Here is a 57,671-nt window from a genome sequence, read left to right on the forward strand (position 1 = left end):
AATTAGTGTCGTTTTTTACAATTTTAACCGAAGGAAAAAAAGCTTGCACGTAGGAAACAGAATCATCTGTAGAAGCATTATCTGCAACATAGACCGTGGCTTCCGGAGAATATTTCAACACCGAAGGTAAAAATTTTTCTAACAATGAAATTCCATTCCAATTCAGGATGACAACCGCTATTTTCATTTAGATTACTTGATTATATATTTTTATACATTGGCAATTCGGGGAGGAATTGATATTTTTCATTTTCAAAATCCATTTGGCAAAAGTAATGATTCAAACCATTGGTTACCATCAAAAATTGTGCATTCATAGTCATGTTATAACGAGCAATTTGGTCAAAAGTCGCTTGTGCAATTTTTACTTCGGGAGCTTTACATTCGATTAAAATGAAAATGGAACCATCTGAATTGAAAACGACCACATCGTATCTTTTGCGCAAGCCATTGACTTTTAAAACTTTCTCTACATTTATCAACGATCTTGGGTATTTTTTTTCGTCCAATAAAAACTGGACTACATGCTGACGAACCCATTCTTCGGGTGTAAGAATGATAAATTTTTTCCTGATTTCATCAAAAATAGAGACTTTATTTTCGCTATTTTTGAACCGAAAGTTATAAAGTTGAAAATTTAGTTTTTGCATAAAGCAAAAGTATTAAATAAGTTTAAAATTTAAAGTTTAAAGTTTCATTCGAAACAACAAACCTTAAACTTCAAACTTTAAACAAAAAGGAATGGACGAGGTTATAAAAATTGTAAATGATTTAAAAAGCGGTAACATCAAACCAATCTATTTTTTGATGGGTGAAGAACCGTATTATATTGATAAACTATCCGATTATATTGAAGAAAAGGTCTTGTCCGAAGAGGAAAAAGGCTTCAATCAAACCGTTTTATACGGAAGAGATGTTTCTATTGAAGACATCATTTCCACAGCAAAACGCTATCCAATGATGGCAGAGCGTCAAGTGGTCATCGTAAAAGAAGCCCAAGATTTAATCAGAACCATAGATAAACTGGAAAGTTATGCCGAAAACCCAATGGCTACAACGGTTTTAGTTTTTTGTTACAAATATAAAACGTTGGATAAACGTAAAAAACTGACAAAGTTATTAGCGAAACATGGTGTGGTTTACGAAAGTAAGAAATTATATGAAAACCAAGTAGGCGAGTGGATAAAACGTGTTTTGTCCGGTAAAAAATATGCAATTGAGCCCAAAGCAAATGCCATGTTGGTAGAATTTCTTGGAACAGATTTGAGTAAAATAAACAATGAACTGGAGAAATTACAAATTATTTTGCCGGTTGGAAGTACCATAACTCCCAAGCATATCGAGGAAAATATAGGTTTTAGCAAAGATTTTAATGTATTTGAATTGCGAAAAGCAATTGGCGAACGCAACCAGTTAAAAGCGTATACGATTGCTGAAAATTTTGCTCAGAATCCAAAAGACAATCCCATGGTCGTAACGACAAGTTTGGTTTTTGGATTTTTTATTCAATTGTTAAAATACCACGGTTTGAAGGACAGAAATCCCAAAAATGTGTCGGCTGTATTAGGCGTAAACCCATTCTTTTTGAAAGAATATGATGTGGCTTTGAAAAACTATCCCATGAAAAAAGTGAGTCAAATTGTTGGTGCTTTAAGAGATATTGATGTAAAAAGTAAAGGTGTTGGCGCTAATGCAATGTCACAATCCGATTTGTTACGAGAAATGCTTTATAAAATATTTAATTAAAGGACAAAAAAATCCGATATTTGCACTCCCGTTCCGAGGCTTCGGAATTGGGTTGTTAAAAAAAAAATACCACAATTATGGGGATGAATAAAAATACTATTTTAGGTTGGGCTACTTTGATAATGATTGTAATGGGTTTATTGCTGATTGCATTAGGTGCTTTTAGATATGATGACGTTGCAGGTTGGGGATTTGCAGCTGTAGGCGTTGGCTTTTTGGCTAATGCATGGGTGTTTAGTTCACTTAAGGGCAGACTATAAATATATTTTAAATGTTGAATTTTAAATTTTAAATTAAAAAAAATGGCAGACGATAAAAAAGTGATATTCTCAATGTCGAAATTGAGCAAAACGTATCAAGGAGCAGATAAACCAGTACTTAAAAACATCTATTTGAGTTTCTTTTATGGAGCTAAGATTGGTATTTTGGGTTTAAATGGTTCTGGAAAATCTTCTTTATTAAAAATTATTGCAGGTGTTGACAAAAACTACCAAGGTGATGTAGTTTTTGCTCCAGGATACACCGTAGGTTATTTAGAGCAAGAACCAATTTTAGATGATAGCAAAACAGTTATCGAAATTGTGCGAGAAGGAGTTGCTGAAACCATGGCCGTTTTAGATGAATTCAATAAAATCAATGATAGTTTTGGTTTGCCGGAAGTCTATGAAAATGCGGATAAAATGGAGCAATTGATGGATCGTCAAGCGCTTTTACAAGATAAAATTGATGCATTGGGTGCTTGGGAAATCGATACCAAACTGGAAATTGCCATGGATGCTTTGCGCACTCCAGAAGGCGATACACCAATTAAGAATTTATCAGGTGGAGAGCGTCGTCGTGTAGCTTTATGTCGTTTGTTGTTGCAACAACCGGACGTATTACTTCTGGATGAGCCTACGAATCACTTGGATGCCGAAAGTGTACTTTGGTTAGAACAACATTTAGCACAATACGCCGGAACTGTAATTGCAGTAACGCACGATAGATATTTCTTGGATAATGTTGCTGGTTGGATTCTAGAATTAGACAGAGGTGAAGGAATTCCTTGGAAAGGGAATTATTCTTCTTGGTTGGACCAAAAATCAAGCCGTATGGCACTCGAAGAAAAAGTAGCTTCAAAACGCAGAAAGAATTTAGAACGGGAGTTAGACTGGGTTCGTCAAGGTGCTAAAGGGCGTCAAACCAAACAAAAAGCACGTTTGCAGAACTACGATAAATTACTGAATGAAGACCAAAAACAATTGGATGAAAATCTGGAAATTTATATTCCAAATGGTCCGCGTTTAGGAACTAATGTAATTGAAGCTAAAAATGTTGCTAAAGCATTTGGAGATAAATTATTGTATGATAATTTAAATTTCACCTTGCCTCAAGCAGGAATTGTTGGGATTATTGGGCCAAATGGTGCTGGTAAATCAACCATTTTCAAAATGATAATGGGCGAAGAAAAGCCTGATTCAGGAGAGTTCTTAATTGGAGACACCGTAAAAATCGCTTATGTAGATCAAGCGCATTCTAATATAAATCCAGAAAAATCGATTTGGGAAAACTTCGCTGACGGTCAGGAATTGATTATGATGGGCGGAAAGCAAGTGAATTCAAGAGCTTATTTATCCCGATTTAATTTTGGTGGAGGAGAACAAAACAAAAAAGTGTCCATGCTTTCCGGAGGAGAACGTAACCGTTTGCACCTTGCGATGACTTTGAAAGAAGAAGGAAACGTACTTTTACTGGATGAGCCAACGAATGATTTGGACATTAACACACTACGTGCATTAGAAGAAGGTTTGGAGAATTTTGCAGGTTGTGCGGTAGTTATTTCTCACGACAGATGGTTTTTGGACAGAATTTGTACACACATTCTAGCTTTTGAAGGAAACTCTGAAGTGTATTATTTTGAAGGTGGATTTTCTGAGTATGAAGAAAACAAGAAAAAGCGTTTGGGTGGTGATTTAACTCCAAAACGATTGAAATACAGAAAATTAATTAGAAGTTAAATTCTAATTATTTCAATAATAGCAAGAGGTTGTCCATTTGGCAACCTCTTTTTTTGTGCTATTTTTTATTTTTTTGTCGGAATTCATCATAATCAAAACTGTGTCAACCAGACCTATAATTATTAAACTAAATGCGCCAATCCTTATTAAGGAACCGGTACCCCAAGAGAAAAGTGTAGTGTCTTTCGTGATCAATTAAATTTAAGATTGTCCAAATATATTATTCTTGTAAAATAAAAGACATGATAAATATCATTTATTCTAAAAACTTAGCTTGGAGCTCTTTTGTGGGAATCAGGCAAGTTTCCTTTTTTCCATACCATTTGTATCGGTTCTTAGCAATATAATCGTAGATGTAATTGTTGAAAGCTGTAGGAAATATTGAAAATAAAGTGCCAAAGTAAAATAGTCCACTTAAATTTTTTGCAATTTCCAAAACGGCTTCTGATTTATAATAATAAGCAAAACCAGGCTGATACAGAATGATACTATCCGTTATTTTGGTGTCAATTCCCAAGTGTTTAATGATTTTTTGACCTAAATCAGATTGCAAGGCAACGAACCTGAAAAGATCTTTTGTATCATGCTTAATTATTCTTTGCACTGCTGAATCACACAGATTGCAAACGCCATCAAAGAGGATAATTTTTTTGTCTTTAGGAATATTGAGCATTTTCTTGTTTTGTTATGTCATTGCGAGGAACGAAGCAATCATATTTAGTGCTCAACGTTTGTACTTGTTAGTGTGATTGCTTCGTTCCTCGCAATGCCTAGTATTTGTTTTGCGAGAGTTATTCCGTCATTATATCTTTAATTTCTTCAAATAAATCGTTCCAAGTTGGATTAAAAGTCCGAATTAATTCATTTTTTGCTTCTCTAGAACCTGCTTTTATTTGCTTTTCTCTAGCTATAGCATCAACAATCCATTAAAATTGTTCATAATATACTAATACATTCACATTATAACGAGCAGAAAACGAAGTAGGATATCTTTTTTCTATATGTTCCAAAATTCTTTGCGGAAGATTAGAAGTAACACCTGTATAAACTACGGTTTGGTATTTATTTGTGATGATATAGATAAATCCAGGTTTCATAGTTTTTGTTTGTTTTTATCATTCCAAGGAACGAAGCAATCGCATTTCGTATGTTTTTTCAAAGTCCTTGTTAGTGGGTTTGATTTGTTCCTTGCAAAGACGCATTACAATCGCAAATGGATTACTTTTTCCCAGATTCTACAAACTCCAACGCTTCCAGACTCACTTTTGAAGTAAATACACCATAATTTACTGTTGCTTTATTTTTTTCAATAGCATCAATCGTTCCCACCGCTTTTCCGTCAAACATTCTTACGCGATCGCCTAATTTTAGAACTGGTTTTGGTTTTTCAATTACTACTTTTAATTTCTTCTCTTTCTTTTCTTTCCTGATTTCTTCAACCTGAACTGTTATTTCTTCAATTACTTCTTTTTTCTTTTCTGTCAGTGCTTTAGTTTCTTTAACGGTTGCTTTTTTGCGTTTTGAATTTTCTATTTCGATGATTTTTAAAAATTCACCTAGCAACTCTTTCTTGTTTTTATTATTAAAATATTTCTCCGAAATGTCTTCAATTTTTTGACCAATGTAGATTGTTTTCTGGTTGCTGTCATATAATTCCTGATAGCTTTCCAATTTTTGTTTAATTTTCACATTGATAGTCTCCATTTTCTTTCCTTCTTCACGCGCTTTGGTTTCTTCTTCTTTTAGCGTTTGCGAGGTTTTTTCCATCTTTGAACGCTCTTTTTGAAGTGTGGCAATCGTTTTATCAAAACGTACTTTTCCGACTTCAATTTTCTTTTTAGCTCGATTGATTAAGCTGAAAGGAATTCCGTTTTTCAAAGCCACTTCAAACGTAAAAGAACTTCCTGCCTGTCCCAAAGCTAATTTATACATAGGCTCTAATGATTTTTCATCAAAAAGCATGTTGGCATTGGTGGCAAAAGGCAATTCGTTGGCCAGAATTTTTAGGTTTGAATAATGGGTAGTAATAATCCCGAAAGCTTCCCGATGGTAGAATTCTTCCAAGAAAATTTCAGCTAAGGCACCTCCCAATTCAGGGTCAGATCCCGTACCAAATTCATCAATAAGGAACATTGTTTTTCTATTGCACTTCTTTAGGAAGTAATTCATGTTCTTTAATCGGTAGCTGTATGTACTTAGGTGATTTTCAATAGATTGATTGTCTCCAATATCTGTTAAAATTCTATCAAATAAAAACGTTTCACTGCGTTCGTGTACCGGAATTAACATTCCGGATTGTAGCATCAATTGCAGTAATCCAACAGTTTTTAAAGAAATGGTTTTTCCTCCGGCATTAGGACCAGAAATCACAATAATTCTGTTTTCCTGACCCAATTCAATGGTTTGAGGATGTGTAATTTCGTTTTTCTGTTTGTTATTCAAATACAAAATAGGATGATAGGCATCTCTGAAATAAAGTCGGCGTCCCTCAATAATTGTTGGTAAAATTCCATTGATTTTATTTGCATATTTTGCTTTGGCAGCGATTACATCAATGTCACTAAGGAAATCCTGGTATTTGATTAACAGCGGTAAAAAAGGGCGAATATAATTGGATAACTGTTTTAATATTCGGGTGATTTCTTCTTTCTCTTCGTATTCAAGGTTACTCAGTTCCCGAGAATATTGTAAAGTAGCTTCTGGCTCAATATAAGCGATACTTCCTGTCTTGGAACTGCCAAGAATTGACCCTTTTACTTTACGACGGTACATGGCTAAAACTGCTAAAACACGTCTGTTTTGCACAAAACTTTCTTTGATATCGTCCAAGTATCCCAACGCATTGTATTGTGTCAATGCTGATCCAAAACTTTGGTTTACTTTCCCGCGAACTGCATTCATATTTCTGCGGATGTTCAATAAATCCGGGGAGGCATTGTCTTTTATTTCACCATATTTATCGACTACTTCATCGACCATCGTGATGATTTCTTTGGTCAGTTCCACTTGGTTTGCCCTTGCGTTTAAATTTGGATAATAATCTTCGAATTTTCTCAAAAAACTCAATAGGAAATTTACCGTTGAAGAAATGGTGGCGATTTTTCTAAAACTGCCCACTTCCAAGAAACTGTCTTCAATGGCCAGAAATTTTATCTCATGTGTGATGGCGTCAAAACCATGATTGGGAATGGCATTGTTATTTTGAAAAGACGAAACATATTCAGATGTTTGCATTAAGGCCTGCATCAACGTTTCCTTGTCTTTAAAAGGGGTTATTTCTAATGCTTTTTGTTTTCCAATGTCAGTATTACAAATGGTCGAAATGGTTTCGAGAACAGTTGGAAATTGTAAATCTTGTAATGTTTTTTCGGTGATGGATATCATTTATCGTATAATTCTTTTCAAGACAAAAATAGCTAATAGTTAAGACTATTTAACAGACTTTCACAAAGAATTAATGAATGTTTATTATCCTTTTTTAGGATTCAAAAAAAGATTCTCTGCGTATCTTTGCTATCTTATACTTAACTATGCAAATCAATCTCAATCCTTCTTGGCAATCCATTTTATCTGATGAAATCAAGAAACCTTATTTTCAGGATTTAATAGAAACTGTTGCCGAGGAATACAAAAAGGATACCTGTTATCCTCCGAAAGAATTGATTTTTGCTGCGTTTAATTATTGTAGTTTCAAAGATGTTAAAGTGGTGATTATAGGTCAAGACCCGTATCACGGGAAAGGCGAAGCGAATGGTTTGTGTTTTTCTGTGAATGATGGCGTTCGAATTCCGCCCTCGTTACGCAATATTTATCGCGAAATGATTGATGATTTGGGGACTATTTTAATGCCCACTTCAGGTAATTTAGAAGCTTGGGCAAAGCAGGGCGTTTTATTGTTGAATGCGTCTCTGACCGTGAGAGAAGATAATGCGAACAGTCATAAACACTTGAAATGGAATGTTTTCACGGATGCTGTAATCCAAAAAATTTCAGAAGAAAAAGAGCAGGTGGTATTTTTGCTTTGGGGAAATTTTGCGCATAAAAAAGGACTCAAAATCGACCGAAACAAGCATTTTGTATTAGAGTCCGGGCATCCATCGCCAATGAGTGCGAATCAAGGGAAGTGGTTTGGAAATAAGCATTTCAGCATGGCGAATGACTATTTAAAACAAAACGGATTAGAATTAATCAATTGGATTTCAAAATATTAATTATTTTACTCCGCTTTACGAACTAATCTTTTTTGGGTTACACAGATGTAAATACTTGTTTTACAATGTTTTGCGTGAGTGATGGAAGTGGAGCTTTTTTTTTGAGAGGCGTTTCAGCCTTTAAAAAAAAGCGGGAACGTACAGCACGACCCGAAGTTTTTACGCAGGGTCACGCCCAAATTGAAATATAACTTTTTAGAAGAATTAAGCCATAAATAATACTGATTAAAGTGCCTATTTTTTTATAATATCTTCTAAAACAGCTTTGTCGGAGTAATTAATCACTTTCAAAGTTACCTCTTGGTTTTTGATTGTTTTTCCTTCGATGATATACAGCTTTCCTTTTTTGAGTTCGATATTACTCTTATCAAAATCTACATCGCCATATTGTAATGTATTCTTTATATCAGAAGTATCAATCCATTTTTCAGCCAAAATTTGGGATGCTTTATCCGAATAATAAAACGGTTTGTTTCTTAAATCATTTAAGACTCTTGCATTTGGAAAATAATTACAGCGGGTGTCTTTGCCACTGAAAACTAACGCTACAAAAAACAGTCCTATTACTAAACCTACCAAATAATAGGCAAAACGATGTATAAACTTCATGAATTAAATTTTTGGCAAAGGTAGAAGAAAGTTTTCTTAAAAAACAATTAAATTAATGTCGTTGTTTGGTAAATCAAACCAATCGCCAATGGCACTATTTGTTAGGATTCCGTGGTACATATAAACGCCATTTTTTAGTCCTTTATCACAACGGATTGCACTTTCGATACCGCCATCTTCTGCAATTTTCATCAAGTATGGGGAAATTATATTGCTGATTGATAAAGATGCCGTTTTAGAATATCTAGAAGGAATATTGGGTACACAATAATGAACCACATTGTTTTTGATAAAGGTTGGTTTCTCGTGCGAAGTCACTTCCGAAGTTTCGAAACAACCGCCGGTATCAATGCTTACATCGACAATTACAGCGCCATATTTCATGTGTTCGACCATTGTTTCCGTAACAATTACAGGACAACGTTCTTTACCACGCATGGCACCAATAGCGACATCACATCGTCTGAGTGCTTTCAGTAAAGATTTTGGTTGGATGGTAGACGTAAAAATACGCTGATTTAAATTATTTTGCAAACGGCGTAATTTAGTAATAGAATTATCAAAAACTTTGACGTTGGCACCTAAACCAATAGCGGTTTTAGCGGCAAATTCTCCAACAGTTCCCGCACCTAGAATTACAACATCGGTAGGCGGTACGCCAGTAATATTACCGAATAACAGTCCTTTTCCAAATTCATTGGTGATCATCAACTCAGCAGCAATCAGAATTGAGGCAGTACCAGCAATTTCGCTTAATGATTTAACTGCAGGATAGGTTCCGTCTTCGTCTTTTATGTATTCAAAAGCGAATGCGGTAATTTTCTTTTTGGTCAAAGCCTCAAAATAAGTTTTTTTCCGTGTTTTTAATTGAATAGCTGACAGCAGTATCGTTTCAGGATTCATCATTTGAATTTCGGTGAGTGTTGCCGGCTCTACTTTCAATATCATTGGACAACTAAAAACTTTCTTGGTATCATTGGTGACTTCTGCGCCGGCATCACAATATTCTTTATCTGTATAACTGGAATTTAATCCTGCGCCAGCCTCAATCATCACTCGATGCCCATGGTAGGTCAGCGAGTTAACAGCGTCCGGAGTAAGACAAATACGGCGTTCCTGATAACTGGTTTCCTTTGGGATACCTATAAAAAGCTCGCTTTTTTTTCTGGCAACCTCAAGTTTTTCTTCTTGAGGTAATAGTTGCTGTTTTGTGAATGGAGTTATAGTAATTGACATTGATGTTGTTAAATTAAGGGTACAATTTACGTAAAAACTTTTAAAAAAAGGACACTATTCATGGGGATAAATACAAGTGAATGTGCTTTTAAAATTAGTTCATGATTCTTTCCATTTTTATATCGGCTCTTTCATACACACCACCTTCCAAAGGTACTTCTACAAAATCAAATTTTTCATACAAATGAATTGCCGGCAGTAATTTTCGGTTCGAATATAAAATCAGCTTTTCAATTCCTTTTGCTTCGGCAACAGCAAGGCAATGTAGCATCAATTTTTTACCAATGCCCAAGCCCTGAACTCCATCTGTTACTGCCATTTTGCTTAATTCATAGGTCGTGTTATCAATTTTTATTAAGGAGACGGTACCTATGATGGCATCATTGTATTTAGCATAAAAAATCATTCCGCCTTTGTCTATAATTTGACCTTGTGGATCCGAAAGTACGATTTCATCTTTGGGCTCCACCTTGAAATATTTTTTCAGCCATTCCAGGTTCAAAGTTTTTATGGGTTCTTTTAAGGCGGTTGAAAAAGGGATGATTTCTACAATATTGTCTAAACTCATAATTATTTTTTAATTTAAGGTGAGTGAGCGTTTTCCGTCAGGAAGTAATGAAATGGTTATAACCGAATGTGTTTCAGGAATCAAATTTGGAATCTTCTCCGCCCATTCTATAAAACACCAATTACCGGAATACAAGTAATCATCAACACCCATATCCAAAGCCTCTTCTTCTTTATTTAATCTATAAAAATCAAAATGATAAACAAGCTGATTGTCATCGGATTCGTATTCATTAACTAAAGAAAAGGTTGGGCTACTTGTAGCGCCGCTTACGCCCAGCGTTTTGCACAATTGCTTGATCAAAGTGGTTTTCCCAACGCCCATTTCTCCATGAAAAAGAATTACTTTTTTGGGGTTATTTGCAATAATTTTTTGCGCCACTTCTTCGAGTTGGTCGATAGAAAAAATGATATTCATTCTTTTAAAATTGTTTAAAGTTTAAAGTTTAAGAATCTATCACAAACTGAAAACTGTGACTGACTACTTTTTTATTTTGGATTAAAAACTAAAAACGGAATAATCATTTCTTCCAATGAAATTCCACCATGCTGATACGTGTTTTTGTAATAACTCACATAATGATTGTAATTGTTGACATACGCCAAGAACAAATCATTTTTTGCAAAAATATAAGAACTACTCATATTTATGGTAGGCAATCCAACATTTTTTGGTTCTTTCACTGCATATACATCCTTTTGTTCGTAGGTCAAACTACGTCCTGTTTTATATCGTAAGTTCAAACTCGTGTTTTTATCACCTACCACTTTCGATGGATTTTTTACGTTTATTGTACCATGATCGGTTGTTAAAATCAATTTGAAACCCATTTTTTGAGCCTGTTGAATGATTTCTAACAGTGGGGAATTCTTAAACCAACTCAACGTCAGCGAACGATATGCTTTATCATCTGAGGCAAGTTCTTTTACGACATCCATTTCTGTTTTGGCATGGGAAAGCATATCTACAAAATTATAAACTACGGTCACCAGGTCATTGTCTTTTAAGGATTTAAAACCCTCTGATAATTTTTTTCCGCCGGCAAGACTGGTTATTTTAAAATAATCTTCCTTAATGGTTAAACCCAATCGTTTCAATTGCGCCGTCAAAAATTCGGCTTCAAAAAGGTTTTTTCCACCTTCTTCCGGGTCATTTTTCCAATATTGCGGAAATTGTTTTTCCATTTCCAGCGGTGTCAAACCAGAGAAAATAGCGTTTCTCGCATATTGCGTCGCCGTAGGAAGGATAGAGTAGTAAGGCACTTCTTTTTCCAGTTTATAATAATTTCCCACCACGCTTTCAAAGGCTTTCCATTGATCGTAACGCAGGTTATCAATCACTACAAACAAAATAGGTTTGTCTTTTTTCTTAAGTTCAGGAAGTACTAATTCTTTAAATAAAGTGTGCGACTGAACCGGTTTATCCGCTTTTGGTGTAAACCAATCCTCATAATTGCGCTCAATGAATTTTCCAAATTGCGAATTGGCTTCCGTTTTTTGGGATTCCAAAATTTCAACCATACTCTGATCGTCAATATTCTCCAATTCCAGTTCCCAAAAAATCAATTTCTTATACAACTCGATCCAATCTTCATAGGAATTCACCATCGCCATTTCCATGGTAATTTTTCTAAATTCTTTTTGATAATCTAAGGTTGTTTTTTGCGAAATCAATCTGGAATGATCCAGATTTTTCTTTAAACTCAACAAAATCTGATTTGGATTCACGGGTTTGATCAAATAATCGGCAATTTTAGAACCTATGGCTTCCTCCATAATGTATTCTTCCTCGCTTTTAGTAATCATAATCATGGGAACCGAAGATTTTTTCTCCTTCATTTCTGACAGGGTTTCCAAGCCGCTCATTCCGGGCATATTTTCATCCAGGAAAACAATATCAAAATTATTTTCCTCAAAAATTGTAATGGCGTCAAGTCCATTGTTACAGGTAGTTACCTCGTAATTTTTCTTTTCCAGAAATAAGATATGTGGTTTCAAAAGGTCGATTTCATCATCCACCCAAAGTATTTTTATTTTATCCATAATTGTATAAAAAAGTGTTCTAAAGTACTAAATTAAAGTGCCAAATTACATTTTTTTGCAACTGCTACCTGCTAATATTATGATAATTTTTTAACATACTTACGTTACATTTTACAAAATTACAATTCGCTTAAGTTTTGTTTTAGAATTGCTTTTGGGCGTGACCCATCCTCCGTAAACTCCGTCTGGGTCGGGCTGTACGCTGTATCTTTCCTTTTTAAAGAAAAAAGGAAAGGATGCCGCTTCCATCCCTCACGCACTTGCAAGAATGGTTTGGGTTTAATACTACAATTTGATGAGAAAAGTTATCAGAAAACAAAACTGGATTGTATAATTTGTAATGAATTTATTATATATTTGATAATAACAAAAATATGATATTTATCACACATATAAATAAATTCTGCCCAATTATATATTAACACGACAACTATAAATGACACGACAACTGACTCTGCTACTACTTATTCTGCTTTGTTCTTGTGAACAAAAGTACACTTCCTCAGATAATAAAAGAAAAGTTGACACATTACAGTCATTCATGAAATTTGACAATAATTTAGACGGTTCAATAGAAGCAATAGTTGAGTATGACGGGAAATTATTTTTTGCCGGAAATTTTACTGAAACTAACGGTATTCAGACAACAAACATTATTACATGGGACGGGAAAGAATGGAAATCTGTTGGTGAAGGGCTTAACGGAAAAGTAATGACATTAGTCGTGTATCATAATGAACTTTATGCAGGTGGCACATTCGACATAGCAGGAGGAGTAAAAGTAGACAATATCGCTAAATGGGATGGAGAAAAATGGACTGATGTGGGCGGAGGAGCAAAAGGATATTTTGTTACTCGAGAATCGACGACTTGGGTAAATGGTAAAGAAACTACATCTGTAAGTTCTATAAATGGATTGGTTAACTTACTTTCAGTCATAAATGACGAATTATATATGAGTGGACGCTTTGATACTGTTGGTAAAATAGTGGCACATAATTTTGCTAAATGGAATGGTAAAAAATGGTTTCCAATAGGTCAGGGAATTGATGCTGTTATAATGGGAATGCAATTATATAAAAATGAATTATATATTGCAGGAGACTTTGACACAATAGACAACAAGCCTTGTAAGTACATAGCCAAATGGGACGGAAAAGAATGGCAGTCCGTTGGCAAAGGAACGGACAGAACTATTTACAGCTTGAATGTATTTAATGACGAATTATATGCTGGAGGTTGTTTTACAGTAGCTGGTAACATTCCTGCATTGGGCATTGCCAAATGGAATGGCAAGAAATGGACTTCTGTGGGCAAGGGAATGAATGTTGACAAAATGGGAAGTGTTGGCTCTTTGATGGTTTACAACAAAGAATTATATGCAGGCGGATTCTTTGACAGTGTGGACAATATTGAGGCAAGCAGCATTGCCAAATGGAATGGAAAAAAATGGAAAGCGTTAGGAAAAGGAGTGAATAGTTCTGTTGATGTGCTATCCGTTCATGCTAATGAATTATTTATCGCAGGTACATTTGACACGGTTGATAATAAGGCTGCAAAAAATATAGTAAGGTGGACAACTAAAATTAGTCCAAAATAACTGGGCATAACACACGCTACAAGCAACTTGGGGATTTGGTTTAATTTAAAGTTGGTCTTATGTCAGAAAGATTTGGCAAATCCGAATAATGAGCTTAATTTAATCCCAAACTGCTTGTAGCGCAAGAACGTCAGTCTGTGAAAAAACCTTCGTTTTATCCCCTGCTAGGGTTAGCGTACTGCTCGTGCCCGCAAAAATAATTTAATAGAATTAAGGATAAAAAATATTAGCAATGGGCACGAGCGCTAGCTTGGGACTTTTGAAAACGATAAATTATTAAAAATAAAAAATGAACACTATAATTCTCAAAACGGAACGATTGATTCTAAGGCCAATTGCACTATTGGATTTGGATTATATTCACGAATTGCATTCTTTGAAAGAAACCGATGAGTTCAATACATTAGGAATTCCAGCAGTTATTGAAGAAACAAAATTCCTTTTAGAAAAGTGGATTTTTGAAAACAATAAAGAACTTACGACCCATTTTACTTTTGCGGTCGAATTAAATTCCGGAAACCAAATTATAGGTTTAATTGGAATTAATTTGGGAAAAGTAAAATATAAAAATGCGGAAGTTTGGTTTAAATTTCACAAAGACCATTGGAACAAAGGGTATGCTACAGAATCTTTAAAAGAAATTATCCGTTTTGGATTTGAAGATCTGAATCTGCATCGTATTGAAGCAGGTTGTGCTGTTGGAAACATTGGTTCTATTAGTGTTTTGGAAAAAACAGGTATGACCAGAGAAGCCCACACTCGTAAATTATTGCCCTTGTCATCCGGCTGGTCTGATAATTACGGTTATGCTATTTTAGCGACTGATTAATCATTTGTTAAAGCTAAAAAAATTATATGATTCCAAGAATTGAAATACTACCTGAAAAAAAGCTAATTGGTAAACGAATTACACTTTCGTTATCCAATAATAAAACTGCAAAACTTTGGAAAAGTTTCATGCCAAGACGAAAAGAAATTAAAAATAATATTGGTACCGATTTGTATTCCATGCAAAAATACGATGCGTCGTATTTTAATACTTTTAACCCCAATACTGAGTTCGAAAAATGGGCAGCCGTTGCTGTAACTGATTTTAATGAAATTCCAGAAGAAATGGAGCCGATTATTTTGGCTGGAGGATTGTATGCGGTTTTTGTTCACAAAGGAGATGAATCGACCGCTTCAAAAACATTTCAGTATATTTTTGGAAGCTGGTTGCCCAACTCTGAATATGTTTTGGATGACAGATTGCATTTTGAATTATTAGGAGAAAAATACAAGAACAACGACCCCAGTTCCGAAGAGGAAATTTGGATTCCAATCCAACTGAAATAAATTCCGGATTATTTATCAAAAACATAATAATAATAATAATAATAAATGACAAAACCACTGCCGGTACTATAAGCAGTGGTTTTGAAGAAACAGGAATCAATAATAAATTAGTCAAGCAATCTCATTATTGCCAGCCACCACCAAGGGCTCTGTACAATTGAATTATCGCTTTATATTGTTGGAATTTATTGTCTATCAAGTTTAGTTCAGCATTCAAAGCATTGTCTTTTACAGTCAAAACTTCTAAATAATTGGCTAAACCGTACGTCAACAATTCATCGGAATAATCGGTAGCTTTATTCAATGCATCGACTTGTTTTTCTCTAACGGTGAGTTTATATGATTCATTATTGTATTGTGCCAATGCATCTGAAACTTCTTTTCCCGCAATTAATAACGATTGCTCAAACTGAAGATACGCTTTTTCCTGATTGGCTTTCGCAATTTCAAATCTCGTTTTAATTTGCCTTTGATTGAAAATAGGCTGAGTCAAACCCGTAATCACATTTGCAAAAAGCGAATTGGCACTAAACCATTCTTTTAAATCAATACTCTGAAGTCCTCCGGTTGCTGTAAGTTTTAATGTTGGATAAAAATTACTTTTAGCGATATTAGTCTGCTCAAAATTTGAAATAAAATTATATTCTGCTGCAATGACATCAGGTCGATTTCTAAGTAATGTTGCCGGCACGCCAAGCGTGATTGAGGGTTGGATGGATTGTGTCTCAAAAGTGTTTCGCTTGATTTTTTTCGAGGCTTCACCCATAAGTATACTCATTGTGTTTTCAAGAACAATAACAGTATTCTTAAGATCAGCTATGATAATTTCGGTTGCATATTTTTGAGCTTCAGTTTGCTTTACGCCAACCTCTGTTACATTTCCCGCCTCTTTTAAAGCAATAATAGTTTTGATACTTTGGTTTCTGTTTATCAACGTTTTTTCGGCTAATTTTATTTGAGCATCTACAGAGAGTAATTGATAATAGGTGGCCGCAAGGGAAGCAATTAATTGGGTTTTTACTACTTGATTCGCTGCTGTAGTTTGAAGATAGGCTGCATTAGTAGCGCGCTTGTTGCTGCGTATTTTACCCCAAATATCTGCTTCCCAGGACAAATTCCCAGTAAATTGATATTGGTCCACATTAGTGGCACCACCACCACCACTGATTAAGGCACCCAACTGACTGTTTCTGGAAAGTTCTTGGTGCGTCCAATCAGCACCTACAGAAAGAGTAGGGAAGTACCCCGATTTTCCTTGTTTCATAGTGGCTTGTGCAGCCACAATATTTTGCATAGCAATTTTGATATCAAGATTATTGTTTAATCCTTTTTTAATATATTCCTGCAAAATCGGATCTGTAAAAACCTTGTCCCACGCAACATTTGCAAGTGAAAGGGTATCGGTCGAAACAATTTCGTTTCGGTATAAATTTTCCGTTTGTAATTCCGGTCGTTTGTAATCTTTGGCAACAAAGCACGACTGCATTACCATTGCTGTTACGACAAGTACTGCGATTTTATTTAACTTATTTTTCATTTTTTTGATCTAAAAGTGCAACATCTGATTCCTGATTTTCTATAGGAAGTGGTTTTGTAGAAATTTTTTCTTGTAGGGTTTGGAAAACGATAAACAATACCGGTATAACAAATACCCCAAAAATGGTTCCGATCAACATGCCGCCAATTGCTCCAGTTCCAATAGCATTGTTTCCAACAGCTCCAGCTCCTTTCGCTAACATTAAGGGCAGTAATCCGAAGATAAATGCAAATGATGTCATCAAAATAGGACGTAAACGGGCAACAGCACCATGAACAGCAGCTTGTGTAATACTCATCCCTTTTTTTCTGGAATCGACAGAAAATTCAACTATCAAAATGGCATTTTTAGCGAGCAATCCAATAAGCATAATTAGTGTTATTTGTAAATAAATATTATTACTTACATTGAATAAATAAGCAAATAGGTATGCTCCTGCTAAACCAATTGGGAGTGAAATTAATACGGCAAAAGGTAACATATAGCTTTCATATTGTGCTGCTAATAAGAAATATACAAAGACCAAACACAATAAGAAAATATACAATGTTTGACCGCCTGCACTAATTTCCTCACGAGTCATTCCTGAAAACTCATAACCATATCCAATAGGTAAGGTTTGACTTGCCACTTCTTCAACGGCTTTAATGGCATCACCAGAACTGAAACCTTCATTTGGAGCACCTGTGATTTTTACTGAAGTAAACAAATTGAAACGTTCTATTGCCTGAGGGCCAAATACTTTAACCAAACTCACAAATTCTGAAATAGGAGCCATCTGACCGGTATTATTTCTAACCAATACTTTGTTTAATGATTCAGGATTACTTCTAAACTCTGGATCAGATTGGTAAACTACTCGATATTGTTTTCCAAATTTGTTAAAATTTGATGCATAAACTCCACCATAATATCCTTGCATAGTTCCTAAAATATCAGTAACCGTTAAACCTGATTTTTTTATGGCAGCAACATTCAAATCAATTCGGTATTGCGGGTAGTTTGGAGAAAAAGAAGTAGCCGCATATTTGATTTCGGGACGGCTGTTTAAAGCGGCCAAAAATTTATTGTTTACTTCACTTAACTCCTGAACAGTACTTCCTTTTTGATCTTGTAGTTGAAATTCAAAACCATTGGTAAAACCAAAACCAACAAGTGTAGGACGAGCAAAATAGAGGACTTTTGCATCTTTAACTGTAGCTGTACGTTTAAATAATTCTGCTACAACAGCTGTTATTTCCTGATTGGCATCTTTACGTTCTGCCCAGGTTTTCAATTTTACAATGACCATTCCGTAGTTACTACCAGTACCACTAATTAAACTACGACCCGAGATACGAAGCACCTCTTTTATTTCGGGAATGTCTTTTACTTTGTTTTCAATTTGTAATAAAACCTCCTCTGTTCTTTCCAATGAAGTACCTGGCGGAAGAGAAACATCTGAAAGAATTGCTCCTGTATCTTCACCAGGAACAAAAGCTTTTGGTGTAATATTTAATAATAAGATGAAAATCCCTGCAAAAATTGCAATTCCCAAAAAGGCCAACCACTTGCGTTTTATAAAAAATTCAACTGACCTTTTATACTTAGCAGTTGTTATGTCAAATCCAACATTAAATGCCGTATAAAAACGTTCTGCAAAACCTTTTTTCTTAGCATTTTTATCGTGTTCTTTTAAGAAAATGGCACATAAAGCAGGGGAAAGAGTTAAGGCGTTAATAGCTGATAATACAATTGAAACAGCTAAAGTTATTCCAAACTGTTTGTAGAATACTCCTGCCGATCCACTAATAAACGAAACGGGAATAAATACAGCTGACATAACAAGCGTAATGGAAATAATTGCACTACTAATATCTTGCATGGCGCTATGAGCTGCTTTTTTGGGATCGTGTTCACCAGCTTCCATTTTGGCATGGACCGCTTCGACCACTACAATAGCATCATCGACCACAATTCCCACAGCCAGTACTAAGGCAAAAAGCGTTAATAAGTTAATGGTAAACCCAAATAGACTTAGGAAAAAGAATGTTCCCAAAATGGCTACAGGTACCGAAATTGCTGGAATAAGTGTGGATCTCCAATCTTGTAAGAAAATAAAAACAACAATAAATACTAATAAAAAAGCTTCAATTAAGGTATGAATCACTTTGGTGATTGATTCCTCTAAAAAGTCATTTGCATTAATTAATGTGGCGTATTTTACTCCTTTAGGAAAATTTATTTTTGCCTGCTCTAACACTTTTAGAGAGCCTTCAATTACTTCTTGTGCATTAGATCCTGCCGTTTGTGCAATGGCTATTGCAATAGATTTGTTTCCGTTTGTGTATGTATTACTAGCATAATTGACGGCACCCAATTCAATTTTTGCTACATCACCTAACTTCAGTACTTCTCCATCTTTGGTGGAACGAACAATAATTTCTTCAAACTCTTTTGCATTTTGTAAACGCCCTTTGTATTTTAATGCATATTGAAAAGATTGGTCACCACTTTCCCCTAATTGTCCGGGAGCGGCTTCAATGTTTTGCTCCGCCAATAAAGCAGTAATATCAGAAGGAACTAATCCATAAGCCCCCATTACATCTGGCTTAAGCCAAATACGCATCGAGTAGTCTTTTTGTCCAAAAATCATTGCTTCTCCAACTCCGGTTACCCGTTTTATTTTTGGTAAAATATTGATGTTAGCATAATTTTGAAGAAAAGTATCATCATAATCAGGGTTTTCACTATACAGTGATAAAATCAAAATATTATCACTTTGTCGCTTTGAAGTTGTAACACCCGCTCGTGTTACTTCCTGAGGCAACAGGGGTGTAGCTCGTGAAACCCGATTTTGAACATTCACTGCTGCTAAATCTGGATTTGTACCTAATTTAAAATAAATATTAATGGCAGCCGAACCATCATTATTGGATGTAGAAGTCATATACGTCATGTCTTCCACACCGTTAATCTGTTCTTCTAATGGAATTACTACCGAGTTCATTACAACGTCGGCACTGGCGCCTTGATAATTTGCTGCTACTGTTACCGTAGGGGGTGCTATTTCTGGATATTGTGAAACTGGAAGCGAGATTAACCCTAAAACCCCCAAAATTACGATGATAATAGAGATCACCGTTGACAATACCGGTCTGTCAATGAATTTTGAAAACATATTTTATTATTTATTCAATAGTTAGTTTGTCAATTATTTTTTTGTTGGATTGATTATAGTTTTAAAATCAACAACTTCGGGTTTGATAAGGGTTCCTTCCGTTACTATCCCAACACCTTCAATAAGTATTTTATCTTTTAGATTCAATCCGCTATCCACTACAAAAAATTTACCGCCAGGAATTGCGCGAACTTCAATGGGAACCGCTTGTACTTTATTGTTTTTATCCACAGCAAGTACAATACGCTTGTCTTGTAATTCTAATGTCGCATTTTGCGGGATAATAATAACATCTTTTAAATCTGTTGGAATTTCGATGCTTCCGGTACCTCCGGAACGCAACAATTTGTTCCCGTTTGCAAAACGCGCTCTTACATTAAAAGAACCTGTTTGTGCATTAGCTTGTCCGCTAAAAGTTTCAATTTTACCTTTTTGTTCATAGTGCATACCATTGCTCAAAACCAAATTTACAGCTTCCATTGTATTGATTTTTTCTTGGAATGACTTTCCTTCCGCATGCATCATGATGTCCAATTGTTCTTTTTCATTTATTGAAAAATTAGCATAAATAATACTTACATCTGAAATTCGGGTTAAAGGTTCTACGGTTTGGCTGCTCACATAACTGCCCAGTCTTAGGGGCAAAGTCCCAACAATTCCATTAACCGGACTTTTTATAGTCGCATAATTAATTCTGGCAACAATACTTTGATAGGTACTTTTAGCACTTGCTAAATTTGCTTTAGCAGTTTCTAATTGCACATCACTGATTATGTTTCGTTCTACTAAAGGAATTAAACGATTAACCTCCACTTGAGCCGCTCTAACTTTTGCTTTTGCAGCTCCAGCTTCTTGAGTTGCGGTTTGGGTCTCTAATTTAAAAAGCAATTGCCCTTTTTTTACTTCTTGACCCTCTTTAATGTATATTTTCTCAATATATCCATCCACTTTTGCACGAATATCAATATCTGTAATGCCTTCTAAACTAGCAGGATAAGTTGCTAACAAAGTGGTGTTTGATGTCCCTATTTCGATTACTTTATACTGCATAACAGCAGGAGCTGTTGCAGTGGTTTCTTTTTTACAGGAGAGCAAGCTTATTGCTAACAAAATTGCACTTATAAAAGATCTCTTTTTCATACCGGAATTTACTAAAATTGATTTAATTATTATTTATTTCTATTTTTTTGAATTTTTCAATCGTTTTGATCAGAAGCTCCTCGACTTCACAAACATGGACTTTATACGCTTTGACATTTTCCATATTACATTGTTCTTCTGCGCAAGAGACAGTTTTCTCTCGATAAAGAATTAATTTGTCTATTATTTTTTTTTCAAAATCAAGGATTTTGATGTAGTTTGTCAATCTTTCACTGAATGGTGAAGGTTTAAAATATTTTTTTCGGTCACCGGATAAAGTGTAATAATTAATTTTATCCATTTTTAAAAGCAAATTTAAGTTTGTAGAAATGGAGCTTTTACTGGCACTCATTTTTTCAACAATTTCTTCAAAAGTCAATCCTGTTTTACAACCGTCAATTATTAGCAATCCAAGAATTCTTGAACCAAGTGGCGGTAAATTATACATTAACTCAAAATGAATTCCGAACATCTCGATAAGCTCTTCCCTCTCTTTTTGTGTAGTGGCCATAATTTTTTTTGCAAAATTACGTTTAGTTCGTAATTTACCGAACTAAACGAACTTAAATTTATGTTAATTTTTTTAACAAACTGTTTCTCTTGGATTTGATGTATAAATTTGCGGTTTTGATTTAAAAATCTAAAGTTTAGCCCTCAATTAGTTATATTTATATTAAAAGTAAGTTCCTGCAAAAAAAAAGCTTAATATTGAAAAGAGAACAATTACCCTAAATTTATATTTTATTAAACCAAATGAATCCAACTATGAAATCTAAAAACTTCAAGAACTCTTTTTTAATGATTGCCTTGTTTTCTGCTACGATAACAATGGCACAACACAAATATGTTAATACGCCTCCGGAGGTTTCTCCAATGCTGATGAAACCCGAAATGACGGAAATTTGGGAACCTGAAGTGAAAGTTATTGCACCAGCTAAAACGCTGGGAAATGCACCTTCTGATGCTATTATTTTATTTGACGGTAAAAACTTAGAGCAATGGGTAAGTCAAAAAGATGTAAGCAAGCCTGCAGGCTGGAAAATTGTTGACAAAGACTATATGGAAGTTGTTCCGGGTTCCGGAGCCATTCAAACCAAAATGGCTTTTGGTGATTGTCAGTTGCACCTGGAATGGAGTGCGCCAGATGTCGTTTTAGATGGAGGACAGGCTAGAGGAAATAGTGGCGTGTTTTTTCAAAACCGATACGAATTACAAATATTAGATTCTTACAATAACAGAACGTACAACAATGGTCAGGCAGGAAGTATTTATAAAGATCATCCACCATTAGTAAATGTTGTAAAGACACCATTAGAATGGAATGCTTACGATGTAATCTATACGGCACCTCGATTCAAAGCCGATGGAAGAATTGATGCTCCGGCAAGAATCACTGTGTTTTTGAATGGTGTTTTGGTACAAAATAATACTACCATAAACGGATTGACACTTTATATTGGTTTACATAATTATCCTTCGTCGCATGGTGATGATGTTATTTCACTCCAAGATCATGATTCTAAAAATCAATTTAGAAATATTTGGATTAGAAAACTTTAAAAAAATATACTAACGGAGCGCTTCAAACGCTCCGTTTTTTTTGGCTACAAATCACAATAAGGAACGTTTCTGTTTTGAAGTCTAATTTACTTATATTTGTTGACCTTAAAAACAAACTTAATAGTGAGTCAAATCAATAAGCTAAAAATATTCAATGATCCCATTTATGGGTTTATCACGATTCCTAATGCCTTAATCTACGATTTAGTTCAGCATCCATATTTTCAACGTTTGCGTCGAATTTCCCAAATGGGATTGTCGTATTTAGTATATCCGGGAGCAAATCATACCCGTTTTCATCATGCTTTAGGTTGTATGCATTTGATGCAAAAAGCAGTCGATGTGTTGCGTTTCAAAGGAGTCTTACTATCTTCTGAGGAAGAAAATGCATTGTACATTGCTATTTTATTGCATGATATCGGTCATGGGCCTTTTTCACATGCTATGGAAAAAAGTATTGTTGAAGATGTGCATCACGAAGAAATATCGTTATTATTCATGAACCAATTGAATGTGGAATTTAACGGTCAGTTAAGTTTAGCCATTCAGGTTTTTAAAGGAGAATACAACAGAAAATTCATGTTGCAGTTGATTTCCAGTCAATTGGATATGGATCGAATGGATTATTTGAAACGCGATAGCTTTTATTCAGGAGTGGCAGAAGGGAATGTCAACTCGGAACGATTGATTCAAATGATGAATGTGGTGGACGATTATTTGGTAATTGAAGAAAAAGGAATTTATTCCGTAGAAAAGTTCCTCATGTCTAGACGCTTGATGTATTGGCAGGCGTATCTGCACAAAACAAGTTTAGTAGCAGAGTTAATTTTGATGAAAATCTTAAAACGTGCCAAAGAATTGACATTAAAAGGAGTACAATTGCCTTGTAGTGAACCGCTATTGTTTTTTATGCAAAACAAAGTAACGATAGGTACTTTTGATGCTGATACCTTAGATTTATTTGCTCAATTAGATGATTTTGATATTATTGGAGCTTTAAAAGCTTGGCAAAAACAGGATGATTTTATACTATCGTCTTTGAGTAAAATGATTGTGAATCGGGATTTATTAAAAATAAAATTAACCAGTGAAAAAGTAGCGATTGAAGAATTACAGCCGCTAAAAGAACGTTTTGCATTGGAAAATAATATTTCTTTAGTAGAAGCCAATTATTTTATTTTTAAAGGCAAAATAAAAAATCAAGCGTATAGCAAAGAAGCCGAACCGATACGAATTTTGAAAAAAGACAGTACAATTGAGGACGTAATTGAATCTTCTGATCAGCTGAATTTAAAATCATTATCTAAATTGGTAACTAAGTATTACATCTGTTTCCCAAAACAACTACTATAAAAACACCATTTAAAATCTATTTTTTATATTTTTGTCGCAATGAAATTTACAGCAGAACAAATAGCAGGGATTTTAGAAGGTGAAGTTGTAGGGAATCCCATGGCGGAAGTTTTTAGATTGTCAAAAATCGAAGACGGTACCGATGGATCGCTTACTTTTTTATCAAATCCTAAATATCTTAATTATATATATTCTACAAAAGCTTCAGTAACAATTGTTAATGACACTTTTGTGCCAGAATCACCTTTAACCACTACATTAATAAAAGTGGAAGATGCGTATGCCGCATTTTCTAAATTATTAGAGTTTTACAATCAAGTGAAATTGAATAAAAGTGGAATAGAACAGCCTTCTTTCCTATCACAAAGTGTAAAATACGGAGATAATTTATATCTTGGTAGTTTCAGTTATGTGGGACAGAATGTAGTTTTGGGCGAAAATGTAAAAATATATCCTAATTGTTTCATTGGAGATAATGTGGTAATTGGGGATAATGTAATTTTATTCGCTGGTGCAAAAATATATTCCGAGACTATAATTGGGAATAATTGTACCATTCATTCGGGTGCTATAATAGGCGCTGATGGTTTTGGTTTTGCACCCAATCCAGATGGAACGTATACTAAGATTCCGCAAATAGGAAATGTAATTATTGAAGATAATGTAGATGTAGGTTCTTGTACAACCATTGACAGGGCTACTATGGGTTCTACAATTATTAGAAAAGGAGTAAAGCTAGACAATCAAATTCAGATTGCTCACAATGTTGAAATTGGCGAAAATACCGTAATTGCTGCTCAAACAGGAGTTGCAGGTTCTACTAAAATAGGAAAAAACGGCATGATTGGCGGACAAGTTGGAATCTCTGGCCATTTAACTATTGGAAATAATGTTCGGATCCAAGCGCAATCAGGTGTGGGACGAAATATAAAAGATAATGAAATTTTACAAGGAAGCCCTACATTTGGATACAACGATTTCAGTAAATCGTATGTTCATTTCAAGAATTTACCTAAAATTGTTGCAGAAATAGAAGAATTAAAAAAACAAATATTAAACCAAAAAAATGGAAACAATGGTTAAACAGAAGACCATCAAAACAGAAATTTCGCTAACTGGAGTTGGATTACACACAGGAAAAGAAGTAAAAATGACTTTTAAACCTGCTCCAGTCAATAATGGTTTTACTTTTGTTCGAGTAGATCTGGAAGGATATCCTATTATTGAAGCAGATGCAAATTATGTTGTAAACACGCAAAGAGGAACCAATTTAGAAAAACTGGGCGTAAAAATTCAGACGCCTGAACATGTTTTAGCAGCGTTAATTGGTTGTGATTTAGATAATGTAATCATTGAATTGAATGCTTCTGAACTACCCATTATGGATGGTTCTTCAAAATATTTTGTTGAAGCACTTGAAAAAGCAGAAATTGAAGAACAGAACGCTAAAAGAAATATTTATGTTGTAAAAGAAGTAATTTCTTTTACAGATGAAGCTTCTGGCAGTGAAATATTGGTAATGCCAAATGATCATTATTCAGTTACCGCCATGGTGGATTTTGGGACTAAAATATTAGGAACCCAAAATGCTACAATGAAAAGCATTTCAGATTTTAAAACGGAGATATCAGAGTCTAGAACCTTCAGTTTTTTACACGAACTAGAATCGTTATTGGAAAATGGCTTGATAAAAGGGGGTGATTTAAATAATGCTATTGTTTATGTGGATAAAGAAATATCGGCTGCAACGATGGAGAATTTAAAAGTTGCTTTTGGTAAAGACGAAATTACGGTTAAACCAAATGGAATTTTAGATAACCTTACTTTACATTATCCTAATGAAGCGGCAAGACACAAATTACTTGATGTAGTGGGGGATTTAGCATTAATTGGAACAAGAATTCAAGGTAAAGTAATTGCTAATAAGCCAGGACATTTTGTAAATACACAGTTTGCCAAAAAAATGGCAAAAATTATAAAAATTGAACAAAGAAATTATGTTCCTGTTTATGATTTACATCAGGAACCTTTGATGGACATTCATAAAATTATGGCCGTTCTTCCACATAGACCACCATTTTTATTGATTGACCGTATCATTGAAATGTCTGAGACTCATGTTGTGGGGATGAAAAATGTTACCATGAATGAGAATTTCTTTGTGGGACATTTTCCAGAAGCTCCAGTTATGCCGGGCGTTTTAATTGTTGAAGCAATGGCGCAAACGGGTGGAATTTTGGTATTAAGTACTGTTCCGGATCCTGAGAATTATTTGACTTATTTTATGAAAATAGATAATGTTAAATTCAAACATAAAGTATTGCCTGGTGATACGTTAATCTTTAAGTGTGATTTAATTACACCTATCAGAAGAGGAATTTGTCACATGCAAGCAAATGCTTACGCAAATGGAAAACTAGTTGCTGAAGCTGAATTAATGGCACAAATTGCTAAGAAACAATAGATTTAGATAAAATTAGAATACTGTATTTGAGAAAATGCCGTTCATTCTTTAATTAGTCTGATAAATATAAAATAAAAAATAGCTGATGAATCAACCACTAGCCTATGTTCATCCAGGCGCCAAAATCGCCAAAAATGTTGTTATTGAACCATTTACAACCATACACAATAATGTAGTTATTGGAGACGGAACTTGGATTGGTTCGAATGTTACCATAATGGAAGGCGCAAGAATTGGAAAAAATTGTAATATATTCCCAGGCGCAGTTATTTCGGCAGTTCCACAGGATTTAAAATTTGGTGGAGAAGATTCTTTAGCAATAATTGGAGACAATTGTACGATTAGAGAATGTGTAACGATCAATAGAGGTACAATTGCATCTGGTCAAACTACTTTAGGAAATAATTGTTTGGTAATGGCAACTGCGCATATTGCTCACGATTGTCACATTGGTGATAATGCTATTATTGTAAACGGAGTAGCTTTAGCTGGTCATGTTACCGTTGGGAAATATGCCGTTATTGGCGGTTTGGCAGCAATTCATCAATTTATTCAAATTGGAGATCATGCCATGATATCTGGTGGATCTTTGGTAAGAAAAGATGTTCCTCCTTATACGAAAGCTGCAAAAGAACCTTTGTCGTATGTAGGGATAAATTCTGTTGGATTGAGAAGACGTGGTTTTACAACTGAAAAAATAAGAGAAATTCAGGATATTTATAGAATTTTGTACCAAAAAAATTACAATACAACTCAAGCTTTAGGTATTATTGAAGCAGAAATGGAAGCGACGCCAGAAAGAGATGAAATTATTGATTTTATTCGAAATTCATCAAGAGGAGTAATGAAAGGATATTCTGGAAACTACTAAAACTATTTCAGTTATCACAAAATAAAATATTAATAAAAATAAAAAATATAATGGCATCTACATCAGATATTAAAAACGGATTGTGTATTAAATACAACAACGATATTTACAAAATCATTGAATTTCTTCACGTAAAACCAGGAAAAGGTCCTGCTTTTGTTAGAACTAAATTGAGAAGTTTAACGAATGGAAAAGTATTGGATAACACTTTTTCGGCTGGTCATAAAATCGAAGAAGTTAGAGTAGAAAACCATAAATTTCAATTTTTATATCCTGAAGGTGATGATTTTCATTTTATGAATACAGAGACTTTCGAACAAATTACTTTAAATAAAAACATTTTAGATTCGCCAGATTTATTAAAAGAAGGAGAAAATGTAATGGTAAGTATTAATACAGAAACTGATTTACCTCTTTCTGTAGATATGCCAGCATCTGTAATACTTGAAGTGACTTATGCAGAACCAGGAATTAAAGGAAATACTGCTACAAATGCTACAAAATCAGCCACTGTTGAAACGGGTGCAACTGTAAACGTCCCTTTGTTTATTAATGAAGGAGATAAAATTAAAATTGATACTGCATCAGGTTCTTACATGGAACGGGTTAAAGAATAGTTTACAGTAATTAGTGTCCAGTAATCAGATATACTGGACACTGATTACTGAACACTGAATACTAAATAAATGAAATTCCAAAAAGTTTACTCTTTAGAAGAAATTGCGAGTATCATCGACTGTGAATATGTTGGTGATAAGAATTTTCCAGTGACTGGAATGAATGAAATTCATGTTGTTGAATCTGGCGATATTGTTTTTGTAGATCATCCTAAATATTATGACAAGGCATTAAATTCTGCTGCGACTGTTGTTTTGATTAATAAAAATGTAGCGTGTCCAGATGGAAAAGCATTGTTGATTTCTGAAGACCCTTTTAGAGATTTTAATAAATTAACGAACTATTTCAAGCCATTTCAATATTCGAATGTTTCAATAGCTACTTCAGCTTTTATAGGTGAAGGGACTGTAATACAGCCCAATACGTTTGTTGGAAATCATGTTGTTATTGGAAATAATTGTTTGATTCATTCTAATGTTTCGATTTATGATCATACTATAATTGGAAATAATGTAATTATTCATGCAGGAACTATTCTGGGTGCTGATGCATTTTATTATAAAAAACGTCCTGAAGGATATGATCAATTACTTTCCGGAGGAAGAGTGGTCATTAAAGATAATGTTGGAATTGGAGCACTTTGTACGATTGATAAAGGAGTTACTGGTGATACCACTATTGGAGAAGGTACGAAAATTGACAATCAAGTGCATGTAGGTCACGACACCGTTATTGGAAAAAAATGTTTAATTGCTTCACAAACCGGAATTGCAGGTTGTGTTATTATTGAAGACGAAGTTACTATTTGGGGACAAGTAGGAACCACTAGCGGGATAACAATAGGAGCAAAGGCAGTTATTCTTGGTCAAACCGGAGTTACAAAATCCGTTGAAGGAGGAAAATCTTATTTTGGTACTCCAATTGAAGAATCCAGAGAAAAATTGAAACAACTGGCTAATATCAAAAAGATACCAGAAATTCTTAATAAACTAAAGTAATATGTCTGCCAAAGAAATCGTTCAGAAATTTTACAAATCAGATGCGCTCATTGATAGTGAAGTCATAAAAGATTTTTTGCATCCTGAAGTTATCGTTGAATGGAATAGCAGTAAGGGATTTATCCAATTGGATTATGATTCTTTGCTAAGCCTCTCCAGTGATTTGAGTAAAGCCTACGTTCGTTCAAAGGTTAGAATAACTCATATTGTAAGTGAAAATGATACTATTTCGGTGCGGTACTCTCATTTTGTAAAAACGATTGAGAATCCTAGAGAAGAAATGTTATTAGCGCATTTTATGGTGATTTGGCAAATAAAAGACAATAAACTATTTCGGGGGTATCAAATGAGTCAATTATCATAATTTAGTGTCAAAAAACTGAATACTGAATACTGATTACTGATTACTATTTTATACTTTTGCATAACAATTTTAAAAACTACATAAAAAATATATCATGAGTGTTTTAGTTAATAAAGATTCCAAAATAATTGTTCAAGGTTTTACAGGAAGTGAAGGAACTTTCCATGCTTCTCAAATGATTGAGTACGGTACTAACGTTGTTGGTGGTGTAACTCCAGGAAAAGGGGGGACAACTCACTTAGAGAGACCCGTATTTAATACTGTGAAAGATGCTGTAGAACAAGCAGGGGCTGATACAACTATCATTTTTGTTCCACCGGCTTTTGCTGCAGATGCAATAATGGAAGCTGCAGATGCAGGTATAAAAGTAATTATTGCAATTACTGAAGGAATTCCTGTTGCTGACATGATTAAAGCAAATAGTTACGTTAAAGAAAGAAACGCTCGTCTAATAGGACCTAACTGCCCAGGAATAATCACTCCAGGTGAAGCTAAAGTTGGTATTATGCCAGGTTTTGTTTTCAAAAAAGGAACTGTTGGTATTGTTTCTAAATCAGGGACATTAACCTATGAAGCAGCTGACCAAGTGGTAAAACAAGGATTAGGAATCACCACTGCAATTGGTATTGGTGGAGACCCAATTATTGGAACTACAACAAAAGAAGCAGTTGAATTGTTGATGAACGATCCAGAAACAGAATGTATCGTAATGATAGGTGAAATAGGTGGGCAATTAGAAGCTGATGCGGCTCATTGGATCAAAGCGGATGGTAACCGTAAACCAGTTGTAGGATTCATTGCAGGAGTTACCGCTCCAGCAGGTCGTACAATGGGACATGCAGGTGCAATCGTTGGTGGATCTGACGATACAGCTGAAGCTAAAAAACAAATCATGAGAGAATGTGGTATTCACGTAGTGGATTCTCCAGCTGAAATTGGTAAAAAAGTAAAAGAAGTTTTAGGTTAATCTAAACTCTAATTAAATATTTTTAAAAGCCTCACAATTTGTGGGGCTTTTTTATTATAAATTGAATTAAAGAAATATCTTTGCACTTTATTAAATTGATCTGTTTTTTCAGATGTAATCCTAATAAAAACAAACATAAACGAATGGTTTCTAATGGACCTCACGATTTTGTGGGGTGTTTTTTTGTAAAAGCCAGTTTAAATAAAAATAAAATAATATGTACAAAGAGTTAAAAAAATTCAAAGTTACCAATCAGTTTTCATTTACTGCTGATGATAGTTTAGCAGAAGTTTGTAATGCGTCAGAAGGATCTGGAGTGTTTTTAGTGTATTCCGTAGGAGATGAAAAAGAGTTAATTATGGTTGGTTCTACTGGAACTGTTCAAAATAACGGAACTTTGAAAATTAAAAATGGTGGGTTGAAAGATAAAATTGTAGAAGGACACCAATTTGCAAAAACTGGAAGAAAATATTCTTGGCCAGCACAAATGAAAATCGAAGATATCAGCACGCTTGAAGTGGTTTGGTACGAAACATTTAATGATAAGACTAAAGTAATCCCAACATTTGTAGAAGGACAAGTTTTACAAAATTTCCTTGACGAAAATGGAAGATTACCAAAATGGAATGTAGCTTTTTAATTATTTAAAGTCTGTTTTTCAATATCTTAATTATAATTGTGCCACATTTTTATGTGGCGCTTTTTTTTGGATTATTAATATTTTGAATGGAATTCAAAATATTTCATAAATAATTAAGTACTTTTGCACCCGTTATCACGAATCCTTTAACAGGATAGCAACCTGCAACAACAAGCAAGGTGCTAAAACGATAAGCCAAATCCTTTGGAAAAAATGTTGTTTTAATCATTTTTATATTTTGGTTTATATTTTTTGTCGTGGTAATGGCTTTATTTTATACCATTATTTATGACAAAGAACATTCAACAAAAAGGAAATGCATTGGCATTACTTCCGTTATTCATTTTTATTTTAACTTTTTTAGGAGCTGGAATTTGGCTTAATGATTTTTATGCATTTCCTTCTCCAGTAGCCGTTTTATTAGGGATTATTGCTGCTTTTTTATTTTTCAAACAAGCTACAGAGGATAAAGTAAATACTTTGATTTCCGGTTGTGGCGAGAGTAAAATTATCACAATGTGTTTGATTTATTTGCTTGCAGGTGCTTTTGCCACTGTCACTAAAGCCATGGGAGGGGTCGATTCGGTGGTGAATTTAGGCATTAACAATATTGATGTGGCTTATTTTCCATTGGGAATTTTCCTGATTGCTTCTTTTCTTTCAACTGCTACAGGAACTTCGGTGGGTGCTATAGTGGCTTTAGGGCCAATAGCCGTGAGTCTTGCTGAAAAAAGTGGTTCTCCACTCGCATTAATTGCAGGTTCTTTATTGGGGGGCGCCATGTTAGGGGATAATCTATCGATGATTTCCGATACAACCATTGCTGCCACTCAATCTTTAGGATGCGAAATGAAAGATAAATTTAAAATAAACTTGTTCATCGCATTTCCTGCTTCGGTAATTACCATTTTTTTACTTTTCTATTTAGGATTAAATTCTGAAGTTATGGCAGTTGCTCTCCCAAAATCCAGCTATGAACTAATTACTATTTTGCCTTATTTGTTAGTGATTATTCTAGCTATAGTTGGAATTAATGTTTTCACAACTTTAATATTCGGAATTGTAGTAGCAGGAATTATCGGAATTATTGGGGCTGATTTTACCATTTTAGTATTTGCACAAAAAATATACGAAGGGTTTACGAGCATGACCGATATATTCTTGTTATCCATGCTTACGGGTGGTTTAGCTGCATTGGTCGAAAAAGCAGGCGGCATTGATTTTGTTATTTACAAAATTAAATCCAGAATAAAAAACAAGAAATCGGCTCAAATGGGTATTGGAACTTTAGTGAGTTTTACTAATATGGCTATCGCCAATAATACGGTTTCCATTGTTATTACAGGTGCCATTGCCAAAGAAATTAATGATGAATATAATTTAAGCTCCAAAAAAACCGCTACATTACTTGATGTTTTTGCTTGTATTGTACAAGGAATTTTGCCTTATGGCGCTCAAGTTTTGTTGATTTTAAGTTTTGCCAATGGAAAACTGAATTTCTTAGATTTACTCAGTAACGCTTGGTATCTCTTATTTTTGTTTTTAGTTACTTTAATTGCTATTTACAGTAATTTTTGGGATAAATGGATGCATAGATTTTTGAAAGTTTAAGCTTTAGACATAAAATTTTTGAATTGAATTGTTATATTTGTCTTATAAAAAAAATACAAACGAACGATAGAATATGAAATTATTAGAAGGAAAAGTTGCCATAATTACTGGTGCGAGTCGCGGAATTGGAAAAGGAATTGCTGAAGTTTTTGCAAAACATGGTGCAAATGTCGCATTTACATATAGCTCATCAGTAGAATCTGCTTTGGCATTGGAAAACGAATTAAATGCTCTTGGAATCAAAGCCAAAGGATATCAGTCGAATGCAGCCGATTTTAATGAAGCACAAACTTTTGTTGATGCGGTTTTAGCTGAATTTGGAACGGTTGATATTCTAATAAACAATGCCGGAATTACTAAAGACAACCTTTTGATGCGTATGTCCGAAGGAGATTTCGATCAAGTAATTGATGTTAACTTAAAATCGGTTTTTAATATGACTAAAGCCATTCAACGTACTTTCCTGAAACAACGTTCTGGATCTATAATCAATATGAGTTCTGTTGTAGGAGTGAAAGGAAATGCAGGGCAAACGAATTATGCAGCTTCTAAAGCAGGAGTTATCGGTTTTTCTAAATCCGTAGCATTGGAATTAGGATCTCGTAACATTCGTTGTAACGTAATTGCTCCAGGATTCATTGAAACAGAAATGACGGCTAAATTAAACGAAGATGTGGTAAAAGGATGGAGAGACGGAATCCCGTTGAAACGTGGCGGAACGACTGAAGATGTTGCCAATGCATGTCTTTTCTTTGCTTCAGATATGAGTGCGTATGTAACGGGACAAGTAATGAATGTTTGTGGAGGAATGCTTACCTAAAATAATTATAAATTATAATTGTTGAATTATAAATGGTCAATAATTCAAAATTTAAAATTTATCATTAAAAATAAAAAGAGAATGACAACAACTACCTTGCTATTATTACTTCTTTCATTACTAATAGCTGGCGGTTTGTCGTTTTTTCAATATATCTACAAAGCCAAAAACAAATCGAAAATCGGTTGGTTTTTGGCTTTTTTGCGTTTTTCATCCATTTTTGGAATATTATTGTTATTGATTAATCCAATACTGACTAAAAACACCTTAGAAACCGTAAAAACACCTTTGCCGATTGTTGTTGATAATTCGAGTTCTATTTCTTTTTTGAATGCCAATGAAAAAGCATTAGAATTGTATAAAAAAATACAATCAAACTCGGATTTACAAGAGAAATTCGATGTGCAATTGTATCAGTTTTCAGATGATTTTGAACCGGCTGAAACATTTGATTTTAAAGGAACTCAAACTAATATTGATGTTGTTGCCAAAAATCTAAAAAGCATTTATAAAAACGCAATCTATCCAACAGTTATAATTACGGATGGAAACCAAACGTCCGGGAATGATTACAGTTATAGTTTCGATGCTGCGAATAAAGTATATCCAGTAATTATAGGGGATACAACAACTTTTTTAGATTTTAAGATCAATCAGCTCAACGTTAATAAATATGCTTTTCACAAAAATAAATTTCCTGTAGAAGCTTTTTTACAATATTCAGGAACTAAAAGTATAACAGCTGATTTTGTCATTTCACAAGGAAATTTAGTATTCAGTAAACAATCGATTTCCTTTTCACCTTCCAGGAAATCAGCAACAATAAGCGTACTTCTACCAGCTGATAAAATAGGATTACAGGTTTTTAAAGCTACTATCGCATCAAAAGAAAAGGAAAAAAATACGTATAATAACACCAAGAATTTTGCGGTTGAAATTATAGATCAAAAAACAAATATTGCCATAGTTTCTGCTATAAATCATCCTGATTTAGGTGCGCTAAAAAGAGCTATCGAGTCTAATGTGCAACGTAAAGTAACAATTGTTAAACCAAATGAAATCAAAACATTGCAGGATTTTAATGTTTTAATTTTATACCAGCCAACAACTGAATTTAAAACTATTTTTGAAAATAATAAAGATGCTGGAATCAATACATTTATTATTACTGGAAACAACACCGATTTTAATTTTCTGAACCAGCAGCAGGATAATTTGGGCTTTAAAATGAGTGGACAAAAAGAAGATTATTTGTCGGTTTTTAATGGGCAGTTTAACTTGTTTGCAGCTGACAATATCGGGTTTGAAAATTTACCGCCTTTACAAAATGCTTTTGGAACTGTAACTACAAAAGGTTCGGTGTCTGTTTTGCTTTCATCCAAAATTAGAACAATAGATACCAATTCACCTTTGTTGGTTTTTATAGAAAATCAAGGTAAACGAGCCGCTTATCTTTTGGGAGAAAATAGTTGGAAATGGCGTTTGCAAACGCATGTCAATAATCAATCATTTGAAAAATATGATGTTTTCATCGACAAGATTATTCAGTTTTTGGCTTCTAATAATTCTAAAAAATCATTAGTTGTTGAGCATGAAAGTTTTTATAATTCTGGTGAAGCCATTAAAATAACAGCGCAATTTTTCAATAAAAATTATGAGTTTGATGAAAAGGCTCGTTTGACTATTGCGGTAACTAACACTAAAAACAAGCAAACAAAAAACTACGATTTATTAAAAGGAAATAATTCTTATAAAGTCAATCTTGACGGATTGAAAGCGGGTCCTTATACTTTTACGGTGAAAGAACTGAATTCTAAAACGACGTATTCCAGTAGTTTTGAAATTCTTGATTTTGATATCGAAAAACAATTTGTCAATCCCGATGTGGAAAAACTGACACAATTAGCTACCCAAACACAAGGAAAAGCATTTTTTCCGGATCAAGTTGATAGATTGATTAAAACGCTTTTGGAAAATGAGGAATATAAAGCGATAGAGAAGAACATTGTTACTAAAACTCCTTTGATTGATTGGATTTGGTTACTGGTTTTAATTTCAATTTTGCTGGCGACCGAATGGTTTGTTCGAAAATACAATGGATTATTGTAATACAATTAAACAACATGGATTTTAGACTGAAAGTATTTTATACCGTTGCCAACCGTTTGAGTTTTACAAAAGCTGCAACAGAATTGTTTATTACGCAACCTGCGATTTCTAAACATATTCAGGAATTAGAAGAGCAATATAAAATTAAATTATTTAATAGAAATGGTTCTAAAACAGCACTGACAACTGCCGGTGAAGTATTATTAAAACACACAAAAAACATTTTCGAAGTATACCGTGAGATCGATTTTGATATGAGCACACTCATTAATCAACGCTCTGGATTGTTGCGATTAGGAGCCAGTACAACGATTTCTCAGTATATAATTCCGCCACTTTTGGCCCGTTTCCATCAAAAATTACAAGATGTAAAAGTGAATTTACTGAATGGAAATACGGAACAAATAGAAAATGCTTTATTAAAACAGGAAATTGAAATAGGAATAGTTGAAGGACAATCAAAAAATAAGTCAATTAAATATACTGAGTTTTTAAAAGACGAATTGGTTTTAGTCTGTAAGACTTCCAATCCATTAGTCAGTCTTGATGAAGTGACGCTGGATGAGCTTAAAAAGATGCATTTTTTAATGCGGGAACAAGGTTCAGGAACACTTGAAGTTATTGAACATGCGTTAAAACCATTTGAAATTAAAATGTCAGAACTACAAATCGAAATGCAATTAGGAAGTACTGAAAGTATAAAATCCTATTTAATGAACTCAGACTGTGTGGCTTTTATATCCATTCATGCGATAGAAAAAGAACTTAAAAACAATGAATTGGCTATATTAGACATTAAAGACCTGATTATAGAACGTTTCTTTTATGTTATTACGTTACAAGGAAAAACGGATTCACTATCGGATTTGTTTATCCAGAATATTTCTAATCATTATAATTTAAAGTTATAACAGATTGTAATTTGCGATTGGTGTAAATAGATTTATCGCTCCACCTTTGTAGTGTAATAATTCAACCACTTTACATTGGAAACGGATCAAAAAGTAATTCAAAAAGAATCTTTTATTTTTTTAAAAGTAAACTCCACATTGCAGCAACTCATTTTTGTTGTTTTGCTATTGTTTTGTACTACCATTTTTGTTTCTCCGCCAATTGCTTTAGTATTGGGATTGATTGTCGCCAACCTTTTTGGACATCCTTTTTTAGAATTGAATCATAAAGCAACCAATTATTTGTTGCAATTTTCAGTGGTTGGTTTAGGATTTGGAATGAATGTTCACAGTGCAGTTTCAGCCGGTAAAGAGGGCTTTTTGTTTACGATTGTTTCTATTGTGAGCACTATAATTTTAGGAACTTTTCTTGGAAAATGGTTTAAAACCGAAAAGAAAACATCTCATTTAATTTCTTGTGGTACTGCCATTTGTGGCGGAAGTGCCATTGCTGCTATTGCTCCCGTAATCCAATCCAACGAAAAGCAAACCTCAATTGCGTTGGGAGTGATCTTTATTCTGAATTCGGTGGCACTGTTTTTATTTCCTGCCGTGGGGCATTGGTTGGATTTATCGCAAAAAGAGTTTGGATTATGGTGTGCCATTGCCATTCATGATACGAGTTCTGTGGTAGGAGCAGCGAGTAAATTCGGTCCTGAAGCGTTACAAATAGCCACAACGGTAAAATTAGCCCGAGCGTTATGGATTATTCCTGTAGCATTGATTACGGCATTTATTTTTAAAAATAAATCTGGAAAAATAAAAATTCCTTATTTTATCGGATTGTTTATTTTGGCGATGATTGCTAATACCTATCTGCCACAAATGAAGAGCATAACACCACCTTTAGTTTCAGTTTCCAAAATAGGTTTGACAGTGACTTTGTTTCTGATTGGAGCCGGATTAAACAGCACTGTTTTAAAATCGGTGGGATTGAAACCCCTTGCGCAGGGAGTGTTGCTTTGGACATTCATCGCAACCGCAACTTTGGTCTCGATTATTTATCTAATATAGTTTTATGATGAAAAGGTTTTCGTTTGATCACATGAAATTGCAATTGGATATAATCATACAAAAGCGCAAACAATAAAAAAGTTGCCGCAACAAAAACGATAGCGTGGACAAACGTAAATGATGAAAACTGCTCTTTTTCCTTACTATCGAAAACATATTTTTAGTTTTCTTTTTTTTTATTAACAGAATCTTAAACCCAATTTTTCCTAATAACGATTTAAAGAAATACATTTGTACTTCAAAAAAATAAATTTAATGAAAAATTTTAAAATTAGACCTACACTTATTGCGTTATCTACTCTTGGAGTTGCTTTTGTCTTTTTGTCATGGGGAGTTATTGGACATGAACGAATCAACAGAGCAGCGGTAATGGCACTGCCAAAACCATTACAGACTTTTTTTTACAATCATATTGATTTTATCACTCAAGAATCTACTGTCCCAGATTTAAGAAGAAATGTTTTAAACGACAAAGCTGAAGCCCCTCGTCATTATTTTGACATGGAGAATTTTGGCGCAGTAGAAACATTGCCTAAAACAATGGAAGAAGCAAAGTTAAAATATGATGAGAAGTTTTTGACTAAAAACGGGATTTTACCGTGGTACATTCAGGATATGATGGTCAAATTGACTAAAGCTTTTAAAGAAAAAAGAAAAAATGAAATATTATTCATTGCAGGGGATTTAGGACATTACATTGCAGATGCACACATGCCGTTGCATACTTCTGATAATCATGATGGTCAAAATACGAATCAAAAAGGAATTCATTCTTTATGGGAAAGTCGTTTGCCTGAATTGTTTGTTAAAAATTATAAGTTAAATGTTCCGGAAGCTATATATTTAGAAAATGTAGATAAAGCAACTTGGAATATTATTTTTGATACCCACAGTTTAGTAGATCCTTTATTAGCAGCGGATAAAAAACTAAGATCAACAACCGCTGAAAACAAAATGTATGTAACGGATGTCGCAGGAAATGTCGTTAAAAACAAATACGGAGGCATGCAATATTCTGATGAATATGCAGGTAAATTTCATACGGAGTTAAATGGTATGGTTGAAAAACAAATGAAAAAAGCAATTACTGCGACTGCTAGTTTTTGGTATACCGCTTGGGTAAATGCAGGAAAACCGGATTTAAGTACTCTTGATGCAGCAGAACTTACAAAACGCAACAGTAAAAACTTAAAAAAGGATTTAAAAACTTTTGAAAAAGGGTCTCTTTTTGGTTTAATAAATGAAAAAGAATAACGGATAAATTTAATTAAAAAACGGGTGAAACTTAAATTTCACCCGTTTTTTTTGCTAATTAATTTTTTGATAGTTTTTTTTCTTTAATATATCAGAGGCGGTTTGATAATAAGAAATTGTTTCGTTTACTAAATCTGTTCTTTCTTTTCTCAACAGGATCTGATCGTAAAAAATTTGGAAATCAGAACTTACTTTCTGGTTTGGCTTCAAAATTAATTGAAATTGTTTTACTTTTTGTTTGGGTGAAATAATCGTTAAAACATTATCCTTTATTAATCCTAAATCCTGATACGTTGCGATTAAAGCCCTAGGTTTATAATCTGGTTTTAGTACATCCTGACCATAAAATTTACTTTGGTAATCAAAATTTAATAATCCAAAGACCGTTGGCATAATGTCTATTTGTGACATTAACTGAGTATATTTTTTAGGTTCTACAAAACCAGGACTATAAATTAGGGCAGGAATTCTATACTTGTCTACTGGAAGTTCTGTTTTTCCTGCGCTGGAAGCACAATGATCTGCTAGTATAATAAAAACTGTATTAGCAAACCAAGGCTGTTTTTTAGCCATTTCAAAGAATTTTTTCATTGCATAATCCGTGTATTTCACACCGCCGTCACGGGATTTTACATCACCTGGAATATCAATTTTACCATTTGGATAGGTAAATGGTCTGTGATTACTTACGGTCATTATATGATTAAAGAAGGGCTTTTTTGCAGTTGCTTCTTTGTTCATTACTTGTATCGCTTTATTATACATGTCTTCATCACAAACTCCCCAAATATTATCAAAGGTGATTTCTTTTGGAGTAAATGTTTTTTTATCTACAATTTCGTATCCATTACCTACAAAAAAATCTTCCATATTATCAAAAAAAGCATCTCCACCATACATAAACTTTACTGTATATCCTTTTTGTTTAAAGACAGATCCAGTTGAGAACTTATTTTTATTGTCTTTTCTTTTTACCACACTTTCACCGGCAGTAGGAGGAAAACACAAAGTAACCGCTTCAAGACCTCTAACGGTTCTGTTTCCCACAGAATATAGGTTTGTAAAAACTAAACTTTTGCTTGCCAGACTGTCTAAGAAAGGAGTAATTTTTTTGTCGTTTCCATACATCTTCATAAATTCGGCACTGTAACTTTCAATAGTAATTAGTACTACATTTTTATGATTTTCAGCAGCTTCATTTTTTATTTCTCTTAAAGTAGTTTCTCCTGAAATGGAAGGAATTTGTTTCTTTAATTGAGCAAAGGCTTGTGTATTGGGAACTGTTTTATAGAATTTAAAATAATCTAATTCGCTGTTCTTAAAGGCCAAATAAAATTTATAAATACCATTAGATTGTAGTTCATTTGTGAAGATATTTTGAGAATTTTCTTTAGCAGATAAAATGGGGATAATTAATAAGGATAACCCAAAAAGAATCAAATAAATTCCAGAAATTTTAATTTTTTCGACTAAAGTAGGAATACTTTCAATATATTTTTTTGATCTTTTGACAATGAAATACGTGACCAAAGCTGCAATAATAAAGAGCCCGGAAAAAAGTGGAATTACGGGATAGGACTGCATAATATTTCCAATAACTTCATTAGTATAAACTAAGTAATTTACAGCTATGAAATTGTATTTTACACCAAATTCATTCCAGAAAAAGTATTCACTAATCCCGTTTTGTAAAATTAAAAGTACATAAAGAAAGATGACAAAGGAAAACAGCCACAATCTTATTTGGTTTCGATAATTAGGCAAAAAAAGAAGTAATCCAAATAAGACTGTTTTAATTGCTATAAAAATGATGCCAATTTTAGGCAAAGCACCACCATATTCATTGAGAATAGTATTTCCAAAAGAAACATAGATTAACAATGCTACAAATAAACCAAAAATGATGTAACCGTAGGGTTTAGAATATTTTACATTGGATATAAAAATTAGATATAACCATAAAAAAACACTGATCAATATAAAAATAAAAAAATCAGAAAGAAAACCAAATACGAATAGTGTTAAGGTATCAATAACGGTAAACGCAGACTGGGTTATTGGGTGGAATAAAAGAATAATTCTAGAAATAAAACTTACAGTCGTGTAGAATAGCAGTAAATAATAGAATGGTGCAGTTTTTTGAAACAATTGCATAATAATAATAATAATAATAATAATAAATTTAAATGTAAAAGTAAACATTAACTTTAGTACTAATTTTTAAGAATTGCTTAATATTTTAAAGCTATGAGTAATTTTTTTTTTATTTTTTAGTTAAATGAAAAACTATAGCTAGATTTTTTTCGTAAATAAAAACAAACTAACCTAATACATAGATAATTATGACCAGAAAAGAATTTTTTGCAAGAGCAGGGTTTGGAGCAGCAACTATTTTATTACCGGTTTGCCTTGTAGGTATAGCCACGAGCTGTAGTTCAGACGATACCAATGCAGGATCAGGGACAAACGCTGGTATTCCTGCGCCAACAGCTAATTCAAATTTTACAATTGATGTAAGCTTGGGGACTTTAGCTACAAACGGTGGGTTCCTAGTGACCAAAGGAATAATTATTGCACGAACTAGTACAGGTGAATTTTTAGCAGTTTCTGCGGCATGCCCGCATGAAGGAGTTATTGTCAACTATGATGAAGGAGGGAATAAATTTGTTTGTCCAAGACACAATTCGCAATTTACAAGTAAAGGAGTGGTTACAAGTGGTCCAGCCTCATCTAATTTAAAAGAATATAAGACAACATTAGCAGGAACAACTTTGACTGTTTATGTGTAATCAAGGAATTAAATGTTAATACAAAATTGATCTCTTTTAACTTGTGATAATTGAATTTTAAAAAACATTAATTGGTACTGTTCTATAATTAATTCTTACTTAATTTTAACCATTTGAAAGTATTTCTACAGAAGAATTAAATACTTTTACAGCTCTAAAATAGAACTCTAATGAAAAAACACATGCTTATTTTTTTTCTCTTTTTAGGAACATTTGGATATTCCCAGAACTGGACAACAAATTTTGAAGAGGCAAGAAGCAAAGCGCTTCAGGAAAATAAAAACATTCTTCTTGTTTTTTCAGGATCAGATTGGTGTGCACCCTGCATAAAATTAGAAAATACTATTTGGAAATCTGAAGAATTTAAAAAAGAAGCGGAACAAAAATGGGTCATTTACAAAGCTGATTTTCCAAAGAAAAAAGTAAATCAGTTAGCATCTGAATTGTCAGAAAGCAATAAAAAACTAGCGGAACAATACAACAAATCAGGAAATTTTCCATTGGTTTTACTTTTAGATAAAACAGGTAGTGTATTAGGAATTACAGGATTCAAAAACACCTCTCCTTCAAAGTATATTGAACTAATCCATTCATTTGAGAGATAATGCAAAAATCAATTCTACTCTGTTTATTTTTGACATCGATTCTTTCTTTTGGTCAGATTGTCCATAAAAGGAAGTTGTCAATGTTGGGAAGTCCTTTTGAAGTTACGGCTGTGGCAAACGATACGGTTAAAGCCAATGAATATATTGATTTGGCTATAGCCGAAGTCAGACGCATTGAGTACTTAATTTCTGATTGGATTCCTACTACACAAATCTCACTAGTCAATAAAAATGCAGGTATTCAACCTGTAAAAGTAAATGCCGAGGTTTTTGAATTAGTAGAAAGAGCGATTAAAATTTCTCAAATTACTGCTGGAGCATTTGATATTTCGTATGCTTCAATGGACAAAATTTGGAAATTTGATGGTTCAATGAAAGTAATGCCAACAGAAGAAGCAATAAAAAAATCTGTAGCTAAAATTGGCTATAAAAATATTATTCTAGACAAAAAAAATCAGACTATTTTTCTTAAATCAGAAGGAATGAAATTGGGTTTGGGCGGCATTGGCCAAGGCTATATTGCTGATAAAGTTAAGGATTTGTTGCTTTCAAAAGGTTGCAAATCCGGTATTGTAAATGTTTCGGGAGATATTAATGCTTGGGGAAAACAACCGGATGGAAAACCGTGGAATGTAGGCATTGTAAACCCTTTGAATAAAAATAAAGTTTTTGCCACATTTCCATTAGAAGACAGTGCTGTAGAAACTTCGGGAAGTTATGAAAAGTATGTTATTTTTAATGGGATACGCTATTCACATATTATAGATCCCAGAACGGGTTATCCCGCAACTGGCGTGGTAAGTGTATCTGTTTTTGCTAAGCAAACGGAAGTTGCTGACGCTTTGGCTACGGGAATTTTTGTTCTCGGGGTAGAAGTAGGGTTGGATTTAGTCAATCAACTTAAAGGGATTGAATGTATTATTGTTGATGATAAAGGTAAAATCCATTCATCAAAAGGAATCGACATCAAAAAATATAATTAATAAAAGACATTCAAAATGATAAAGACTATACCGGTTTTGTTTTTTGTAATGCTGATTTTACAATCGTGTAGTTCAGTAAAAGAATACGAAAAAGAAAAAATAAATGATCCTGATATGAAACTATCTGCAAGAACTGCAGAGCGATATGAAACTTCTTTTCAAATATATCGTGAAGCAGCCGCTGGAGCCAATGGAGGAAAATCAGGGGGTGGTTGTGGTTGCAACTAATTTACAAAACAACAATTTAGATAGTAAATAGCAATTCCTACACAATGAAAATAAATTTTTTATTTCTTTTAATATTAATCAGTAGCATTGCCTTTTCACAAGACAAAACGACTGCGGCAGCATTTAAAAAACGAGTATTAGAAAATACTGAAGTTGATTTTTTAGCTAGTTATTACGTTCAAGACGGATCAAAATCAGCCGTTTCTGGAGGAATTGGTTCTGAAAAATTAACGGATGTAGCCTCAAATATTGTGGTGGCAATGCCATTAAATGAAGATGATGTACTAACAATTGATTTAGGGATATCAGCCTATTCATCAGCATCATCAAGCAATATCAACCCGTTTAATTCAACTGGAGCTTCCAGTTCAGGCAGTCCCAACGGAAACGGACCTAATGGAACTCCATGGCAAGCTTCATCGGGAGCTTCAAGAAGTGATCAATTAGTAGCAGTTGGTGCTAATTACAGTCATAGCAGCGATTCCAGAAATTTTATTTGGAATTCGGATGTTTCTTTTTCAAATGAATACGACTATACTTCGGTTGGTTTTGGAGGAGGAATTGCGACTCTTTTTAATGAAAAAAATACTGAATTAAGCTTGAAAGCCAATGTGTATCTGGATCAATGGAGACCTATTTATCCAACGGAGCTTGACGAATTTTCAAAATATGGTGCTAATTTTTTAAATCAAGGCTATTTTAATGGTGTGACTGTTCTGGATCAAAACGGACAAGGTACTACTAGTTATTTACCATCCGCATTTCAACCCATTACTGCTGTAAATAGAAATTCCTACTCGGCTTCTGTTGGTTTCTCTCAGGTTTTAACCAAAAAACTACAGTTTTCAATCTTCTTTGATATTTTACAGCAACAAGGATTATTGTCATCCCCGTATCACCGAATTTATTTTGCGGATAAAGCTAATTATTACATCGGTCAGCCACAATACATTAATACTTACGAAAGTTCTACTAATACAGGAGTTTATAAACTGGCTGATGATATCGAAAGATTGCCGGATTCCAGATTTAAAATCCCTGTTGGAGCACGTTTGAATTATTACATTAATGAACGATTTATATTGAGAACCTATTATCGTTTTTATTCTGATAATTGGGATATTCAGTCGCATACCGCAACGATTGAACTTCCTATAAAATTATCAGACAGGTTTACCATTTTTCCAATGTATCGTTATTATTCTCAAACTGCTTCAAAATATTATGCCTCTTATGAAACCCATTTGTCAACAGAAAAATTTTATACCTCTGATGCTGATTTGGCTACATTTGATGCGAATCAATATGGTTTTGGAATCAATTATACTGATATTTTTACCGGTGCAAAAATTTGGAAATTTGGTTTAAAAAATATTGATTTAAGATTCAATCATTATGAAAGAAGTGATAATCTAAATGCTAATATTGGTACAATTGCCTTTAAATTTGTAATGCAGTAAACCTAAATTCATACAATCATGCACATATTAATAGTCGAAGATGAAGCTGGTATTGTTCAATTTCTTCAGCAAGGATTGGAAGAAGAAGGCTATACAATCACAAGTGCTTCGGATGGTTTAAAAGGGTTTGAACTGACTCAAAAGAACAATTTTGATTTGATATTATTAGATTGGATGTTGCCTAAAATGAACGGATTAGAACTTTGCAAATCCATTCGATTGAAAAACAGTCATACGCCAATCTTATTTTTGACGGCCAAAGATACGGTGCAAGAAACAATTGAAGGTTTAAAAGCGGGTGCCAATGATTATATCAAAAAACCATTTAGTTTTGATGAATTATTGGAACGCATCAAAATTCATTTCAGAAACCAAAATGAAGATGAAATTCTAAATCTTGGAACAATTCAAATTGATACTGCTAAACATCGTGTTTTAGTAAGTGATGTTGAAGTAAACTTGACCCAACGTGAGTTTGATTTATTAAAATATTTGGTCAAAAATAAAGGTAAAGTTTGTACTAGAACTCAGATTATTGAGGATGTTTGGGACATTCATTTTGAATATGACACCGGCGTAATTGATGTTTTTATGAATGCGATTCGCAAAAAATTAAATTTAAAAATAGAACAAGACTACATAAAAACGGTTCGTGGTGTAGGGTATATTGCTAATGACTAAATGAAAATACAACAACTTTCCTTTAAAAACAGAATTGCTTCTAATTATATTGTTACCACAGCTTTATTGATTTTTGTGGTTTTCTTTATCATCTATTCTATTGTTAAATTTAGTGTTTACAGCCATGTCAATAATGATATTACCAGTGAAGTAGAGAAACATCTTACTGAAATTGAAATTGTTGGCAATAGTTTTCATTTGATCCATGAGGAAGAATGGAAAGAACAGGAGCACAATACGCTGGATGTAAATCCGGTATTTATTCAGTTTATTGATCAAAATAGAAATGTGATTCAAAAATCACCTAATCTAAAAAAATCCTCTTTAATCTTCCGTAAAGAAAATGGGGAGAACAAGCTTTTTGATACCAAATTAGCCGATAATTCGATTCGACAAATTCAGGTTCCCATTTATGAAAAAACTAAAATTATTGGGTACATCATAATTGCTATGTCATTAGAAGATGCTACAATGGTACTTAATAATTTATTTGAAGTCTTGCTTATTGTTTATCCTTTAATTCTAATAGTACTTTTCTTTATTGCCCGATTTATTGCTGGAAGGAGCATAAAACCGATTAGTTCTATAATTACCACGTCAAACATTATTACTAAAGATAATCTGACATCTAGAATTCCATTACCACAAAACCGTGACGAATTATTTGTTTTATCTCAAACCATCAATAATTTATTAGACCGAATAGAAACGGCTATTGAACGTGAAAAACAATTCACATCGGATGCATCGCATGAATTAAGAACGCCTTTAACAGTCATCAAAGGAACCTTGGAAGTTTTGATTCGAAAACCTCGAAATCCTGCTGAATATGAAGAAAAAATTAATTTTTGTGTAACAGAAGTCGACAGATTGAACTATTTAGTAGATCAGTTGCTTTTATTGGCTCGCTTTGAAAATCAAAAACAAAGTTTAAAAATAGAAAAAGTGTATTTGAACGCCATATTTTTAGATGCTATTGCCAGAAATTCCACTGCGATTCAGTCTAAAAATATTAGTGTTTCTACAAATTTCACAAGCGATTATTACATAGAAACGGATAGCTACCTATTTTTAATTATTGTTAATAATTTGATATCAAACGCATTAAAATATTCAAATCAAAACGGGAATTTAGCTGTCAATTTAAAAAGTATAGGTTCTAAAATTGAATGCCATATCATTGATACCGGAATTGGAATTCCAAAAGAGGACTTAGAAAGTATTTTTAATCAATTTTATCGTTCAAAATCAAATGAACATCCTGAAATAAAAGGAACAGGATTGGGTTTGTCTATTGTAAAAAGACTCTGTACGTTGCTTAATATTGATATTACTATTACCAGTGAAGAAGGCATTGGAACACAGGTTGTATTAAGTTTATCTAAAGCAGACCTTAAGTAATTCTTAAGTAAATCCTTAATTTTATAGGTTACATTTATACTTTATTTGATTGCTTTTACACTACTATAAAGTTATGAATATAAGGCACACCTAGTTTATTTAATATTTTTTAAAAACGAGAAATCTAATACACAGGATCTTAGTGTAGTGTAACAAATCATTTAAAATAAAATCTAAAAAAGTACTTACATTTGTTTTGTGAAATTTCTAAAAAACATACTAATTTTAATCATTTGCCTACAACTAACGATTCCTTTTATTGTTGAGGATAGTTTGCGCTTACCTGTTTTGGTTTCACATTATGTTAAACACAATCATAATCATAGAGCTGTTACTCTGGTCCATTTCTTGACTGATCATTATTTAAACAAGCATCATGATGAGAAACATGATGAACATGGGGATTTACCTTTCCATAATCATTCTGACTTTTCGTTTAATCAAAATTTAGCATTAAACTTAGAAATAAAATTATTTAAATTTATTCCTAACTATTATTTTAAAGAACCACAAAAAACAGCTTTTTTACAAAATTATTTTTCTTCAAGAGTTTTACTTTCTATTTGGAGACCTCCAAAATAGTGTTGATTGTTTTTTAGTGCTCTTTTACAATTCATCATCGTACATACAATGATGACTATTTGTATTACAGCATATTCCTAGAAAAATAATTAATAATTATAAATTATGCTGAATAAAATCATAGAATTTTCAATTAAAAATAAACTTATCGTTGGTCTTTTCATTGTGGCTCTCATAGGATATGGGAGTTATCAATTTACCAAATTACCAATTGATGCCGTTCCTGATATTACAGATAATCAGGTTCAGGTAATTACTTCAGCCCCATCGTTGGGTGCAACCGATATTGAAAGACTGATTACCTTTCCAATAGAACAAGCCAACAGTAATATTCCTGGACTGAAAGAAATTCGAAGTTTTTCTCGTTTCGGTTTATCAGTGGTTACCATTGTTTTTAATGATGCAACAGATGTGTATTGGGCAAGACAACAAGTAACGGAACGATTAAGTGCTGTTAAAGACCAAATTCCCACCGGTATTGGAAATCCAGTTCTTGCACCGGTGACAACAGGACTAGGAGAAATTTATCAATATGTGGTACGAACCAAACCCGGTTACGAAAAAAAATACGATATAACTGAGTTAAGAACCATTCAAGATTGGATTGTTCGCCGGCAATTATTAAGCGTTGAAGGAGTAGCGGAAGTAAGCAGTTTTGGTGGAAAATTGAAACAATTTGAAATAGCCGTTGACCCAAATAAATTGCAATCCTATAATATCACGATTACAGATGTTTTTACAGCATTAGAAAAAAACAATCAAAATACAGGCGGTGCTTATATCGAAAAAGGACCTAAAGTTTTATACATCCGCAGCGAGGGATTAATTAATACTATCGAAAATATAAAAGATATTGCTATTAAAAACACCAGTAGCGGTAGTCCTTTATTTATTAGGGATGTAGCTGATGTTCGTATTGGTAGTGCAATCCGTTACGGAGCAATGACTTTTAATAAAAAAGGAGTGCAATCCGGGGAAGTTTCGGGCGCAGTAGTAATGATGTTAAAAGGAGCCAATAGTAATGTGGTTATTAAAAACATTAAGGATCGTATTGCCCAAATTGAAAAAACATTACCCGAAGGCGTTATATTGGAACCTTTTCTAGACCGTACCAAAATGGTGAATAATTCGATTTCAACGGTCGGAAAAAATTTATTAGAAGGTGCATTGATCGTTCTCTTTGTTCTTATTTTCTTTTTAGGAAATTTAAGAGCAGGATTAATTGTGGCGTCAGTTATTCCTTTGGCAATGTTGATAGCAGTCATATTGATGAACATATTTGGGGTGAGCGGTAATTTAATGAGTTTAGGAGCATTAGATTTTGGATTGATTGTGGATGGTGCCGTTATTATTGTGGAAGCGTGTTTGTTTAGTTTGCACAGCAGGAAAACTGCTCAAATTTCACAACAAGAAATGGACAACACCGTATTAAAAACGTCAATAAAAATGCGTAACGTATCTGTTTTTGGGGAATTGATTATATTGATCGTATACATTCCCATTTTTACGTTGCGTGGTATTGAAGGAAAAATGTTTTTACCAATGGCACAAACCATTGCATTTGCTCTGTTTGGTGCTTTTATATTGTCACTGACTTATGTTCCGATGATGACCGCTTTATTTTTAAATAAAAAAATATCGCATAAAAAAACTTTTTCAGATAGAATGATGGAGAAATTAGAAAATTTCTACCAGCCCCTTCTGAACAAAGCATTGGGAATTCCAAGAACAATTATTGCTGTAACAGTAGGATTGTTTGTTTTAGCGATGATTACACTTTCATTCATGGGTGGCGAATTTATGCCCTCATTAGAAGAAGGAGATTTTGCTGTAGAAACAAGGGTTTTGCCAGGAAGTAATTTGCAAACTTCAATGACTGCCATTACACAGGGGGCAAAAATATTAATAGAAAAATTTCCCGAAGTGGAGAAAATTGTGGGTAAAACCGGAAGTAGCGAAGTACCTACCGATCCAATGCCCATTGATGCCAGTGATATGATGATCATTTTAAAAGACAAAAGCGAATGGACTTCTGCCAAAACTTTTGATGAACTATCAGAAAAAATGGCAAAGGAACTGGAAGCTGTCCCGGGAGTTTCTTATGGTTTTCAATATCCGGTTCAGATGCGTTTTAATGAATTAATGACTGGAGCAAGGCAAGATGTAGTGTGTAAAATATTTGGAGAAAATTTAGACACGCTGGCTTTGTATGCCAATAAATTAGGTAAAATTGTAAATACAGTTGAAGGAACTTCCGACCTTTATGTAGAAACTGTTACTGGAATGCCTCAAATAGTAATTGACTACAACAGAGCTTCTATTGCGCAATATGGTTTAAATATTGAAGATATTAATCGGATAGTAAACACCGCATTTGCTGGACAAAGTAGTGGCGTTGTTTATGAAGGGGAGAAACGATTTGATTTAGTTGTTCGTTTAACAGGCGAAAAACGGCAGGATTTGGCGGATGTTCAAAATTTATTAATTTCAACGTCTACGGGTTTGCAAATTCCTTTATCTCAATTAGCGAAAGTTGAAATTACCGAAGGTCCGAATCAGATACAAAGAGAAGACGCCAAACGAAGGATTGTAGTTGGTTTTAATGTTCGGGGACGTGATGTGCAAAGTATTGTAAAAGAATTACAAGGCAGAGTCGATGCTCAAATTAAATTTCCAGTTGGTTACTACCCGACGTATGGCGGAGCTTTTGAAAACTTAAATGAAGCCAAAAATCGTTTGATGATTGCAGTTCCGGTTTCATTACTATTAATATTTATTTTGCTTTATTTTGCATTCAATTCCGTAAAACAAGGGCTATTGATTTATTCAGCAATTCCACTTTCGGCAATTGGAGGTATTTTCTTTTTAGCGATGCGGGGAATGCCTTTTAGCATCAGTGCCGGAGTTGGTTTTATAGCCTTATTTGGGGTAGCAGTTCTGAATGGATTGGTGTTAATTGCAGAATTCAATAGCATTCGAAAATCGGGGGAAACCGATTTAAAAGCGATTGTTTTGCAAGGCACCAAAATACGTTTACGCCCAGTTTTAATGACGGCATTTGTAGCATCATTAGGTTTTTTACCCATGGCATTAAGCAATGGTTCTGGTGCAGAAGTACAAAAACCTTTGGCAACTGTCGTAATTGGAGGCCTGCTGATTGCCACGTTCTTAACATTATTTGTTTTACCAATATTATATATCATGTTTGAAAAAGGAATTAATTTAAAACCAAATAAGATAAAATCAATTACAACAATCATGATATTGGGACTGTTTTTTTCTTTTCAAAATGCAGATGCTCAGGAAAAAATTTCATTAGAGAAAGCGATTGAAACGGCTCTTTCAAATAATATAAAAATAAAAAACGGAAAATTAAATTCTGAATATTTACAAAAAATGACCAAAACAGGCTATGATATTTCCAACACGGGAATTATTAGCGAGTACGGTCAGTTTAACAGTAATGTGAATGATGTAAAAATTGGCATTTCACAAAACATAAAATTTCCAACAGTTTACAAAAGGCAGAAACAATTATTAATAGAAGATGCCAAAAAAGGGCAATGGAATGAAGCTCTGCAAAAAAAGGAACTGACAATACAAGTGACAAAAGTATTTTACGAAATGATGTATCTAAAAGAAAAGGAAAAATTGTTGCTTAAAAGTGATAGTATCTATTCCGAATTTTTAAGAAAATCAAACCTTCGATTTGATAAAGGAGAAAGCAATATATTAGAAAAAGCGACTGCAGAAAACCAATCAGGACAAATAAAGATTCAACTTCTGGAATTACAAAGTGACTATAAAATGACGCAATTGCAATTCAAATATGTCCTTAACACAGATAAAGACTTTATCCCGGTTTCAGATAAATACAAATTGGATTTTAATGATGTGTTAGATGGAAATACAATTGCTAATCAACCCAGTATAAAATTATTTGAGCAAGAAATAAATAGAAATAAAGCGGAAATTTCACTTGAAAAATCTAAAAAATTACCGGAAATAATAGGCGGTGTTTATTGGCAGACATTCAAAACAAATACTGTATTTCAAGACGGCTACAATGGCCTTTACGGACAATTTGGAGTGGCGCTACCACTTTTTAATTCAAACATAAACAACAGACTGAAAGCATTAGAAATTAACAGTCAAATTGTAGAAAATAATTTGACTAATGAAAAATTAAAATTGCAAAGTCAGTATGATGAATTAATTCAAGAATCAAAAAAAAACCAAAAAACTATTGCTTATTATGAAACTCAGGCATTAAAGAATGTCGATTTAGTAACTAAAGCTGCTAATGATAAATTCATCAATGGTGACATCAATTATCTGGAGTGGGTAATGTTGATAAATCAAAATACAGAAATTCAAAGTAACTACATTGAAACAATTAGAAAATTCAATGAAACAATTCTTAAACTAGGAAATTTAATATCAAAATAAATGAAAAATACATTAATTACTTTAATAGGTTTATTTTTTCTGTACTCGTGTGGTAATACAAAAACAGAAATCGATCCCGAAGCTACTCCAGCTATTGAAAACGCAACAACACTTACCGATGCACAAATAAAAAATGCAGGTATTGAAACAGGTAAAATTGAGCAAAAAGAAGTTTCATCTACCTTAAAATTAAATGGAAAAATAGATGTGCCACCTCAAAATTTAGTTTCTATAAGTGTACCAATGGGAGGATATCTAAAATATACCAAACTTTTAGAAGGAATGTATGTTACCAAAGGACAAGTTTTATGTATTGTTGAAGACCAGCAGTACATTCAATTGCAAGAAGATTACCTTTTGGCAAAAGCAAAAATTGGGTATGCAAAATCCGAGTTCGAAAGACAAAAAGAACTTAACCGAAGCAAAGCCAGCAGCGATAAAGTGTATCAACAAGCACAATCAGAATACAACTCACTATCGGTAATGGTGCAATCGTATGGAGAGAAATTAAAATTTGCAGGCATAAATCCAAATAATGTTTCTACAAAGAACATTTCAAAAAGCATCAATATTTATTCGCCAATAAGCGGTTATGTATCTAAAGTAAATGTAAATATTGGCAAATATGTAAACCCCAGTGATGTGTTATTTGAGATTGTTAATCCATCTGATATTCATTTGGCATTGACCGTTTTTGAAAAAGACATCGATAAACTGGCTATTGGCCAATCAGTGGTCGCTTACACCAATACCAATCCGGAGAAAAAATATTATTGCAAAATTATTCTAATCGGTAAAGATTTTTCCGAAAACAGAAGTACTGAAATGCATTGCCATTTTACAAACTTCGACAAAGCGCTTTTACCTGGAATGTATATGAATGCCGAAATAGAATTAAAAAGTCAACAATCAAATGTTTTGCCATCAGAAGCTATTGTGAGCTATGAAAACAAGAATTATATTTTTGTTGCTAAAGAAAAAAAACAATTTGAAATGAAAGAAGTTACAACCGGAATATCAGAAAATGGATATGTAGAAATTGTTAACATAGAAGATTTAAAAAACGTTACTATCGTTATAAAAGGGTCTTATTCACTTTTGATGAAAATGAAAAATTTAGAGGAATAAAATCTTATATTTATAATCTGATCAGAATACTAAAAAAATAATTTGTTCAAATAATTTAGCCTAACGACAGTAAACTTTAAAACAATACATTATGAATGATGCTCATTTACACATGGTAGTAAACCATTTTCCCATTATAGGAACATTTTTTGGAATTGGAATTTTAGTAACTGGATTGCTATTAAAAAATAATTCAGTAATAAATACGGCCTATGTTTTATTTATAATTACTGCTATTTTTGGGATCTTAAGTATGTCTACCGGAGAAGGAGCAGAAGAAATAGTGGAGGATTTTCCAGAAATTGGTAAAGCAATTATCCATGAACACGAAGAATTAGCAGAGAAATTTGCATTAGTGCTTTATGTAACGGGAGTTTTTTCATTGATTTCATTAATAGCCGCTATCAAAAAGTTTCGATTAGCTACAGTGTTTTCAATTATCACGCTTATTCTAGCATTAATAAGTGGAATTGTATCAATAAACGTAGGGACTTCCGGAGGTAAAATTCGTCATACAGAAATTAGAGAAGATAGTGCTGTTGAAGTTGTAAATGATACAAATTCTGCTGAAATAGAATTGAATAATACAAAAGAGAAAAAGTGATTTATAACAATTTAATGACTATAAGTTAAAATAAAAATTGCTTTTTAAAGAATTTATCTCTTATATTTGCAAAAGAATTATTTAAAATAAATACGCACAAAATGTTTACAAATCAATTGCATCATCATCATTTTCATTATTGCTCTCAAGCGATGTGTTAATGATATGTGTGTAAATCATCATATTCTAAAACCCGTTTGAGTACATCAAACGGGTTTTTTATTACCCACTATTTGTACTCAATCAAAATATTTTAAACAAAAACAAAAAAGACAAAATGAGTACATTAAAAATTGCAATTCAAAAATCAGGACGTTTAAACGAAGACAGCATTCAAATCTTAAAAGACGCAGGTATTTCAATCGATAACGGTATCGACCAGCTAAAAGCCGAAGCATCAAATTTCCCTTTAGAAGTTTTATATTTAAGAAATTCAGATATCCCTCAATATCTGATAGATGGAGTGGTAGATATTGCTATTGTTGGCGATAATTTATTAGTTGAAAAAGGAAACAATATTGAAGTAATTCAAAAATTAGGTTTTTCAAAATGTAAAGTTTCCGTGGCAGTACCTAAAGCATTTAATTACAAATCAGTTCAAGATTTAGACGGTATGCGCATTGCAACTTCTTACCCTAAAACAGTTCTTGATTTTTTTAGTTCTAAAGGAGTAACAGTTGATATTCACCAGATATCAGGTTCGGTAGAAATTGCCCCGAACATTGGTTTAGCCGATGCTATTGTTGATATTGTATCGAGCGGGAGTACATTGTTTAAAAATAATCTGAAAGAGGTTGAAGTTATTTTTAAAAGTGAAGCAGTTTTGGCTGTTTCTCCAAAAGTAAGTCCTGAATCTCAAAAAATAATTGACACCTTAAAATTCAGAATCGAATCCGTTTTAAGAGCAAGAAAATCGAAATATATCTTGATGAATGTTCCAAATGACAAAATTGATGCTGTTGGAAAAATTCTTCCTGTATTAAGAAGTTTAACCGTATTGCCATTGGCACAAGAAGGATGGAGCAGTGTTCATTCTGTAATCGACAAAGACACTTTTTGGGATGTTATTGATCAATTGAAAGAAGTTGGTGCCGAAGGTATTTTGGTTTGTCCTATTGAAAAAATGGTGCTGTAAGAATTTTAAATTATAAGTTATGAATTATGAGTTTAAGAAACGAAATAGTTCAATTATTTAATCTTTGAATACAATTAAAAATGAATAAAATATACAATCCCAAAGCAGAATCTTGGTCTTCTATTTTAGAGCGTCCTACCAAAACTATTGATGATATTGAAGCCACTGTAAAAGAAATTTTCAATGAAGTTCAAAAGAAAGGAGATGTTGCTGTTGCAAAATATACGTCACTTTTTGATGGTGCTAAAATCGACACCATTGAAGTTTCTAAAGCTGAAATTGATTTGGCAATTGCTTCTGTTTCTCCAGAGTTGAAAGAAGCTATCGAAATAGCCAAATCTAATATTTCAAAATTCCACATTGCTCAAAAAACAGATAGGGTTGTTGTAGAAACAACTGAAGGAGTTAACTGCTGGCAGGAAAAAAGACCTATTCAAAAAATAGGATTGTATATTCCTGGCGGAACTGCACCTTTGTTTTCAACTGTTTTAATGCTGGCTGTTCCTGCAGAAATTGCAGGTTGCAATGAAATTGTTTTATGTTCACCACCAGATAAAAATGGAGCTATAAATCCCGCTATTTTGTACGCCGCAACTTTATGTGGTGTAACTAAAATATTAAAAGTTGGCGGAATTCAGGCTATCGCTGGAATGACTTTTGGAACGGAAACAATTCCGAAAGTATATAAAATCTTTGGACCCGGAAATCAATTTGTGACCGTGGCTAAACAATTGGCAACACAATTTGGCGTAGCAATCGATATGCCGGCCGGTCCATCAGAATTATTGATTGTTGCTGATGATACTGCAGTTCCTGCTTTTGTAGCTTCGGATTTATTGTCACAAGCAGAACACGGGGCCGACAGTCAGGTAATTTTAGTTTCTACTTCCAAAAAATTAATTAATGCTGTAGAAACAGAAATCCAAATTCAGATGGATTTACTTCCAAGAAAAGCAATTGCTGAAAAAGCAATTGCCAATTCTAAATTAATTTTTGTAGAAAATGATAAAATTGCTTTAGAATTAATCAACGAATATGGACCGGAACATTTTATCATTTGTTCAGAATTTGATGATTTTTATAGCAATGGCGTTCAAAATGCCGGTTCTGTATTTATAGGAAATTATACACCTGAAAGTGCTGGAGATTACGCTTCAGGAACCAATCATACCTTACCAACTAACGGTTATGCCAAGAATTATAGTGGTGTAAATCTGGATAGTTTTACGAAAGCCATGACTTTTCAAAAAATAACAAAAAAAGGGATACAAAATATAGGTAAAGCCATCGAAATCATGGCGGAAGCGGAAGGATTGCAAGCACACAAAAATGCAGTTACATTACGATTAAAAGCGATTGAAAATGAGAAATAATTTCGATATAAACAATTTGGTCCGAGAAAACGTAAAGCAATTGAAACCGTATTCTTCGGCTCGTGATGAATTTGAGGATTTTGATACAGCGGATATGATTTTTTTGGATGCCAATGAAAATCCATTTGAAAACGGTGTAAATAGATATCCTGATCCACAACAAATGAGTGTAAAAGGAATTTTGGCAAAACAAAAAAATGTCAAAACGAATCAAATTTTATTGGGTAACGGAAGTGATGAAGTGTTGGATTTATTATTCAGAGCTTTTTGTGAACCAAAAGCAGATAACGTAATCACATTGCCACCTACGTATGGTATGTATGGCGTACTGGCCAATATCAATGCAGTTGAAAATAAAGAAATATTACTTTCGGAAGATTTTCAACCGCAAATTGAGAAAATCATGCTAGCTGTTGATGAACATACTAAAATCATCTTTTTATGTTCGCCAAATAACCCAACCGGCAATTCATTTTCAGATGAAAGCGTGGCCTATTTGTTGAAAAACTTCAAAGGTTTAGTTGTGATTGACGAAGCGTATATTGACTTTTCAAAAAAAGAAAGCTGGATTAATGAATTAGATGAATATCCAAATTTAGTGATTACGCAAACATTATCAAAAGCGTATGGTTTGGCCGGAATTAGATTGGGAATTTGTTATGCATCCGCAGAAGTAATTTCGGTTTTAAATAAAATAAAACCGCCGTACAATGTGAATGAATTGACTCAAAAAAGAGCTTTGGACCGATTAGATGATTCAGAAAAAATAAAATCTGAAATTGAATCGATAATAGCACAAAGAGAAAAGTTACTTAAAGTAGTACTTGATGTAAATTTCGTGAAAATTATCTATCCGACAGAAGCCAATTTTATTTTAATAAAAGTAGATAATGCCAATAAAAGGTATAATGAATTGATTGCAAAAGGAATCGTCATTAGAAACCGAACAACCCAACCATTATGCGATAATTGTTTGCGTTTGACCGTTGGAACAGCACAAGAAAATATGAAATTAATTGAGGTGTTAAAACAACTTTAAACCTTAAACTTTAAACTTTTTTTAATGAAAAAAATACTTTTTATAGATCGTGATGGAACAATGGTTTTGGAACCAAATGACTATCAATTAGACAGTTTCGAAAAATTAGAATTTTATCCTAAAGCGTTTCAATACCTTGGGAAAATTGCTTTGGAACTGGATTTTGAACTTGTCATGGTGACCAATCAAGATGGTTTGGGAACTGATTCTCATCCAGAAATTAACTTTTGGCCTGTGCATAATTTAATTATGAAAGCTTTTGAAAATGAAGGCGTTGTTTTCACAGCAGTATTAATTGACAAAACATTTCCGCATGAAAATGCACCAACTCGCAAACCAGCATTAGGTTTGTTGACAAAATACATTGATAATCCAGAGTATGATTTGAAAAATTCATTCGTAATAGGTGATAGAATAACAGATGTTGAATTAGCAAAAAA

Annotated in this window: 53 protein-coding genes and 1 riboswitch (2 of these 54 cut by a window edge); of the genes, 38 read left to right on the top strand and 15 right to left on the bottom strand. The window is 33.5% G+C overall.

Translation table 11 applies throughout. The features are described 5' to 3' along the window. A protein-coding gene (locus ACNQGD_RS06085) for a glycosyltransferase family 2 protein (RefSeq protein ID WP_417998674.1) crosses the window boundary here: on the bottom strand, positions 1-187 show its beginning. 821 nt of this gene lie to the left of the window's left edge; 187 of the gene's 1,008 nt are visible here — the first part of the coding sequence; its start codon is at positions 185-187; its stop codon lies off the left edge, out of view. 13 nt (positions 188-200) lie between these two features. Beyond that, complete coding sequence (locus tag ACNQGD_RS06090) at positions 201-650, bottom strand: type I restriction enzyme HsdR N-terminal domain-containing protein (RefSeq protein ID WP_417993497.1); 450 nt, start codon at positions 648-650, stop codon at positions 201-203. A 91-nt stretch (positions 651-741) separates the two neighbouring features. Here ACNQGD_RS06090 and holA point away from each other — a divergent pair, with 91 nt between their 5' ends. The 3 genes from holA to ettA all read left to right on the top strand — a co-directional run bounded on the left by holA (position 742) and on the right by ettA (position 3,743). Further along, positions 742-1,746 (top strand): DNA polymerase III subunit delta, encoded by a 1,005-nt coding sequence (gene holA, locus ACNQGD_RS06095; RefSeq protein ID WP_417996359.1) that lies wholly within the window; start codon positions 742-744, stop codon positions 1,744-1,746. A 77-nt stretch (positions 1,747-1,823) separates the two neighbouring features. Next, positions 1,824-2,006, top strand: coding sequence for a CAL67264 family membrane protein (locus ACNQGD_RS06100; RefSeq protein WP_091169561.1), 183 nt, complete (start codon positions 1,824-1,826; stop codon positions 2,004-2,006). Between the two features lie 42 nt (positions 2,007-2,048). After that, complete coding sequence (ettA, locus tag ACNQGD_RS06105) at positions 2,049-3,743, top strand: energy-dependent translational throttle protein EttA (RefSeq protein ID WP_417993495.1); 1,695 nt, start codon at positions 2,049-2,051, stop codon at positions 3,741-3,743. Between the two features lie 256 nt (positions 3,744-3,999). Here the strand turns inward: ettA and ACNQGD_RS06110 are convergent, their stop codons facing one another. The 3 genes from ACNQGD_RS06110 to ACNQGD_RS06120 form a co-directional block, all read right to left on the bottom strand. Next, positions 4,000-4,416: a thiol-disulfide oxidoreductase DCC family protein gene (locus ACNQGD_RS06110; RefSeq protein ID WP_417996358.1), complete on the bottom strand. Its 417-nt coding sequence runs from the start codon at positions 4,414-4,416 to the stop codon at positions 4,000-4,002. A 253-nt stretch (positions 4,417-4,669) separates the two neighbouring features. Beyond that, positions 4,670-4,840, bottom strand: a complete 171-nt coding sequence (locus ACNQGD_RS06115) for a GIY-YIG nuclease family protein (protein WP_417998675.1) — start codon at positions 4,838-4,840, stop codon at positions 4,670-4,672. A gap of 121 nt (positions 4,841-4,961) precedes the next feature. After that, positions 4,962-7,127, bottom strand: coding sequence for an endonuclease MutS2 (locus ACNQGD_RS06120; RefSeq protein ID WP_417998676.1), 2,166 nt, complete (start codon positions 7,125-7,127; stop codon positions 4,962-4,964). A 146-nt stretch (positions 7,128-7,273) separates the two neighbouring features. On the opposite strand from ACNQGD_RS06120, the gene ung reads away from it, so the two are divergent. Continuing rightward, positions 7,274-7,954 carry a uracil-DNA glycosylase gene (ung, locus tag ACNQGD_RS06125; RefSeq protein ID WP_417998677.1) on the top strand — a complete coding sequence of 227 codons (681 nt, stop codon included), beginning with the start codon at positions 7,274-7,276 and terminating at the stop codon, positions 7,952-7,954. A 234-nt stretch (positions 7,955-8,188) separates the two neighbouring features. Here ung and ACNQGD_RS06130 read toward each other — a convergent pair whose 3' ends face one another. The 5 genes from ACNQGD_RS06130 to porX form a co-directional block, all read right to left on the bottom strand. After that, positions 8,189-8,563: a DUF4258 domain-containing protein gene (locus tag ACNQGD_RS06130; RefSeq protein WP_417993490.1), complete on the bottom strand. Its 375-nt coding sequence runs from the start codon at positions 8,561-8,563 to the stop codon at positions 8,189-8,191. A 36-nt stretch (positions 8,564-8,599) separates the two neighbouring features. Continuing rightward, complete coding sequence (locus ACNQGD_RS06135) at positions 8,600-9,799, bottom strand: alanine dehydrogenase (RefSeq protein ID WP_417993489.1); 1,200 nt, start codon at positions 9,797-9,799, stop codon at positions 8,600-8,602. A gap of 94 nt (positions 9,800-9,893) precedes the next feature. Beyond that, positions 9,894-10,367 carry a GNAT family N-acetyltransferase gene (locus ACNQGD_RS06140; protein WP_417993488.1) on the bottom strand — a complete coding sequence of 158 codons (474 nt, stop codon included), beginning with the start codon at positions 10,365-10,367 and terminating at the stop codon, positions 9,894-9,896. Between the two features lie 9 nt (positions 10,368-10,376). After that, positions 10,377-10,784, bottom strand: a complete 408-nt coding sequence (gene tsaE, locus ACNQGD_RS06145) for a tRNA (adenosine(37)-N6)-threonylcarbamoyltransferase complex ATPase subunit type 1 TsaE (protein ID WP_417998678.1) — start codon at positions 10,782-10,784, stop codon at positions 10,377-10,379. A gap of 71 nt (positions 10,785-10,855) precedes the next feature. Then, entirely contained in the window at positions 10,856-12,409 is a 1,554-nt protein-coding gene (gene porX / locus ACNQGD_RS06150; RefSeq protein ID WP_417996352.1) for a T9SS response regulator signal transducer PorX, read from the bottom strand. 541 nt (positions 12,410-12,950) lie between these two features. Here porX and ACNQGD_RS06155 point away from each other — a divergent pair. From ACNQGD_RS06155 to ACNQGD_RS06165, 3 genes are all read left to right on the top strand, one after another. Next, the gene (locus ACNQGD_RS06155) at positions 12,951-14,009 is read left to right on the top strand and encodes a hypothetical protein (protein WP_417998679.1); all 1,059 of its coding nucleotides are present in this window, start codon (positions 12,951-12,953) and stop codon (positions 14,007-14,009) included. Between the two features lie 289 nt (positions 14,010-14,298). Further along, the gene (locus ACNQGD_RS06160; RefSeq protein WP_417998680.1) at positions 14,299-14,838 is read left to right on the top strand and encodes a GNAT family N-acetyltransferase; all 540 of its coding nucleotides are present in this window, start codon (positions 14,299-14,301) and stop codon (positions 14,836-14,838) included. Between the two features lie 26 nt (positions 14,839-14,864). Further along, entirely contained in the window at positions 14,865-15,344 is a 480-nt protein-coding gene (locus ACNQGD_RS06165; RefSeq protein WP_417998681.1) for a GyrI-like domain-containing protein, read from the top strand. Positions 15,345-15,468: 124 nt separating this feature from the next. Here the strand turns inward: ACNQGD_RS06165 and ACNQGD_RS06170 are convergent, their stop codons facing one another. From ACNQGD_RS06170 to ACNQGD_RS06185, 4 genes are read right to left on the bottom strand one after another with little or no spacing between them, the layout of a single operon-like run. Next, positions 15,469-16,881: an efflux transporter outer membrane subunit gene (locus ACNQGD_RS06170; RefSeq protein ID WP_417998682.1), complete on the bottom strand. Its 1,413-nt coding sequence runs from the start codon at positions 16,879-16,881 to the stop codon at positions 15,469-15,471. Continuing rightward, entirely contained in the window at positions 16,871-20,041 is a 3,171-nt protein-coding gene (locus ACNQGD_RS06175; protein WP_417993481.1) for an efflux RND transporter permease subunit, read from the bottom strand. Before ACNQGD_RS06175 ends, ACNQGD_RS06170 begins: the two co-directional genes overlap by 11 nt. 33 nt (positions 20,042-20,074) lie before the next feature. Next, positions 20,075-21,181 (bottom strand): efflux RND transporter periplasmic adaptor subunit, encoded by a 1,107-nt coding sequence (locus ACNQGD_RS06180; protein ID WP_417998683.1) that lies wholly within the window; start codon positions 21,179-21,181, stop codon positions 20,075-20,077. A gap of 22 nt (positions 21,182-21,203) precedes the next feature. Continuing rightward, complete coding sequence (locus ACNQGD_RS06185) at positions 21,204-21,692, bottom strand: GbsR/MarR family transcriptional regulator (RefSeq protein WP_417998684.1); 489 nt, start codon at positions 21,690-21,692, stop codon at positions 21,204-21,206. A 254-nt stretch (positions 21,693-21,946) separates the two neighbouring features. On the opposite strand from ACNQGD_RS06185, the gene ACNQGD_RS06190 reads away from it, so the two are divergent. The 16 genes from ACNQGD_RS06190 (at position 21,947) to ACNQGD_RS06265 (ending at position 38,774) form a co-directional block, all read left to right on the top strand. Next, positions 21,947-22,741 (top strand): 3-keto-disaccharide hydrolase, encoded by a 795-nt coding sequence (locus ACNQGD_RS06190; protein ID WP_417998685.1) that lies wholly within the window; start codon positions 21,947-21,949, stop codon positions 22,739-22,741. A gap of 123 nt (positions 22,742-22,864) precedes the next feature. After that, the gene (locus tag ACNQGD_RS06195; RefSeq protein WP_417998686.1) at positions 22,865-24,094 is read left to right on the top strand and encodes an HD domain-containing protein; all 1,230 of its coding nucleotides are present in this window, start codon (positions 22,865-22,867) and stop codon (positions 24,092-24,094) included. 39 nt (positions 24,095-24,133) lie between these two features. Next, positions 24,134-25,177, top strand: a complete 1,044-nt coding sequence (gene lpxD / locus ACNQGD_RS06200) for a UDP-3-O-(3-hydroxymyristoyl)glucosamine N-acyltransferase (protein ID WP_417996342.1) — start codon at positions 24,134-24,136, stop codon at positions 25,175-25,177. Beyond that, complete coding sequence (locus tag ACNQGD_RS06205; protein WP_417998936.1) at positions 25,170-26,558, top strand: bifunctional UDP-3-O-[3-hydroxymyristoyl] N-acetylglucosamine deacetylase/3-hydroxyacyl-ACP dehydratase; 1,389 nt, start codon at positions 25,170-25,172, stop codon at positions 26,556-26,558. Before lpxD ends, ACNQGD_RS06205 begins: the two co-directional genes overlap by 8 nt. Before the next feature lie 85 nt (positions 26,559-26,643). Then, positions 26,644-27,429 carry an acyl-ACP--UDP-N-acetylglucosamine O-acyltransferase gene (lpxA, locus tag ACNQGD_RS06210; protein WP_114754534.1) on the top strand — a complete coding sequence of 262 codons (786 nt, stop codon included), beginning with the start codon at positions 26,644-26,646 and terminating at the stop codon, positions 27,427-27,429. Positions 27,430-27,479: 50 nt separating this feature from the next. Beyond that, positions 27,480-28,046 carry an elongation factor P gene (gene efp, locus ACNQGD_RS06215; protein ID WP_113665730.1) on the top strand — a complete coding sequence of 189 codons (567 nt, stop codon included), beginning with the start codon at positions 27,480-27,482 and terminating at the stop codon, positions 28,044-28,046. A gap of 69 nt (positions 28,047-28,115) precedes the next feature. After that, positions 28,116-29,045, top strand: coding sequence for a UDP-3-O-(3-hydroxymyristoyl)glucosamine N-acyltransferase (locus ACNQGD_RS06220; protein ID WP_417993475.1), 930 nt, complete (start codon positions 28,116-28,118; stop codon positions 29,043-29,045). Position 29,046: 1 nt separating this feature from the next. Beyond that, complete coding sequence (locus ACNQGD_RS06225; protein ID WP_417993474.1) at positions 29,047-29,409, top strand: nuclear transport factor 2 family protein; 363 nt, start codon at positions 29,047-29,049, stop codon at positions 29,407-29,409. 94 nt (positions 29,410-29,503) lie between these two features. After that, positions 29,504-30,376 (top strand): succinate--CoA ligase subunit alpha, encoded by an 873-nt coding sequence (gene sucD, locus ACNQGD_RS06230; RefSeq protein ID WP_417993473.1) that lies wholly within the window; start codon positions 29,504-29,506, stop codon positions 30,374-30,376. A gap of 217 nt (positions 30,377-30,593) precedes the next feature. Continuing rightward, positions 30,594-31,016, top strand: a complete 423-nt coding sequence (locus tag ACNQGD_RS06235; protein WP_417998687.1) for a hypothetical protein — start codon at positions 30,594-30,596, stop codon at positions 31,014-31,016. A gap of 127 nt (positions 31,017-31,143) precedes the next feature. Next, a riboswitch (SAM-I-IV-variant riboswitch) is annotated at positions 31,144-31,240 on the top strand. Between the two features lie 64 nt (positions 31,241-31,304). Continuing rightward, positions 31,305-32,627, top strand: coding sequence for a Na+/H+ antiporter NhaC family protein (locus ACNQGD_RS06240; RefSeq protein ID WP_417998688.1), 1,323 nt, complete (start codon positions 31,305-31,307; stop codon positions 32,625-32,627). 73 nt (positions 32,628-32,700) lie between these two features. Next, the gene (gene fabG, locus ACNQGD_RS06245) at positions 32,701-33,447 is read left to right on the top strand and encodes a 3-oxoacyl-[acyl-carrier-protein] reductase (RefSeq protein WP_035672321.1); all 747 of its coding nucleotides are present in this window, start codon (positions 32,701-32,703) and stop codon (positions 33,445-33,447) included. A gap of 81 nt (positions 33,448-33,528) precedes the next feature. Then, positions 33,529-35,556: a hypothetical protein gene (locus ACNQGD_RS06250; RefSeq protein ID WP_417998689.1), complete on the top strand. Its 2,028-nt coding sequence runs from the start codon at positions 33,529-33,531 to the stop codon at positions 35,554-35,556. Between the two features lie 14 nt (positions 35,557-35,570). Then, the gene (locus tag ACNQGD_RS06255; protein WP_417998690.1) at positions 35,571-36,467 is read left to right on the top strand and encodes a LysR family transcriptional regulator; all 897 of its coding nucleotides are present in this window, start codon (positions 35,571-35,573) and stop codon (positions 36,465-36,467) included. A gap of 75 nt (positions 36,468-36,542) precedes the next feature. Continuing rightward, positions 36,543-37,520, top strand: coding sequence for a YeiH family protein (locus tag ACNQGD_RS06260; protein ID WP_417998691.1), 978 nt, complete (start codon positions 36,543-36,545; stop codon positions 37,518-37,520). A 255-nt stretch (positions 37,521-37,775) separates the two neighbouring features. Then, on the top strand, positions 37,776-38,774 hold the full coding sequence (locus ACNQGD_RS06265; protein ID WP_417998692.1) for a zinc dependent phospholipase C family protein: 999 nt from the start codon (positions 37,776-37,778) through the stop codon (positions 38,772-38,774). Positions 38,775-38,828: 54 nt separating this feature from the next. On the opposite strand, the gene ACNQGD_RS06270 is transcribed toward ACNQGD_RS06265, so the two are convergent. Next, positions 38,829-40,928, bottom strand: a complete 2,100-nt coding sequence (locus ACNQGD_RS06270; RefSeq protein WP_417998937.1) for an LTA synthase family protein — start codon at positions 40,926-40,928, stop codon at positions 38,829-38,831. A 188-nt stretch (positions 40,929-41,116) separates the two neighbouring features. Here ACNQGD_RS06270 and ACNQGD_RS06275 point away from each other — a divergent pair, with 188 nt between their 5' ends. From ACNQGD_RS06275 to hisB, 15 genes are all read left to right on the top strand, one after another. After that, positions 41,117-41,563 (top strand): QcrA and Rieske domain-containing protein, encoded by a 447-nt coding sequence (locus ACNQGD_RS06275; RefSeq protein WP_417998693.1) that lies wholly within the window; start codon positions 41,117-41,119, stop codon positions 41,561-41,563. Between the two features lie 170 nt (positions 41,564-41,733). Further along, the gene (locus tag ACNQGD_RS06280; RefSeq protein WP_417998694.1) at positions 41,734-42,168 is read left to right on the top strand and encodes a thioredoxin family protein; all 435 of its coding nucleotides are present in this window, start codon (positions 41,734-41,736) and stop codon (positions 42,166-42,168) included. After that, positions 42,168-43,151 carry an FAD:protein FMN transferase gene (locus ACNQGD_RS06285; protein ID WP_417998695.1) on the top strand — a complete coding sequence of 328 codons (984 nt, stop codon included), beginning with the start codon at positions 42,168-42,170 and terminating at the stop codon, positions 43,149-43,151. Before ACNQGD_RS06280 ends, ACNQGD_RS06285 begins: the two co-directional genes overlap by 1 nt. A 15-nt stretch (positions 43,152-43,166) precedes the next feature. Further along, the gene (locus ACNQGD_RS06290) at positions 43,167-43,379 is read left to right on the top strand and encodes a DUF4266 domain-containing protein (protein ID WP_417996330.1); all 213 of its coding nucleotides are present in this window, start codon (positions 43,167-43,169) and stop codon (positions 43,377-43,379) included. Positions 43,380-43,423: 44 nt separating this feature from the next. Further along, entirely contained in the window at positions 43,424-44,839 is a 1,416-nt protein-coding gene (locus ACNQGD_RS06295) for a DUF3570 domain-containing protein (RefSeq protein ID WP_417998696.1), read from the top strand. An 18-nt stretch (positions 44,840-44,857) separates the two neighbouring features. Then, the gene (locus ACNQGD_RS06300; RefSeq protein WP_417993460.1) at positions 44,858-45,520 is read left to right on the top strand and encodes a response regulator transcription factor; all 663 of its coding nucleotides are present in this window, start codon (positions 44,858-44,860) and stop codon (positions 45,518-45,520) included. Next, complete coding sequence (locus ACNQGD_RS06305; RefSeq protein ID WP_417998697.1) at positions 45,521-46,921, top strand: sensor histidine kinase; 1,401 nt, start codon at positions 45,521-45,523, stop codon at positions 46,919-46,921. Between the two features lie 198 nt (positions 46,922-47,119). Next, entirely contained in the window at positions 47,120-47,503 is a 384-nt protein-coding gene (locus ACNQGD_RS06310) for a hypothetical protein (RefSeq protein ID WP_417998698.1), read from the top strand. A 105-nt stretch (positions 47,504-47,608) separates the two neighbouring features. Next, positions 47,609-51,952: a CusA/CzcA family heavy metal efflux RND transporter gene (locus ACNQGD_RS06315; RefSeq protein WP_417998699.1), complete on the top strand. Its 4,344-nt coding sequence runs from the start codon at positions 47,609-47,611 to the stop codon at positions 51,950-51,952. Then, complete coding sequence (locus ACNQGD_RS06320; protein ID WP_417993456.1) at positions 51,953-53,080, top strand: efflux RND transporter periplasmic adaptor subunit; 1,128 nt, start codon at positions 51,953-51,955, stop codon at positions 53,078-53,080. It begins immediately after the preceding gene. Positions 53,081-53,171: 91 nt separating this feature from the next. Beyond that, a complete protein-coding gene (locus ACNQGD_RS06325) occupies positions 53,172-53,684 on the top strand; it encodes a hypothetical protein (RefSeq protein ID WP_417998700.1) in 513 nt (170 codons plus the stop codon). Positions 53,685-53,961: 277 nt separating this feature from the next. After that, positions 53,962-54,819 carry an ATP phosphoribosyltransferase gene (hisG, locus tag ACNQGD_RS06330; protein ID WP_417996323.1) on the top strand — a complete coding sequence of 286 codons (858 nt, stop codon included), beginning with the start codon at positions 53,962-53,964 and terminating at the stop codon, positions 54,817-54,819. Positions 54,820-54,899: 80 nt separating this feature from the next. Further along, positions 54,900-56,192 carry a histidinol dehydrogenase gene (hisD, locus tag ACNQGD_RS06335; protein WP_417998701.1) on the top strand — a complete coding sequence of 431 codons (1,293 nt, stop codon included), beginning with the start codon at positions 54,900-54,902 and terminating at the stop codon, positions 56,190-56,192. Further along, positions 56,182-57,231 carry a histidinol-phosphate transaminase gene (hisC, locus tag ACNQGD_RS06340; RefSeq protein WP_417998702.1) on the top strand — a complete coding sequence of 350 codons (1,050 nt, stop codon included), beginning with the start codon at positions 56,182-56,184 and terminating at the stop codon, positions 57,229-57,231. Before hisD ends, hisC begins: the two co-directional genes overlap by 11 nt. A 24-nt stretch (positions 57,232-57,255) precedes the next feature. Then, a protein-coding gene (gene hisB, locus ACNQGD_RS06345; RefSeq protein ID WP_417993451.1) for a bifunctional histidinol-phosphatase/imidazoleglycerol-phosphate dehydratase HisB crosses the window boundary here: on the top strand, positions 57,256-57,671 show its 5' portion. 721 nt of this gene lie beyond the right edge of the window; the window shows 416 of its 1,137 coding nt (coding positions 1-416); the start codon lies at positions 57,256-57,258; the stop codon falls past the right edge of the window.

It is taken from the genome of Flavobacterium glucosi (assembly GCF_048286535.1).
Taxonomy (GTDB): domain Bacteria; phylum Bacteroidota; class Bacteroidia; order Flavobacteriales; family Flavobacteriaceae; genus Flavobacterium.

Excerpts from the sequence above, each read along its gene's own strand:
- ACNQGD_RS06100 (WP_091169561.1), top strand. The coding sequence starts at position 1,824 with ATGGGGATGAATAAAAATACTATTTTAGGTTGGGCTACTTTGATAATG.
- ACNQGD_RS06130 (WP_417993490.1), bottom strand. The coding sequence starts at position 8,563 with ATGAAGTTTATACATCGTTTTGCCTATTATTTGGTAGGTTTAGTAATA.
- ACNQGD_RS06170 (WP_417998682.1), bottom strand. The coding sequence starts at position 16,881 with ATGAAAAATAAGTTAAATAAAATCGCAGTACTTGTCGTAACAGCAATG.
- ACNQGD_RS06275 (WP_417998693.1), top strand. The coding sequence starts at position 41,117 with ATGACCAGAAAAGAATTTTTTGCAAGAGCAGGGTTTGGAGCAGCAACT.
- sucD (WP_417993473.1), top strand. The coding sequence starts at position 29,504 with ATGAGTGTTTTAGTTAATAAAGATTCCAAAATAATTGTTCAAGGTTTT.
- ACNQGD_RS06235 (WP_417998687.1), top strand. The coding sequence starts at position 30,594 with ATGTACAAAGAGTTAAAAAAATTCAAAGTTACCAATCAGTTTTCATTT.
- ACNQGD_RS06190 (WP_417998685.1), top strand. The coding sequence starts at position 21,947 with ATGAAATCTAAAAACTTCAAGAACTCTTTTTTAATGATTGCCTTGTTT.
- hisC (WP_417998702.1), top strand. The coding sequence starts at position 56,182 with ATGAGAAATAATTTCGATATAAACAATTTGGTCCGAGAAAACGTAAAG.
- ACNQGD_RS06220 (WP_417993475.1), top strand. The coding sequence starts at position 28,116 with ATGAAATTCCAAAAAGTTTACTCTTTAGAAGAAATTGCGAGTATCATC.
- ACNQGD_RS06300 (WP_417993460.1), top strand. The coding sequence starts at position 44,858 with ATGCACATATTAATAGTCGAAGATGAAGCTGGTATTGTTCAATTTCTT.
- ACNQGD_RS06265 (WP_417998692.1), top strand. The coding sequence starts at position 37,776 with ATGAAAAATTTTAAAATTAGACCTACACTTATTGCGTTATCTACTCTT.
- hisD (WP_417998701.1), top strand. The coding sequence starts at position 54,900 with ATGAATAAAATATACAATCCCAAAGCAGAATCTTGGTCTTCTATTTTA.
- ACNQGD_RS06290 (WP_417996330.1), top strand. The coding sequence starts at position 43,167 with ATGATAAAGACTATACCGGTTTTGTTTTTTGTAATGCTGATTTTACAA.
- ACNQGD_RS06240 (WP_417998688.1), top strand. The coding sequence starts at position 31,305 with ATGACAAAGAACATTCAACAAAAAGGAAATGCATTGGCATTACTTCCG.
- ACNQGD_RS06285 (WP_417998695.1), top strand. The coding sequence starts at position 42,168 with ATGCAAAAATCAATTCTACTCTGTTTATTTTTGACATCGATTCTTTCT.
- ACNQGD_RS06115 (WP_417998675.1), bottom strand. The coding sequence starts at position 4,840 with ATGAAACCTGGATTTATCTATATCATCACAAATAAATACCAAACCGTA.
- ACNQGD_RS06160 (WP_417998680.1), top strand. The coding sequence starts at position 14,299 with ATGAACACTATAATTCTCAAAACGGAACGATTGATTCTAAGGCCAATT.
- ACNQGD_RS06135 (WP_417993489.1), bottom strand. The coding sequence starts at position 9,799 with ATGTCAATTACTATAACTCCATTCACAAAACAGCAACTATTACCTCAA.
- ACNQGD_RS06185 (WP_417998684.1), bottom strand. The coding sequence starts at position 21,692 with ATGGCCACTACACAAAAAGAGAGGGAAGAGCTTATCGAGATGTTCGGA.
- ACNQGD_RS06270 (WP_417998937.1), bottom strand. The coding sequence starts at position 40,928 with ATGCAATTGTTTCAAAAAACTGCACCATTCTATTATTTACTGCTATTC.
- ACNQGD_RS06280 (WP_417998694.1), top strand. The coding sequence starts at position 41,734 with ATGAAAAAACACATGCTTATTTTTTTTCTCTTTTTAGGAACATTTGGA.
- hisG (WP_417996323.1), top strand. The coding sequence starts at position 53,962 with ATGAGTACATTAAAAATTGCAATTCAAAAATCAGGACGTTTAAACGAA.
- lpxD (WP_417996342.1), top strand. The coding sequence starts at position 24,134 with ATGAAATTTACAGCAGAACAAATAGCAGGGATTTTAGAAGGTGAAGTT.
- efp (WP_113665730.1), top strand. The coding sequence starts at position 27,480 with ATGGCATCTACATCAGATATTAAAAACGGATTGTGTATTAAATACAAC.
- ACNQGD_RS06320 (WP_417993456.1), top strand. The coding sequence starts at position 51,953 with ATGAAAAATACATTAATTACTTTAATAGGTTTATTTTTTCTGTACTCG.
- ACNQGD_RS06225 (WP_417993474.1), top strand. The coding sequence starts at position 29,047 with ATGTCTGCCAAAGAAATCGTTCAGAAATTTTACAAATCAGATGCGCTC.
- porX (WP_417996352.1), bottom strand. The coding sequence starts at position 12,409 with ATGGATAAAATAAAAATACTTTGGGTGGATGATGAAATCGACCTTTTG.
- holA (WP_417996359.1), top strand. The coding sequence starts at position 742 with ATGGACGAGGTTATAAAAATTGTAAATGATTTAAAAAGCGGTAACATC.
- ACNQGD_RS06325 (WP_417998700.1), top strand. The coding sequence starts at position 53,172 with ATGAATGATGCTCATTTACACATGGTAGTAAACCATTTTCCCATTATA.
- ACNQGD_RS06090 (WP_417993497.1), bottom strand. The coding sequence starts at position 650 with ATGCAAAAACTAAATTTTCAACTTTATAACTTTCGGTTCAAAAATAGC.
- ACNQGD_RS06205 (WP_417998936.1), top strand. The coding sequence starts at position 25,170 with ATGGTTAAACAGAAGACCATCAAAACAGAAATTTCGCTAACTGGAGTT.
- fabG (WP_035672321.1), top strand. The coding sequence starts at position 32,701 with ATGAAATTATTAGAAGGAAAAGTTGCCATAATTACTGGTGCGAGTCGC.
- tsaE (WP_417998678.1), bottom strand. The coding sequence starts at position 10,784 with ATGAATATCATTTTTTCTATCGACCAACTCGAAGAAGTGGCGCAAAAA.
- ACNQGD_RS06295 (WP_417998696.1), top strand. The coding sequence starts at position 43,424 with ATGAAAATAAATTTTTTATTTCTTTTAATATTAATCAGTAGCATTGCC.
- ACNQGD_RS06120 (WP_417998676.1), bottom strand. The coding sequence starts at position 7,127 with ATGATATCCATCACCGAAAAAACATTACAAGATTTACAATTTCCAACT.
- ACNQGD_RS06315 (WP_417998699.1), top strand. The coding sequence starts at position 47,609 with ATGCTGAATAAAATCATAGAATTTTCAATTAAAAATAAACTTATCGTT.
- ACNQGD_RS06255 (WP_417998690.1), top strand. The coding sequence starts at position 35,571 with ATGGATTTTAGACTGAAAGTATTTTATACCGTTGCCAACCGTTTGAGT.
- ung (WP_417998677.1), top strand. The coding sequence starts at position 7,274 with ATGCAAATCAATCTCAATCCTTCTTGGCAATCCATTTTATCTGATGAA.
- ACNQGD_RS06180 (WP_417998683.1), bottom strand. The coding sequence starts at position 21,181 with ATGAAAAAGAGATCTTTTATAAGTGCAATTTTGTTAGCAATAAGCTTG.
- ACNQGD_RS06305 (WP_417998697.1), top strand. The coding sequence starts at position 45,521 with ATGAAAATACAACAACTTTCCTTTAAAAACAGAATTGCTTCTAATTAT.
- ettA (WP_417993495.1), top strand. The coding sequence starts at position 2,049 with ATGGCAGACGATAAAAAAGTGATATTCTCAATGTCGAAATTGAGCAAA.
- ACNQGD_RS06175 (WP_417993481.1), bottom strand. The coding sequence starts at position 20,041 with ATGTTTTCAAAATTCATTGACAGACCGGTATTGTCAACGGTGATCTCT.
- ACNQGD_RS06250 (WP_417998689.1), top strand. The coding sequence starts at position 33,529 with ATGACAACAACTACCTTGCTATTATTACTTCTTTCATTACTAATAGCT.
- ACNQGD_RS06155 (WP_417998679.1), top strand. The coding sequence starts at position 12,951 with ATGAAATTTGACAATAATTTAGACGGTTCAATAGAAGCAATAGTTGAG.
- lpxA (WP_114754534.1), top strand. The coding sequence starts at position 26,644 with ATGAATCAACCACTAGCCTATGTTCATCCAGGCGCCAAAATCGCCAAA.
- ACNQGD_RS06140 (WP_417993488.1), bottom strand. The coding sequence starts at position 10,367 with ATGAGTTTAGACAATATTGTAGAAATCATCCCTTTTTCAACCGCCTTA.
- ACNQGD_RS06165 (WP_417998681.1), top strand. The coding sequence starts at position 14,865 with ATGATTCCAAGAATTGAAATACTACCTGAAAAAAAGCTAATTGGTAAA.
- ACNQGD_RS06110 (WP_417996358.1), bottom strand. The coding sequence starts at position 4,416 with ATGCTCAATATTCCTAAAGACAAAAAAATTATCCTCTTTGATGGCGTT.